Source organism: Klebsiella sp. C349492 (assembly GCF_042055345.1).
GTDB classification, from domain to species: domain Bacteria; phylum Pseudomonadota; class Gammaproteobacteria; order Enterobacterales; family Enterobacteriaceae; genus Klebsiella; species Klebsiella scottii.
The window spans coordinates 1-57,671 of sequence record NZ_JANQCE010000008.1 but is presented as its reverse complement, the minus strand read 5'-3'; the positions used below and the strand labels follow the sequence as shown (position 1 = coordinate 57,671).

Below are 57,671 nucleotides of genomic sequence, written 5' to 3'. Positions count from 1 at the left end.
ATTAAAAAACATAATATTTTCCCTTTTGTTACGCCTCGAGGGAGTAAAATGCTGGTTAAGCATATCCTGGTTTAGTGCTATCCTGTGTTCCCTGGACTATTAGTGCTATGTCCCAAAATTCTCTGCAGGTGAAGTATGTAAGATACTGATTTGTTTTATGATTTTTTTAACTAAACTCATGAGCAAATCGATCATAACTGCGCCCTGAGACGCTGAGCGCGCGAAGTACAGACAATAGATGGTCGCCTGCAGGATAAGACCCCACGGGCGTGAATTTGAGAGATATCTTCTTCCTCTGGCAGGGGGAAGCATTGAGAATCAGGCTTTTACGCCTGAAAGTTGCGGAGAAAGAGCATGGCGGGAGATGACCGCGAGCCTATCGGACGTAAGGGTAAACCCTCGCGTCCGGCTAAACAAAAAGTGACTCGTCGTCGGGTTCGGGACGAGGACTACGACGATGATTACGACGACGATTATGAGGACGAAGAGCCGATGCCGAAGAAAGCGAATGGCAAAGGTAACAAGCCCCGGCGTAAACGTACCTGGCTGTGGCTGTTAGTCAAGCTGGGGATTGTTGTCGCGGTGCTGGTTGCCGCTTACGGCGTCTACCTCGATCAGAAGATCCGCAGCCGCATTGACGGCAAGGTTTGGGAACTTCCGGCGGCGGTATATGGCCGGATGGTCAACCTCGAACCCGATATGCAGGTCAGCAAAAACGAAATGGTGCGCCTGCTGAACGCCACGCAGTATCGTCAGGTGAGCGCGATGACGCGCCCGGGCGAATATACCGTGCAGGCCAACAGCATTGAGATGATCCGCCGTCCGTTTGATTTCCCGGATAGTAAAGAAGGGCAGGTGCGCGCGCGCCTGACCTTTGATGGCGATCGCCTGGAAACGATCGAGAACATGGAGAATAACCGCCAGTTTGGCTTCTTCCGCCTCGATCCGCGGCTGATCACCATGCTGCAGTCGGCAAACGGCGAGCAGCGCCTGTTTGTTAAGCGCAGCGGCTTCCCGGATCTGCTGGTTGATACCCTGCTGGCGACCGAAGACCGCCACTTCTACGAGCATGACGGTATCAGCCTGTACTCGATTGGTCGTGCGGTGCTGGCAAACCTGACGGCGGGGCGCACGGTGCAGGGCGCCAGTACCCTGACCCAGCAACTGGTGAAAAACCTGTTCCTCTCCAGCGAGCGCTCCTACTGGCGTAAAGCCAACGAAGCCTATATGGCGCTGATCGTTGATGCCCGTTACAGCAAGGATCGCATCCTTGAGCTGTATATGAACGAGGTGTACCTCGGTCAAAGCGGCGATAACGAAATTCGCGGCTTCCCGCTGGCAAGCCTTTACTACTTTGGCCGCCCGGTGGAAGAGCTGAGCCTTGACCAGCAGGCTCTGCTGGTGGGGATGGTAAAAGGCGCATCGATTTATAACCCGTGGCGTAATCCGAAGCTGTCGCTGGAGCGTCGTAACCTGGTTCTGCGTCTGCTGCAGCAGCAGAACGTCATCGACCAGGAGCTGTACGACATGCTGAGCGCCCGTCCTCTGGGCGTGCAGCCGCGCGGCGGCGTAATTTCTCCGCAGCCGGCGTTTATGCAGATGGTGCGCCAGGAGCTGCAGGCGAAACTGGGCGATAAGGTGAAAGATCTCTCCGGCGTGAAGATCTTTACGACCTTCGATTCCGTTGCCCAGGATGCGGCGGAAAAGGCGGCCACCGAGGGGATCCCGGCGCTGAAGAAGCAGCGTAAGCTGCCGGATCTGGAAACCGCGATGGTGGTCGTTGACCGCTATACCGGCGAGGTGCGGGCAATGGTCGGCGGCGCGGAGCCGCAGTTTGCCGGCTATAACCGTGCGATGCAGGCCCGTCGTTCGATTGGTTCTCTGGCTAAGCCGGCGACCTATCTGACCGCGTTAAGCCAGCCGAACCAGTACCGCCTGAATACTTCGATTGCCGATGCTCCGGTGACGATCCGTCTCTCCAACGGCCAGACCTGGTCCCCGCAGAACGACGATCGTCGCTTTAGCGGCCAGGTGATGCTGGTTGACGCGCTGACGCGTTCGATGAACGTGCCGACCGTCAACCTCGGGATGGCGCTGGGCCTGCCGGCGGTCATCGATACCTGGGTCAAACTGGGGGCGCCGAAAGACCAGCTCAGTCCGGTACCGGCGATGATCCTCGGGGCGTTGAACCTGACGCCGATTGAAGTGGCGCAGGCGTTCCAGACCATCGCCAGCGGCGGTAACCGCGCCACGCTGTCGGCGCTGCGTTCGGTGATCGCCGAAGATGGCACCGTTCTGTATCAGAGCTATCCGCAGGCGGAGCGGGCGGTTCCTGCGCAGGCCGCATACATGACGCTGTGGACCATGCAGCAGGTTGTGCAGCGCGGGACCGGTCGTCAGCTTGGGGCGAAATATCCTGGCCTGCATCTGGCGGGTAAAACCGGGACCACCAACAACAACGTTGATACATGGTTCGCCGGTATTGACGGAAGCCAGGTGACGATTACCTGGGTTGGTCGCGATAACAACCAGCCGACGAAGCTGTACGGTGCCAGCGGCGCGATGTCTATTTATCAGCGCTATCTGGCCAACCAGACGCCAACGCCGCTGGTGCTGACGGCGCCGGAAGATGTGGTGGACATGGGCGTAGACAGCAGCGGCAACTTCGTCTGTAGCGGAGGGATGCGTACGCTGCCGGTATGGACCACCGCGCCGGATGCGCTCTGTCGCCAGGGTGAACAGATGCAGCAGCAGCAGCTGGAGCAACAGCAGCAGAACAATCCGTTTAATCAGTCCGGCCAGCAGCCTCAGCAGCAGCAGCCAGCGACTCAGCAGCAGCCGCCGAAGCAGGAAAAAAGTGACGGCGTAGCGGGCTGGATTAAGGATATGTTCGGCAGCAATTAACTATCCGCTTGATTCTTCAAGCCGCCTCGCTGCAGCTTGCATGATGGTGCGAACAGGTTGTTGCAACACTGGCCCTCTGATACTTCAGTATCAGGGGGCTTTTTCATTTATGTAGATTACTTAACAGCCACTTAACCCCACAATTACCGTCTGGTTATTTATTCAGCCTTTGATATCTTCGCGATGGCATATCGCTTGCCTTGCATTTCGCGTTTCGCCTATTATGTCAGCCGTCATAATAATAATTCTCGTTTACGTTATCATTCACCTTTATCAGAGATCTACCAATGGCGCGTCTAAAAACTGCTCAGCCAAATCACTCACTGCGTAAAATTGCAGTCGTAGTAGCCACGGCGGTTAGCGGCATGTCTGTCTATGCACAGGCGGCAGTTGAACCGAAAAAAGAAGAAACCATTACCGTGACTGCGGCTCCCGTCAGCCAGGAAAATGCCTGGGGACCGGCCCCGACTATCGCGGCAAAGCGCTCCGCAACTGCCACCAAAACCGATACCCCTATTGAAAAAACGCCGCAGTCGATTTCCGTGGTTACCCGCCAGGAAATGGAGATGAAGCAGCCGACAACGGTGAAAGAAGCGCTGGCCTATACGCCGGGCGTCTTCTCCACTCGCGGCAGCTCGACGACCTATGACGTGGTGACGATTCGCGGCTTTACGACGTCGACAACGGTCAATACCAACCAGTATCTGGATGGCATGAAGCTGCAGGGGAATAACTACTCTGAAGTGTCGATGGACCCTTACTTCCTGGAGCGTGTGGAAGTGATGCGCGGGCCAACCTCCGTGCTGTATGGCAACAGCAACCCCGGCGGCATCGTCAGCATGGTCAGCAAGCGCCCGACGACCGAGCCGCTGAGAGAAATTCAGTTCAAAATGGGTACCGATAACCTGTGGCAGACTGGTTTTGATTTTAGCGATGCAATTGATGATAGCGGCGTATGGTCCTATCGCCTGACCGGCCTGGGCCGCAGCCAGGACGCGCAGCAGCAGATGGCGAAATCGACCCGCTACGCGGTGGCGCCGTCCTTTAGCTGGCGCCCGGATGATAAAACCGATTTCACCTTCCTGAGCAACTTCCAGAGCGATCCTTATGCGGGTTACTACGGCTGGCTCCCGCGTGAAGGGACCGTGGTGCCGTACTATGACGCCAACGGCAAGGCACATAAGCTGCCGACCGATTTCAACGAAGGTGAGCCGGACAATAAGATGTCGCGCCGTCAGCAGATGGTGGGCTACAGCTTCTCACACCAGTTTGACGATACCTTCACCGTTCGCCAGAACCTGCGCTACGCCGACGTCAATACGCTGTATCGCTCCGTTTACGGCAACGGTTACACGGCGCCGGGACAAATCAACCGCGCCTACGTGCGCTCTGATGAACATCTCAACACGTTCACCGTTGATACCCAGCTGCAGTCCGACTTTGCCACCGGCGCGGTCGACCATAAGCTGCTGACCGGCGTGGACTATTCGCGTATGCGTAACGACGTCAATGCCGACTATGGTTCTGCAGACCCGATCGGGATGTCCAATCCGCAGTACGGTAATCCAAACGTCTCGGTGTACTTCCCGTACGCGGTGCTTAACCGGATGGAGCAGACCGGCCTCTATGCCCAGGATCAGATGGAATGGGATAAGTGGGTGATGACGCTGGGCGGACGCTATGACTACGCCACGACCTCTACGCTGACGCGCTCCACTAACACCCTGGCCGAAAATCACGACCAGCAGTTTACCTGGCGCGGTGGTATTAACTACCTGTTCGACAACGGTATTTCTCCATACTTCAGCTACAGCCAATCGTTTGAGCCGGTTTCAGGATCGGGCCTGGACGGCAAACCGTTCGATCCGTCGCGCGGCGAGCAGTATGAAGCGGGCGTGAAATACGTACCGAAAGATATGCCGGTGGTGGTCACGGCGGCGGTGTACCAGCTGACCAAGGATAAAAACCTGACGGCAGATCCGCGTAATACGACGTTTAGCATTCAAACCGGCGAGATCCGCGCTCGCGGCGTGGAGCTGGAAGCGAAAGCGGCGGTGAACGCCAATATCAACCTTACCGCAGCCTATACCTACACCGATGCTGAGTACCAGCACGACACCATATTTAACGGCAAACGTCCGGCGGAAGTTCCGCGTAATATGGCGTCGCTGTGGGCAGATTACACCTTCCACGAAACCGCGCTGAGCGGCCTGACGGTAGGCGCCGGTGCGCGCTACGTTGGCTCTACGGTTAGCTACTACAAAAACGATACCGCCGATGCGAAGCAAAATGATTCCTTCGGCGTAGCGGGCTACGCGTTGATGGATGCGACGGTGAAATACGATCTGGCGCGCTTTGGTTTACCGGGCTCGTCGGTGGGTATCAACGTCAATAATCTGTTCGATCGCGAGTACGTTTCCAGCTGCTATAGCGAATATGCGTGCTACTGGGGCGCAGGGCGTCAGGTCATTGCGACCGGAACCTTCCGTTTCTAATCACTCAATGGGCGCGGTTCGCCGCGCCGTTAAACAAGTTGGCCGCTATGCAGGAAAACACTCCGCAATCCGATACCACGTTTTCGTTGAATCGCGTTACCTTTCGCGTGCCTGGCCGTACGCTGCTGCATCCGCTTTCGTTAACCTTCCCGGCTGGAAAAGTGACCGGCCTGATTGGTCATAACGGTTCCGGTAAATCGACGCTGCTGAAAATGCTCGGTCGCCATCAGCTGCCGTCAGACGGCGAGGTGCTGCTCGACGGTCAGCCTCTCGATAGCTGGAGCAGCAAGGCGTTTGCCCGCAAAGTGGCCTATCTGCCGCAGCAGCTGCCCGCGGCAGAGGGGATGACGGTGCGTGAGCTGGTGGCGATTGGACGCTATCCGTGGCACGGGGCGCTGGGGCGCTTTGGCGCAACGGATCGGCAGAAGGTCGAGGAGGCCATTGCGCTGGTCGGACTTAAACCCTTGGCGCATCGGCTGGTCGATAGCCTCTCCGGCGGCGAGCGCCAGCGCGCGTGGATTGCCATGCTGGTGGCCCAGGACAGCCGCTGTCTGCTGCTGGATGAGCCAACCTCGGCGCTGGATATCGCCCACCAGGTTGACGTGCTGGCGCTGGTGCATCGCCTGAGCCAGCAGCGCGGCCTGACGGTGATTGCCGTGCTGCACGATATCAATATGGCGGCCCGCTACTGCGACTATCTGGTGGCCCTTCGCGGCGGCGAGATGATTGCTCAGGGCACGTCGACTGAGCTGATGCGTAGCGAAACGCTGGAACAAATTTACGGTATCCCGATGGGAATTCTGCCGCATCCGGCGGGCAGTGCGCCGGTAAGCTTCGTCTATTAATGGATAAAAACAACGTGATCACCCGTCGGCGTTTACTGACGGCGATGGCGCTATCGCCGCTACTGTGGCAGATGCGCGGCGCGCGGGCGGCGGCCGTCGATCCGCAGCACATCGTGGCGCTGGAGTGGCTGCCGGTAGAGCTTCTGCTGGCGCTGGGCGTCGTGCCGTATGGCGTCGCTGATATCCCGAACTATCGCCTGTGGGTTAATGAACCGGCGCTGCCGGCTTCGGTCATTGACGTCGGGCTGCGCACGGAACCGAATCTTGAACTGCTGACGCAGATGAAACCTTCATATATCGTCTGGTCGGCAGGCTACGGCCCGTCGTCTGAGAAGCTGGCGCGTATTGCTCCGGGACGCGGATTTACCTTCAGCGACGGCAAGCGGCCGCTGATGATGGCGCAACAATCGCTGAATGAGATGGCCGAGCTTATCGGCAAGCAGCAGGCCGCGAAGCGCCATCTGGCGGAGTTCGATGCGCTGATGGACGAACTGCGCCCGCGTTTCGCCCGCCGAGGCGATCGGCCGCTGCTGATGATTAGCCTGCTTGACCCGCGTCATGTCCTGGTTTTTGGTAATAACTGCCTGTTTCAGGAAATCCTCGAACGCTTTGATATCAAAAATGCCTGGCGCGGTGAGAGCACCTTCTGGGGTAGCGTGACCGTCGGTATCGACCGGCTGGCGGCCTACAGGGATGTGGACGTGATCTGCTTTGACCACGGCAACGATAGCGAAATGGCGCAGCTGATGAACACCCCGCTGTGGCGGGCAATGCCGTTTGTCCGCGAAGGGCGCTTCCAGCGCGTTCCGGCGGTGTGGTTTTACGGTGCTACGCTATCGGCGATGCACTTTGCCCGCGTGCTGGCCGACGCTCAGGGAGGTCCGGCGTGAGATCGCGAATTTCTCCTCTGGCGGCTCTGCTGCTGGCCATACTGCTGATTGCCGCCTTCGCGCTCAGCCTTTTCAATCTCCGGATCGCGCTGCCGCAGAACGAGTGGCGTCAGGCGCTGTGGCAGCCGGATATCGATAATATCGCCCAGATGCTGTTTCACTACAGCCTGCTGCCGAGGCTGGCGGTGTCGCTGCTGGTGGGCGCTGGCCTGGGGCTGGTCGGCGTCCTGTTTCAGCAGGTGCTGCGCAACCCGCTGGCGGAACCGACGACCCTTGGCGTCGCGACCGGCGCCCAGCTGGGGATGACGGTCACCGTGCTGTGGGCGATCCCCGGCGTGCTGGCATCGCAGTTTGCCGCCCTGGCGGGCGCGTGCCTGGTGGGCGCGCTGGTGTTTGGCGTCTCCTGGGGTAAACGACTCTCGCCGGTGACCTTGATTCTCGCCGGCCTGGTGGTCAGCCTTTACTGCGGGGCGCTTAATCAGCTGATGGTCATTTTCCATCACGACCAGCTGCAGAGCATGTTCCTGTGGAGTACCGGCACCCTGACGCAAACCGACTGGAGCGTGGTGCAGCGGCTGTGGCCGCAGCTGCTAGGCGGGGCGATGCTGACGCTGCTGCTGCTGCGACCTCTCACCCTGATGGGGCTGGATGACGGCGTTGCGCGCAACCTCGGTCTGGCGCTCTCCCTGGCGCGTCTTGGGGCGCTGACGCTGGCTATTGTTCTCAGCGCGATGCTGGTGAATGCGGTGGGGATTATCGGCTTTATCGGCCTGTTTGCCCCGCTGCTGGCAAAAATGCTCGGCGCCCGCCGCCTGCTCTCGCGCCTGCTGCTGGCGGCGCTGATTGGCGGGCTGATCCTCTGGCTCTCCGATCAAATCATTCTGTGGCTTGCCCGCGTCTGGATGGAGATGTCAACCGGATCGGTGACGGCGCTGGTCGGCGCGCCGCTGCTGCTGTGGCTGCTGCCGCGCCTGCGCAGTATTAGCGCTCCGGTGATGAACGCGGGCGATAAGGTGCCGGCTGAGCGACACAACGTGCAGTGGTTTGCGCTCGGCGGTTTACTGATTCTGCTGCTGGCGCTGACGGCGGCGCTGGCCTTTGGCCGCGACGCCCAGAGCTGGCACTGGGCCAGCGGTACGCTGCTGGATCAGCTGATGCCGTGGCGCTGGCCGCGGATTCTGGCGGCGCTGTTCGCCGGGGTGATGCTGGCGGTGGCGGGCTGTATTATTCAGCGCCTGACCGGCAACCCGATGGCCAGCCCGGAAGTGCTGGGGATCAGCTCCGGCGCGGCGTTTGGCGTGGTTGTGATGCTGTTCTTCGTCCCCGGCAACGCCTTTGGCTGGCTGCTGCCAGCCGGCAGCCTGGGCGCGGCGGCGACGCTGCTGGTGATTCTGGTTGCTGCCGGACGCGGCGGCTTTTCGCCGCATCGAATGCTGCTGGCGGGCATGGCCCTGAGCACCGCTTTCACCATGCTGCTGATGATGCTGCAGGCCAGCGGCGATCCGCGGATGGCGCAGATTCTGACATGGATCTCCGGATCGACCTACGGCGCGACGCCGGAGATGGTGGCGTATAGCGGCAGCGTGATGCTGGTGCTGTTGGCCCTGGCGCCGCTGTGCCGCCGCTGGCTGACGATCCTGCCGCTCGGCGGCGAGGCTGCTCGTGCGGTAGGCGTTGCGCTGACGCCGTCGCGCATCGGCCTGCTGCTGCTGGCCGCCTGCCTGACGGCCACGGCAACGTTGACCATCGGCCCGTTAAGCTTTGTCGGCCTGATGGCGCCGCATATTGCGCGCATGATGGGCTTCCGCCGTACGATACCGCATATGGTGATGTCCGGGCTGATTGGCGGCCTGCTGCTGGTCTTTGCCGACTGGTGCGGGCGGATGATCATGTTCCCGTATCAGATCCCGGCGGGCCTGCTGTCGACCTTTATCGGCGCGCCGTACTTTATCTATTTGCTGAGGAAGCAGAGCCGCTAGCCTGTCGCGGCGATGGGCCGTTATTCCGGGCGAGGCGTGATGCTCGCCCGGGAGCGCGTGGACTACAGTTTGGCGAACGCGCTGCGCGCGGCGGCGATGGTATGGTTGATATCTTCTTCGCTGTGGGCAACGGACATAAATCCGGCTTCAAACGCTGAAGGCGCCAGATAAACGCCCTCTTCCAGCATCAGGTGGAAGAAGCGCTTAAAGCGCTCAACGTCGCACTTCACCACGTCCTGATAGCAGGTGACGGTTTCGGCGTCGGTAAAGAAGATGCCGAACATGCCGCCAACGTTATTCACTACCAGCGGAACGCCCGCGTCACGCGCGGCGTCCAGCAGCCCCTGGGACAGCTGGTTGGTTAAATCCGTCAGCGTCTCGTGAACTCCCGGCTGCGCGACTTCGCTTAAGCAGGCGAAGCCCGCCGCCATGGCGATCGGGTTGCCGGACAGGGTGCCCGCCTGATAGACCGGGCCGGTCGGCGCCAGCGCATCCATCACTTCGCGACGGCCGCCGAAGGCGCCCACCGGCATGCCGCCGCCGATGATTTTGCCCAGACAGGTCAGGTCAGGGACCACATCGTAGTAGGACTGGGCGCCGGCCAGGGCAACGCGGAAGCCGGTCATCACTTCATCAATAATCAGCAGGGCGCCAAATTCGTCGCACAGCGCGCGCAGGCCCGGCAGGAACTCCGGCTGCGGCGGGATGCAGTTCATATTTCCGGCTACCGGTTCAACGATAATGCAGGCAACGTCGTGCGGATACAGCTCGAACGCGGCGCGGACCGAAGCCAGGTCGTTATAGGTGCAGGTCAGCGTGTGTTTGGCGAAATCGGCCGGCACGCCCGGAGAATTCGGCTGGCCGAGGGTCAGAGCGCCGGAGCCCGCTTTGACCAGCAGACAGTCGGCGTGGCCGTGGTAGCAGCCTTCAAATTTGATGATTTTGTCACGGCCGGTAAAACCGCGCGCCAGGCGAATGGCGCTCATGGTGGCCTCGGTACCGGAGTTAACCATCCGCACCATATCCATCGTCGGTACCAGCTCCGTCACCAGCGCCGCCATTTTCACTTCCATTTCCGTCGGCGCGCCAAAGCTCAGGCCGCGCTGCGCCGCTTCAATCACCGCATTGCGAATGGCCGGGTGGTTATGACCGAGTACCATTGGGCCCCAGGAACCGACATAATCGATATAGGCTTTACCGTCGACGTCGTACAGATAGGCGCCGTCCGCACGTTCGATAAACAGCGGCGTGCCGCCAACGCCGCTGAAGGCTCGTACCGGCGAGTTAACGCCGCCGGGGATAAGTTCACGCGCGGCGCTAAAGAGAGTTTCAGATTTGCTCATTGCCTGGTTCCTGGTTCGTGAAAAATGTTTTGCTGGTTATTCTAAGTTATTCCAGGATAGTTATGAAAGTTTTGCCCAATTGAAACAAAGCGCGAACGGTGAATATTTTCCGCGACGGGGGGCCGGCTGGCAGTTAAAATGCCCTTGGTGCTATTTGTATGACTATTAACCGACGAGAGTATGAAAGCAGAAGCCTCCTCTTTTGAAGCAAAACAAATCGTGCGCTTGCGTCGCGGCGACGTGGTTCGCCGCTTAGTTCAGCGAGACAAAACGCCGCTGGCAGTGCTGCTAATGGCCGCCGTCGTCGGAACCCTGGCCGGGCTGGTGGGGGTCGCTTTTGAAAAGAGCGTCAATTGGGTGCAGAACCTGCGCATCGAAACCCTGGCGCAGGTGGCGGACCACGAGCTGCTGGTCTGGCCGCTGGCCTTTATCACCTCCGCGCTGCTGGCGATGGTCGGCTACTTTCTGGTGCGTCGGTTTGCGCCGGAAGCGGGCGGCTCAGGGATCCCCGAAATAGAAGGGGCGCTGGAAGAGCTGCGCCCGGTTCGCTGGTGGCGGGTGCTGCCGGTGAAGTTTATCGGCGGGATGGGGACGCTGGGGGCCGGCATGGTGCTGGGCCGGGAAGGGCCGATGGTGCAGCTCGGCGGGAATCTTGGGCGCATGGTGGTGGATATTTTCCGCATGCGCAGCCCCGAAGCGCGCCATACGCTGCTGGCAACCGGTGCCGCCGCGGGCCTCTCCGCCGCGTTCAACGCGCCGCTGGCGGGGATCCTGTTTATTATTGAAGAGATGCGCCCGCAGTTTCGCTACAACCTGATCTCCATTAAAGCCGTTTTTACCGGCGTGATTATGTCGAGCATCGTATTTCGCATTTTTAACGGTGAAGGGGCGATTATCGAGGTCGGTAAGCTGAGCAATGCGCCGGTCAATACCCTGTGGCTGTATCTGATTCTGGGGATGATTTTCGGCGCGATTGGCCCGCTGTTTAACACCCTGGTGCTGCGTACGCAGGATATGTTCCAGCGTTTCCACGGCGGCGATCTCAAAAAATGGGTGCTGATTGGCGGCCTAATCGGCGGCGGCTGCGGTATTCTCGGGCTGCTTCAGCCCGCGGCGGCGGGAGGCGGGTTTAACCTCATTCCGATTGCCGCGGCGGGTAACTTCTCCGTTGGCCTGCTGCTGTTTATTTTTATCGCCAGGGTGATAACCACGCTGCTGTGCTTCTCTTCCGGCGCGCCCGGCGGGATTTTTGCGCCCATGCTGGCGCTGGGAACCTTGTTGGGAACGGCATTCGGTATGGCGGCGACGCCGCTGTTTCCGGCCTATCATCTGGATCCCGGCACCTTTGCCATCGCCGGAATGGGGGCGCTCCTCGCCGCGTCGGTGCGCGCGCCGCTGACCGGAATTGTGCTGGTGCTGGAGATGACCGATAACTATCAGCTCATTTTGCCAATGATTATTACCTGCCTCGGCGCAACACTACTGGCTCAATTTCTGGGGGGTAAGCCCTTGTATTCAACTATCCTTGAACGAACGCTGGCGAAACAGGCCGCTGAACAGGCGGCAAAAGCGCGTGCGGTTGCCGGGGAGAATACTTGAACGATTTACCAGGGTATTAGATAATGGCTCAAAAGGTCCGGTTATTCTTTAACCGGATCGGCAGTATCAATGGGAGCATAAAATGAGTGATGATGTCGTGTTGCCGCTGGAGTTTACCGAAGCCGCAGCCAAAAAAGTAAAATTCCTGATTGCTGATGAAGACAATCCGAACCTGAAGCTGCGCGTTTATATCACCGGCGGCGGCTGCAGCGGTTTCCAGTACGGCTTCACCTTCGACGATCAGGTTAACGAAGGGGATATGACCATCGAAAAACAGGGCGTAGGCCTGGTGGTTGATCCAATGAGCCTGCAGTATCTGGTCGGCGGCGCCGTCGATTACACTGAAGGCCTCGAAGGCTCACGTTTTATCGTGACCAACCCGAATGCGAAAAGCACCTGCGGCTGCGGATCCTCATTCAGCGTCTGATTTATCCCGCCGAAGTAAGGCCCAGGGACGGGCCGCGCAGCCGGCGCAACTTGCCCGACTGCGGCCTGCAGGACGCCGGTTTACGCCATGAAGCCGCTTTCTAACGCCCGTTATCATCCAGCGCAAACGTCGGCAGCTTCAGGTGCCAGCGGATTGCCGCCAGCCGAATGAGCAGCGTCACGGCCATGCCCATCATCGCCGAATTTTGCAGCGACACGTGAAAAGTATCGTAGGCCGTTGCGTGCACGATACCGCCGACAATGCAGGCCGTCGCATAGATTTCGGTACGTAAAATCATCGGGATTTCACGCGCCAGCACGTCGCGAATAATGCCGCCGCCGACGCCGGTAACTACTCCCATGCAGACCGCAACCAGCGGACCGCTGTGGGCGATAAAGGCCTTATTGACGCCGATGCCGACAAATACCGCCAGGCCGACGGCGTCGAGCACCGGCAGTATCCATTTAGGCAGCCGGCGCGGTTGGCGTACCAGCAGGATCGTCAGCATGCTGGTCACCATTGCCACCACCAGGTCCGTTGGGTCTTTAACCCAGAACACCGGGCCGTTGGCGAGCGCCATATCGCGGATCGTCCCGCCGCCCACGGCGGTAACGACCCCCAGCACCAGCACGCCGAAAGGGTCCATACGCAGTTTGCCGGCCAGCAACACGCCGGAGATCGCAAATACGGCTGTGCCAATAATATCCAGCCAATAGACTAGCATCGTCAGTTCCCGCTTAGCGCCTGCTTAACAGGCGATTATTTTACCTGCTCGAGCGCAGTACAGAGTTGTTTTGCGGCGAGGATAATACGTGGGCTCGCGCGTTCAAACCAGTCGCTATGCAACGCAATCAGCGAAATTTTTAACTGATTATGCCAGTAGCGTTCGACTTCGGGAATTTTGCGGGCATCGCCGGTAATGACAATGGCCTGCGGCTGCCTGGCGAGAACCTGCTCGCGGCTGACCTGGGGCCAGGGCGCTTTACTGGCAGCGAAAATATTCTCACCGCCGCACAGCGTCAGCACCTGATCCTGAATCGATCCCTGACTGCTGGTAAAAAGAGGGTTGCTGCCAAACTGGAGAAAGACGCGCTTCTTCGGGAGGTGAGCGTAGCGGGCTTTCAGCGCGCTATAGTCGTCCAGCATCTGCTGCGCCGCCTGACGGGCCTTTTCCGGCTGAGGGCTCCACTGCGCCAGCTGCCGCAGGGTGGTGATAATCTCTTCGATGGTGGCGGTATCGACCCAGATGACCTTGATACCGAGGGCGCTCAGCTGATTAACCTGGCGCTCGGCGTTGCCTCCGCGCCACGCCAGGACCAGGTCGGGCTTGAGGGCGACAATGCGTTCCAGATTCATCCCCTGCCAGCTGGAAACCTGCTCGATGCCGGCGGCTTCCGGCGGGTAGTCGGAATAGCTGCTGACGCCCACCGGCGTGATGCCGGCCGCAAACGCCAGCTCGGTATTGGCCGGGGATAGCGTAATCACCCGCGGCGCGGCAAACAGCCACGCCGGGGCCAGCAGCAGCAGGGCGGCAAGCGCCTGTTTTAGCGATTTAGCCACGCGTCAGGTTCTGCACCAGATTTTCTACCATCAGAGTGGACTGCCTGGCGGCGACGGCGAGGAACTCGTCGAAGCTCAGATGGGACTGTTGATCGGCAACGTCGGAGATGGCGCGAACCACCACGAACGGAACGCCAAAGTTATGGCAAACGTGCGCAATGGCGGTGGCTTCCATTTCGACCGCCACGGCCTGCGGGAAGTTATGGCGGATTTTCGCCAGCCCGACGGAGCCGTTGATGAAAGCGTCGCCGCTGACGATCAGACCGCGTACCGCGTTAAGATTCAGCGCTTCGATGCTGGTTTGCGCGGCGGCAATCAGCTTGTCGTCGGCTTTGAAGCCTGCCGGGCAGCCCGGCAGCTGGCCGTATTCGTAGCCGAATGCGGTCACATCGGCGTCGTGGTAGCGCGTTTCGTCGGAGATCACGATATCGCCGACTTTTAGCGTTGGCTCGAGACCGCCCGCGGAACCGGTGTTGATAATCACGTCCGGCTTGCAGATTTCCAGCAGCAGCGCCGCGCCCATTGCCGCGGCAACTTTGCCGATCCCCGATTTCAACAGGGCGATGTCGGTACCGTGAAGCTGGCCGGTGTAGATTTCGCTGCCGCCGAGGGTGATAGTCTGGCGGTTTTCGATTTTGTCGCGCAGAAGGGTAACTTCTTCTTCCATAGCGCCAATAATGCCGATTTTCATAGATTTACTCGCGATGTGTCAGGTTTAGTTGCATAGTCTATCATGCACTCAAAGGGAAACGTTATTGCTCGCGAGCGGGAGAGGCTATGGCAAAGATTGATTTTCGCAACAAGATTAACTGGCACCGACGCTATCGCTCGCCGCAGGGCGTCGAAACGGAACGTGAAATCCTGCGTATTTTCGAAAGCGACCGCGGGCGCATTATTAACTCCCCGGCCATTCGCCGTTTACAGCAGAAAACCCAGGTCTTTCCGCTGGAACGCAACGCGGCGGTGCGTACCCGGCTAACCCATTCCCTCGAAGTGCAGCAGGTCGGGCGCTACATAGCAAAAGAGGTCCTCAGCCGGCTGAAAGAGCAGAAACTGCTGACGGCCTACGGCCTGGATGAGCTCGGCGGACCGTTTGAGAGCATCGTCGAGATGGCGTGCCTGATGCACGACATCGGCAACCCGCCGTTCGGCCATTTTGGCGAGGCGGCAATTAATGACTGGTTCAGCCAGCGCCTGGCGCCCGACGATGCGGCTAACGAACCGCTGCCTAACGATCCCTGCACGGTGGAGGTGCTGCGCCTGCGGCCGGGCGAGGAGTCGCTGAACGTGCTGCGCGGCAAGATCCGCCAGGATCTATGCTGGTTTGAGGGAAACGCCCAGGGTATTCGTTTAGTACATACGTTAATGCGAATGAATCTTACCTGGGCGCAGGTTGGCTGTATTCTTAAATATACCCGCCCGGCCTGGTGGCGCGGTGAAACGCCCGCCAGCCACAGCTATTTAATGAAGAAACCTGGTTATTATTTAGCCGAAGAAGGCTATATTGCGAGGTTACGTAAAGAACTTGATCTGGCTCCTTACAATCGCTTCCCTTTAACATGGATTATGGAAGCGGCGGACGATATCTCATATTGTGTTGCCGATCTGGAAGATGCGGTAGAAAAGAGAATTTTCAGCGTGGAGCAACTATATCAGCACCTTTACGATGCGTGGGGGCAGCATGAAAAAGGTTCGCTATTTTCTCAGGTCGTAGAAAATGCGTGGGAAAAATCGCGTTCTAATTCTCTAAGCCGGAGCACGGAAGATCAGTTCTTTATGTATTTGCGGGTGAATACGCTGAATAAACTGGTGCCATATGCGGCCCGGCGTTTTATAGATAACATCGCGAAGATTTTTAGCGGTGATTTTAATCACGCGCTGCTTGAGGATGATAGCGACTGCAGTCAGCTGCTGGAGCTATATAAAAACGTGGCGATAAAACATGTGTTTAGCCATCCGGATGTTGAGCAGCTGGAATTGCAGGGCTATCGCGTTATTAGCGGCCTGTTAGATATCTATCAGCCGCTGCTGAAATTGTCGCTGGAGGAATTCAGCTTATTAGTAGAAAAAGAGAGAGTGAGAAGTTTGCCTATCGCTTCGCGACTATTTCAGAAACTTTCAACACGACATCGGCTGGCCTACGTTGAGGCGGTAAACAAAATTCCGGGAGATTCCGCAGAGTTTCCGCTGATGGAATACTATTATCGCTGCCGCCTGATCCAGGACTATATTAGCGGGATGACGGACCTGTATGCATGGGATGAATATCGGCGGCTGATGGCGGTAGAATAGGTACAGGTTTTGTAAAGACGGACAATAATTTTTTACTTTTTGGCAGTGCTTAATTCCGGAACTTAGCGCGATAAAATGACTCTGATAGTCACTTACATAGCAATTCTGCGTTATCTAAAATCGAGATTGAGACATATGAAAAAAACCACGTTAGCAATGAGTGCACTGGCTCTGAGTTTAGGTCTGGCGTTATCCCCGCTCTCTGCGAGCGCGGCAGAAACAGCTTCTTCGGCGACCAATGCGCAGCAGATGCCAAGTCTGGCCCCGATGCTGGAAAAAGTCATGCCGTCGGTCGTCAGCATTAACGTTGAAGGCAGCACGACCGTGAATACTCCGCGGATGCCGCGCAACTTCCAGCAGTTCTTCGGCGACAATTCGCCGTTCTGCCAGGACGGTTCTCCGTTCCAGAGCTCTCCGTTCTGTCAAGGCGGCGGGCAGGGCGGCGGCGCGCCGGCTGACGGCGGCCAGCAGCAGAAATTCATGGCGCTGGGCTCCGGGGTGATTATTGATGCGGCGAAAGGCTATGTCGTCACCAACAACCACGTAGTGGACAATGCGACGACCATCAAAGTTCAGCTCAGCGACGGCCGCAAGTTTGACGCCAAAGTGGTGGGTAAAGACCCGCGTTCCGATATTGCGCTGATTCAGATTCAGGATCCGAAAAACCTGTCGGCAATCAAGCTGGCTGATTCTGATGCCCTGCGCGTAGGCGACTACACCGTGGCGATTGGCAACCCGTTTGGCCTGGGTGAAACCGTGACTTCCGGTATTGTTTCCGCTCTCGGCCGCAGCGGCCTGAACGTGGAAAACTACGAAAACTTTATCCAGACGGATGCGGCGATTAACCGCGGTAACTCCGGCGGCGCGCTGGTGAACCTGAACGGCGAGCTGATTGGTATCAATACCGCGATCCTGGCGCCGGACGGCGGCAACATCGGCATCGGCTTTGCCATCCCGAGCAATATGGTGAAAAACCTGACCGAGCAGATGGTCAAATATGGCCAGGTGAAACGCGGTGAGCTGGGGATCATGGGGACCGAGCTGAACTCCGAGCTGGCAAAAGCGATGAAGGTCGATGCCCAGCGCGGCGCCTTCGTTAGCCAGGTGATGCCGGGTTCTGCTGCGGCGAAGGCCGGAATCAAAGCCGGGGACGTGATCACCTCGCTGAACGGTAAACCGATCAGCAGCTTTGCCGCACTGCGCGCGCAGGTCGGAACGATGCCTATCGGCAGCAAGGTCGAGCTTGGCCTGGTGCGCGATGGCAAACCGGTAACCGCGACCGTCGAACTGCAGCAGAGCAACCAGACTCAGGTTGATTCCAGCACCATCTTCAACGGTATCGAAGGGGCTGAAATGAGCAACAAGGGCCAGGATAAAGGCGTGACGGTCAATAACGTCAAGGCCGGGACTCCTGCGGCGCAGATTGGCCTGAAGAAAGGCGATATTATCGTCGGCGCTAACCAGCAGCCGGTGAAAAATATTGCCGACCTGCGCAAAATCTTTGACGCTAAACCGTCGGTGCTGGCGCTGAATATTCAGCGCGGTGATAGCACTATCTACCTGTTGATGCAGTAATCTCTGTCGGCTAAACCGGCCCCTTCTCCTCGCCTGAGGGAAGGGGCTTTTTTTTACCCTGCACCGGGCCCGATCTTTCATTCTGTGATTCCTTCCACAACTCCATACTTCTCTCCCGTGCTTTGTGCATACGCACAATGCGCGGCTAACCTAACTCTTTTATGCTGATGCCCTGCTCAGGGGAGGGTTACATGGCTGGCTGGCATCTTGATACCAAAATGGCGCAGGATATTGTGGCGCGTACCATGCGCATCATTGATACCAATATCAACGTAATGGATGCCCGTGGGCGCATTATCGGCAGCGGCGATCGCGAGCGTATTGGTGAATTGCACGAAGGCGCGCTGCTGGTTCTCTCGCAGGGACGTATTGTCGATATCGATGATGCGGTAGCCCGTCACCTGCACGGCGTACGTCAGGGGATCAACCTGCCCCTGCGCCTGGAAGGGGAAATCGTCGGCGTCATCGGCCTGACCGGAGAGCCAGAAACGCTGCGCAAGTATGGCGAGCTGGTGTGCATGACCGCAGAAATGATGCTGGAACAGTCCCGGCTGATGCACCTGCTGGCTCAGGATAGCCGCCTGCGTGAAGAGCTGGTGATGAATTTGATTCAGGCGGAAGAGAACACCCCGGCGCTAACCGAATGGGCGCAGCGCCTGGGAATCGACCTGAATCAGCCGCGGGTGGTGGCCATGATTGAAGTCGACAGCGGCCAGCTGGGCGTGGATAGCGCTATGGCGGAGCTGCAGCAGCTGCAGGCGGCTCTGACCACCCCCGACCGTAATAACCTGGTGGCGATTGTCTCATTAACTGAGATGGTGGTTCTTAAGCCCGCGCTGAACGCCTTTGGCCGCTGGGATGCGGAAGACCACTGCAAACGGGTCGACCAGCTTATCGCCAGAATGAAGGAAAACGGCCAGCTGCGGTTCCGCGTGGCGTTAGGCAACTTCTTTACCGGGCCCGGCAGCATTGCGCGCTCGTATCGTACCGCTCGCACCACCATGATGGTCGGCAAGGAGCGCATGCCGGAGAGCCGGAGCTATTTTTATCAGGATTTGATGCTGCCGGTGCTGCTCGATAGCCTGCGCGGCGGCTGGCAGGCCAACGAGCTGGCCCGTCCGCTGGTTCGCCTGAAGGCGATGGACAATAACGGCCTGCTGAGACGCACGCTGCAGGCCTGGTTTCGCCATAACGTTCAGCCGCTGGCGACCTCGAAGGCGCTGTTTATTCATCGTAATACGCTGGAGTATCGGCTGAATCGTATTTCAGAGCTGACGGGGCTGGATCTGGGCAGTTTTGACGATCGGCTGCTGCTGTATATTGCGCTGCAGCTGGATGAACAGAGATAGGGAATAATCCCGGATCGTGGCGCGAGCGCCTTATCCGGGCGGCTGTACACATAGCCCCGACGGGCATCGCCGGCCAGGGAAGGGGGCAGACTTACTTGTTGCGGGTCAGTTTTTCCAGATCGGCTTCAATTTCGCTGATCTTATGGGTGACGACGCTTTCCAGATGACGCAGATCGTCAAGGATCTTACGCTTCAGATCGACTTCAGTGCGATCGCGCTGGCAGATCTGATCGAGTTCATCGATAACGTAGCGCAGGTTTGGACTGATCTCCTGCACTTCCTTATAGCCCTGGCCTACGCCATCGGCGACAACGGTCTTACGCTGACGCGGATACTTAAACTTAACGCTTTTGGCGAAGAACTCGCCTTTGTCCTTCTGAAAATAGATTTTCAGAATGTCGTTGTTAGCTTCCTGGCGCAGGCTATAGCGATCGATCTCATCAGGATTGGTAATGCCAAGACTTTTCAGATTATCGTACATAACGGTACCTTTGATATCATCATAACCTTTGAATAATTAACGAAAAAACCAATCTTCGCCAGCGTCAAATATAAAAAAAGCGGGATATCTCCCGCTTTTTATACTGCTTAGTCGATGGTACGCAGCAGTTCGTTAATGCCGACCTTGCCGCGAGTTTTCGCATCAACCTTCTTCACGATCACCGCGCAGTACAGGCTGTACTTGCCATCTTTCGACGGCAGGTTGCCTGAAACCACCACCGAGCCAGCCGGTACGCGGCCATAGAACACTTCGCCGGTTTCGCGGTCGTAGATTTTGGTGCTCTGGCCCAGGTACACGCCCATGGAGATAACGGAGCCCTCTTCGACGATAACGCCTTCGACAACTTCAGAACGCGCGCCGATAAAGCAGTTATCTTCGATGATGGTTGGGTTAGCCTGCAGCGGTTCCAGCACGCCGCCGATACCCACGCCGCCGGAGAGGTGAACGTTTTTACCGATCTGCGCGCAGGAGCCGACGGTAGCCCAGGTATCAACCATGCTGCCTTCGTCAACGTAGGCGCCGATGTTGACGTAGGACGGCATCAGCACGGTGTTGCGGGCAATGAACGCGCCCTGGCGAACGGCTGCCGGCGGAACCACGCGGAAGCCCTCTTTCTGGAAACGCGCTTCATCGTAGTCGGCGAATTTCATCGGTACTTTATCGAAGTAGCGGCTTTCCGCACCGTCGATAACCTGGTTATCGTTAATACGGAAAGAGAGCAGAACCGCTTTCTTCAGCCACTGGTGGGTGACCCACTGGCCATCGATCTTTTCAGCGACACGCAGAGCGCCGGAATCAAGCAGGGAAATGACCTGGTTAACCGCTTCGCGGGTTACGGTATCCACATTTGCCGGCGTGATGTCGGCGCGGCGCTCAAAGGCGGACTCAATAACATTCTGTAATTGCTGCATTGTTTACTCTTTCTCTATTACACATAAAAGTTCGTTACCCTTTATCGTTTGGATTGAGGGCCTCTGTCAACCGTTGTTGTACTTCTTGTTGCAGCGCATTATTAAGCGCACGCCGGTCTGCCGTGGCGATTATAAATAAATCTTCTACTCGCTCACCAATTGTCGTAATTCTGGCCCCGTGAAGGGAAATATTGAGGTCGGCGAAGACCTGGCCGACCCGGGCCAGCAGGCCAGGCTGATCGAGCGCAATCAGCTCAAGAAACGATTTTCGGTCGGTATGCGTGGGCAGGAAATTGACCTCGGTGGCGACGGAAAAATGGCGTAATTTTGCCGCCTGCCGACGCGGGGCCGGCGGCTGCCAGCTGCGCTGAGTAATGGTCTGCTCCAGCCCAAGACGGATCATCTCATGGCGATCGGCGGACAGCGGGCTGCCGTCCGGTTCGAGCACAATAAAGGTGTCCATCGCCATCCCGTCGCGGGTGGTAAAGACCTGGGCGTCGTGAACGCTCAGATTTCGGCGGTCAAGTTCACCGCAGACGGCGGCGAACAGATACGGTCGATCCGGGCTCCAGATAAAGATTTCGGTGCCGCCGCGCGTGGCCTGCGAGCTGAGCAGGATCATCGGTTTATTGAGATCGTGCCGGAGCAAATTACGCGCATGCCAGGCGAGCTGATTTGGCGTGTGGCGCACGAAGTAGTTGGCCCGGCAGCGGTTCCAGATTTGATGCAGGGCCTCTTCATTAATGTTTTCCATCCGCAGCAGCGCCAGCGCCTGCAGCTGATGATGGCGAACCCGTTCGCGCATATCCGGCGTGCTTTGCATTCCACGACGCAGCTGTTTTTCGGTCGCAAAATAGAGCTCACGCAGCAGGCTCTGCTTCCAGCTGTTCCACAAGGTTTCGTTGGTGGCGCAGATGTCGGCTACGGTCAGGCAGACCAGATAGCGCAGGCGGTTTTCCGTCTGCACTTCTTCCGCGAACTGCTTGATGACCTCGGGATCCTGAATATCACGGCGCTGGGCGGTGACGGACATTAACAGATGATGGCGAACCAGCCAGGCGACCATCTGAGTTTCTCGCGAGTTCAGGCCGTGCAGTTCGGCAAACTTCAGGACGTCCTGGGCACCCAGCACCGAGTGATCGCCGCCGCGGCCTTTAGCAATGTCGTGGAACAGGGCGGCAATCAGAATCAGCTCAGGATGGGTCAGGCGCGGCCACAGCTCAACGCACAGCGGGTGGCGGCTGCGGGTTTCCTCTTTGGCAAAACTCTCCAGCTTCAGCAGCACGCGGATTGTGTGCTCGTCCACCGTGTAGGCGTGGAACAGATCGAACTGCATCTGGCCGACGATATGCGACCACTGCGGCATGTATGCCCACAGCACGCTGTGGCGATGCATCGGCAGCAGCCCGCGGCTTACCGCACCCTGGTGGCGCAGCATGCTGAGAAAAATGGTTCGCGCTTCCGGGATATAGCACAGCGGCTGCGTCAGATGGCGGCGCGCGTGGCGCAGGTGGCGCAGCGTCGTGGAGTAGATGCCGGTGATGCTGCTGTTGCGCACCATAATATAGAACATGCGCAGAATAGCCTGCGGCTCGCGGATGAACAGCGTATCGTCGCGCAGATCGATCAGCGTGCCGCGCAGCTGAAAATCATCGTCAATCGGCCGCGGCTTTTCATCTTCGGTCAGCGCAAGGATGGCTTCATCAAACAGCTGCAGCAGCATGTGGTTCAGCTCGCTTACCCGGCGGGTGACGCGGAAGAAATCCTTCATCATGTGCTCGATGGGCTGGTTTCTTTCGCCTTCATAGCCTAAGCGACGGGCGACGCTGAGCTGGCGGTCGAAGAGTAATCGGTTATCGTAGCGGGTTAGCTCCAGGTGCAGCGCGAACCGAATTCGCCACAGCTGATGCAGGCATTCGTTGAGCTCGTTGCGTTCCGCCTCCGTCAGGAAACCGAAACCAACCATCTCATCCATCGAGGTGGCGCCGAAGTGGCGACGCGCGACCCACTGCAGGGTATGAATATCCCGCAGGCCGCCGGGGCTGCTTTTGACATCCGGCTCAAGGTTATAGCTGGTGCCGTGATAGCGCTGATGGCGTTCGTTCTGTTCCTCTACCTTGGCGGCAAAGAATTTCTCCGACGGCCAGAAGCCGTCGCTAAAAATGTGTTTTTGCAGCTCAAGAAACAGCGCAACGTCGCCAATCAGCAGGCGCGATTCGATCAGGTTGGTGGCGACGGTAAGATCGGACAATCCTTCCAGCAGGCACTCTTCGAGGGTGCGAACGCTGTGCCCGACCTCCAGCTTGACGTCCCACAGCAGCGTCAGCAGCTCGCCTACCTTCTGCGCCTGTTCATCGGAGAGTTTTTTTCGGCTTAGGATCAGCAGGTCGACGTCGGAGAGCGGGTGCAGTTCACCGCGACCGTATCCGCCTACCGCCACCAGAGCCATGTCGCAAACCGACCCGAAGCCGTAGTCCACCCACAGGCGCTGCAGCAGCTGGTCGATAAACTCGGTACGGGCTTCAATCAGCCGCTCAGCGGCGGTGCCTGCATCGAAAGCCTCACCCAGCCAGCGCTGGAAAAGCTCGAGATGGGTCTTAATCGCCGCGCAGTTCAAATCATCCTGCGGCCAGGCGCCCGGATTCTCAGGTTGGCCCGAGAGGGCAGGGGGGACAGTGTCAGGTAAAGAGTTGCTCATCGCGTCACCATAAGAAAAGACTATCGCCCATAAAAAATCGCCGGGAGCGATTTTTAACGTCGCCCACGGCGGCCCGAAGGGTGACGGGCAGGACGCCCGTCATAAAAAATCGCCGGGAGCGATTTTTAACGTCGCCCGCGGCGGCCCACAGGATGCCCGTCATAAAAAAGCCGGCGGGCGCCGGCTTTTCGTTATTCGCTGTGCGAGATTATCGCCGGGATGGTGTCATCCTTGCGTAACGTCAGAATTTCGCAGCCGTTATCCGTCACTACAATAGTATGCTCGTACTGGGCAGACAAGCTCCGGTCTTTAGTTTTCACCGTCCAGCCGTCTTTCATGCTGCGGATCTCTTTCTTACCGGCGTTGACCATCGGCTCGATGGTAAAGGTCATGCCCGGCTTGAGCACCACGTTGGTCTCCGCCGAGTCGTAGTGCAGCACCTGCGGCTCTTCATGGAAGCCGCGGCCAATGCCGTGGCCGCAGTATTCACGCACCACGGAAAAACCTTCCGCTTCGACAAATTTCTGGATGGCCGCACCGATTGCCCGCAGGTTGATGCCGGGTTTGACCATCTTCAGCGCCAGATAGAGGCTTTCCTGAGTAACGCGGCACAGACGCTCGCCGAGGATCGTCGGTTTGCCGACGATAAACATTTTGGAGGTGTCGCCGTGGAACTCATCCTTAATGACCGTGACGTCAACGTTGACGATATCGCCGTCTTTCAGCAGTTTTTCATCGTCCGGGATACCGTGGCACACCACTTCGTTAATCGAGATACACACCGATTTAGGGAAGCCGTGGTAGCCGAGGCAGGCGGAGATCGCTTTCTGCTCATTGACGATGTAATCGTTACAGATGCGGTCCAGCTCGCCGGTGCTGACGCCCGGTTTTACATAGGGTTCAATCATTTCGAGCACTTCGGCGGCCAGGCGGCCCGCGACGCGCATTTTTTCGATGTCTTCAGATGTCTTGATAGAAATAGCCATGGATTGTGTCCAGCTGTGTCGGTTTTTTCGACAATAATAGAGTAAGTCCCGCCAATGTTAACAGTCCGGGCGACCTGGTGCCAAATTGAGAATCATTAACAGCACTCAGCGTCAACAAGAGTTGGTGTCCAGTCCTGTTTTGTGGTATAAAGCGCGCCGGACTTCCGTTCCATTTCGTACTACACAGGATGGACTGAAGCGACAAATCTCACTTTGTGTATATAACACACACGTATCGACACATATTCCGGGGTGCCCTTTGGGGTCGGTAATATGGGATACGTGGAGGCATAACCCCAACTTTATCTATAGAGGTTTTTAAACATGGCAACTGTTTCCATGCGCGACATGCTCAAGGCTGGTGTTCACTTTGGTCACCAGACCCGTTACTGGAACCCGAAAATGAAGCCTTTCATCTTCGGCGCGCGTAACAAAGTTCACATCATCAACCTTGAGAAAACTGTACCGATGTTCAACGAAGCTCTGGCTGAACTGAACAAGATCTCTGCTCGTAAAGGCAAGATCCTGATCGTTGGTACTAAACGCGCTGCAAGCGAAGCGGTAAAAGACGCTGCTAACAGCTGCGATCAGTTCTTCGTGAACCATCGCTGGTTGGGCGGCATGCTGACTAACTGGAAAACCGTTCGTCAGTCCATCAAACGTCTGAAAGACCTGGAAACTCAGTCCCAGGACGGTACTTTCGAGAAGCTGACCAAGAAAGAAGCGCTGATGCGTACTCGTGAACTGGCCAAGCTGGAAAACAGCCTGGGCGGTATCAAAGACATGGGCGGCCTGCCGGACGCACTGTTTGTTATCGATGCAGACCACGAACACATCGCTATCAAAGAAGCAAACAACCTGGGTATCCCGGTATTTGCTATCGTTGATACTAACTCCGATCCGGACGGCGTAGATTTCGTTATCCCGGGTAACGACGATGCAATCCGCGCTGTTAGCCTGTACCTGGGTGCAGTAGCTGCAACCGTGCGTGAAGGTCGTTCTCAGGATCTGGCTTCTCAAGCGGAAGAAAGCTTCGTAGAAGCTGAATAATAAGGTCTAGCCCTTATTTAGTACCGTGTATAAATAGGGGCCTATATTTGGCCCCTTTTTCACTTTTAAACCTGTTTGGTTCCTGGAACCAGGCAGGTCATATCTCTCCCGAGGATTAAAGAATGGCTGAAATTACCGCATCCCTGGTAAAAGAGCTGCGCGAACGTACTGGCGCAGGCATGATGGATTGCAAAAAAGCACTGACTGAAGCTAACGGCGACATCGAGCTGGCAATCGAAAACATGCGTAAATCCGGCGCGATCAAAGCGGCGAAAAAAGCAGGTAACGTTGCTGCTGACGGCGTGATCATCACCAAGATCGACGGTACCTACGGCATCATTCTGGAAGTTAACTGCCAGACTGACTTCGTAGCGAAAGATGGCGGTTTCCAGGCTTTTGCTAACAAAGTACTGGACGCAGCGGTTGCTGGCAAAATCACTGATGTTGAAGTGCTGAAAGCACAGTTCGAAGAAGAGCGCGTTGCGCTGGTTGCTAAAATCGGTGAAAACATCAACATCCGTCGCGTTGCTGCCCTGGAAGGCGAAGTTCTGGGTTCATACCAGCACGGCGCACGTATCGGCGTTCTGGTTGCCGCTAAAGGCGCAGACCAGGAGCTGGTTAAACAGCTGGCTATGCACATCGCTGCAAGCAAACCAGAATTCGTTAAGCCGGAAGACGTTTCTGCTGAAGTGGTAGAGAAAGAGTACCAGGTTCAGCTGGACATCGCGATGCAGTCCGGTAAGCCGAAAGAAATCGCAGAGAAAATGGTTGAAGGCCGCATGAAGAAATTCACCGGCGAAGTTTCTCTGACTGGCCAGCCTTTCGTTATGGACCCAAGCAAATCTGTTGCCCAGCTGCTGAAAGAGCACAACGCAGATGTGACTGGCTTCATCCGCTTTGAAGTGGGCGAAGGCATCGAAAAAGTTGAGACTGACTTTGCAGCAGAAGTTGCTGCGATGTCCAAGCAGTCTTAATTTTTTAAAAGGAGCCGCCTGAGGGCGGCTTCTTTTTGTGCCCATTTTGTAAATTCAGCCAACCACTTATAGTGGCTGCGCTGAAAAGCGACATACAATGTCGCCAGAATTAACTCATCTCACTCGTTGACAGTCTCAGGAAAGAAACATGGCTACCAATGCAAAACCCGTCTACAAACGTATTCTGCTTAAGTTAAGTGGCGAAGCTCTGCAGGGTTCGGAAGGCTTCGGTATTGATGCAAGCATACTTGACCGTATGGCTCAGGAAATCAAAGAACTGGTTGAACTGGGTATTCAGGTTGGCGTAGTGATTGGTGGCGGTAACCTGTTCCGTGGTGCTGGTCTGGCGAAAGCGGGTATGAACCGCGTCGTGGGCGACCACATGGGCATGCTGGCAACGGTTATGAACGGCCTTGCAATGCGTGACTCCCTCCATCGCGCCTATGTGAACGCTCGCTTGATGTCAGCGATTCCGCTGAACGGCGTTTGTGATAACTACAGCTGGGCAGAGGCGATCAGCCTGCTGCGTAATAATCGCGTCGTTATTCTGGCTGCCGGCACCGGCAACCCGTTCTTCACTACCGACTCCGCAGCCTGCCTGCGCGGTATTGAAATTGAAGCTGACGTGGTGCTGAAAGCGACCAAAGTCGACGGCGTATTTACCGCCGACCCGGCTAAAGATCCGTCTGCAACCATGTACGATCAGCTGAGCTACAGCGAAGTGCTCGATAAAGAGCTGAAAGTTATGGATCTGGCAGCCTTTACCCTGGCGCGTGACCATAAATTGCCGATTCGCGTATTCAACATGAACAAACCCGGCGCGCTGCGCCGCGTGGTGATGGGCGAAAAAGAAGGGACGTTAATTACGGAGTAATTTCCGTAATACGCTTCATTCTTCAGGCTGTCTCTGCGTTGGCTGCCTTTGCTCACCCCAGCCGCTGACTTCAGTAAGCCGCCGGGGAATTTGCCCAGCTGTCGCCTTGATACAACTTGAATGATTTTGTGTAGAAATGCAGGTAAGATTCCGCTCTACCTTAGTAGCGGTTTTTTACTCAGACGCGCCCAGGGCGTCGTCATGAATTAAACGGGACTATACTTAGCTCACCTGATAGCAGCTGTGCGGCGTTTAGTCTGCCTGAGACAAGTTTCCAAGGATTAGTAACGTGATTAACGACATCAGAAAAGATGCTGAAGTACGCATGGAAAAATGCGTTGAAGCGTTCAAAAACCAAATCAGCAAAATACGCACGGGTCGTGCTTCCCCCAGCCTGCTGGATGGCATCGTCGTGCAATATTACGGCACGCCTACGCCGCTGCGTCAGCTGGCAAGCGTAACGGTAGAAGACTCCCGTACTCTGAAAATCAACGTGTTCGACCGCTCCCTGAGCCCGGCCGTTGAAAAAGCGATCATGGCTTCCGACCTCGGTCTGAACCCAAGCTCTGCGGGTAGCGATATCCGCGTTCCGCTGCCTCCGCTGACCGAAGAACGTCGTAAAGATCTGACCAAGATCGTGCGCGCAGAAGCCGAACAGGCTCGCGTGTCGGTACGTAACGTTCGTCGCGACGCTAACGACAAAGTAAAAGCGCTGCTGAAAGATAAAGAGATCAGCGAAGATGACGATCGCCGCTCTCAGGACGACGTGCAGAAAATGACTGACGCCGCCATCAAGAAAGTGGATGCGGCGCTGGCAGATAAAGAAGCGGAACTGATGCAGTTCTGATTTCCTGCCGTTATGTCCGTCCTCAATTGCCGTTTGATGAACGGGACGGGCGTACAGTCTGAAACGCCGTACAGAAGACCGAACGCTCAGCTCCAGGGATTGCGTTGAAAAGGTCGGCTCTGTAGCCTTTGGCACTCTTGTTGAAGGCTATATACCGCCTACCCGCCTCCTGATTGTTGATGTGCGAGGGCTTGCTGGCGGCGTTTTTCTTTTTATCCTGTCTTATTTCTTCTGGACGCCTCATGAAGCACTTAACCGTTCTCGGTTCGACCGGTTCAATTGGCTGCAGCACGTTGGATGTCGTGCGCCATAACCCCGATCGCTTTTCCGTCGCCGCGCTGGTCGCGGGGAAAAATGTCGACCGTATGGTTGAACAATGTCTGGAATTCACCCCCCGCTACGCGGTCATGGATGATGCGAAAAGCGCCGAATCTCTGCGTATCGCGCTGCGCGAAAGCGCGAGCCGTACCGAAGTCCTGAGCGGCCAGCAAGCCGCGGCGGAAGTTGCCGCGCTGGATGACGTTGACCAGGTTATGGCGGCGATTGTCGGTGCCGCAGGTCTGGTTCCTACGCTCGCGGCCATTCGCGCCGGTAAAACGGTGCTGCTGGCCAACAAAGAGGCGCTGGTGACCTGCGGTCGTCTGTTTATGGACGCCGTGCAGCAGTCTGGCGCGCGCCTGTTGCCCGTCGATAGCGAACATAACGCTATTTTTCAGAGTATGCCGGAAACAATTCAACACAATCTGGGATACGCTGACTTAACGCAGAACGGCGTCTCGTCGATTCTGCTGACCGGTTCCGGTGGTCCTTTCCGGGAAACAGCAATCTCTGAGCTGGCGGCGATGACGCCGGATCAGGCCTGCCGCCATCCTAACTGGTCAATGGGACGCAAAATTTCTGTCGATTCCGCCACTATGATGAATAAGGGACTGGAGTATATCGAAGCCCGCTGGCTGTTCAACGCCTCGGCCCAACAGATGGAAGTGCTGATCCACCCGCAATCCGTTATCCATTCAATGGTGCGCTATCGCGATGGCAGCGTTCTCGCACAGCTCGGTGAGCCGGATATGCGTACGCCGATCGCCCACACCATGGGATGGCCGCAGCGTCTGAACTCCGGGGCTGAAGCGCTGGATTTCTGCCGCCTGAGCAATCTGAGCTTTGCCGCGCCGGATTACGGACGCTATCCGTGCCTGAAGCTGGCGATGGAGGCATTTGATGTCGGTCAGGCGGCGACGACGGCGCTGAATGCCGCCAATGAAATTTCGGTAGCCGCGTTCCTCGCCGAGGAGATCCGCTTCACCGATATTGCGGCGGTTAATCTGGGTGTGCTGGAGCAGCTGGCGCTGGATGAGCCGCAAAGCATTGAAGAAGTTCTGATTATCGATGCTCAGGCGAGAGTTGCTGCTCATCAGCAGCTGAAACATCTGGCGGCGCGGGGCTGACCGACGCAATACGTTGTGATATTTGTGGGCGCTGGGCTTCAGTGATATAGTCTGCGCCACCCGATCGTTGTCTAAGATTGCGGTGGCCGTGGCATGACACGGCTTTTTTGCGTAAAGCTTTTGGTTGTTCTCTGCGATTAGCCGCAGCTTCGGCACTGGATAAAAATGCGTATATAGCGCTGACCGGTTGCTTGCGTTTAGTGGCGTGGCTAATCCTTATTATGGACTTAAAACGCGTTATGTTGTCTGCTAATCAAACTGTCAGCGAAATATCACCTGTACATGGCTGCCGTCATGTCGCCATCATTATGGATGGCAACGGACGCTGGGCGAAACAGCAAGGGAAAATTCGCGCATTCGGCCATAAAGCCGGAGCGAAGTCAGTCCGTCGCGCAGTTTCCTTCGCGGCGAACAATGGTATTGAAGCGTTGACGTTATACGCATTCAGCAGCGAGAACTGGAACCGTCCGGCGCAGGAAGTCAGCGCGCTGATGGAGCTGTTCGTCTGGGCGCTGGATAGCGAAGTCAAAAGCCTGCACCGGCATAACGTTCGCCTGCGTATCATCGGCGAAACCACGCGTTTTAATGCTCGCCTGCAGGAGCGGATCCGCAAAGCGGAAGCGCTCACTGAGAACAACACGGGCTTAACGCTGAATATTGCGGCTAACTACGGTGGACGCTGGGATATCGTTCAGGGCGTCCGCAATCTGGCCGAACAGGTAAAAAACGGGTTACTTCAGCCCGAACAGATCACGGAAGACATGCTAAGTCAGCAGGTCTGTATGCATGAACTGGCACCTGTAGATTTAGTTATTAGGACCGGGGGAGAGCATCGAATCAGTAATTTTTTGATTTGGCAAATTGCCTATGCCGAACTTTACTTTACCGATGTTCTTTGGCCCGATTTTGCTGAACAGGACTTTGAAGGTGCACTCCATGCCTTTGTTAATCGAGAGCGTCGTTTCGGCGGCACTGAGCCGGGTGGCAGCAATGCCTGATGGGGGTCGCTTTTGCTGAAGTATCGCCTGATATCGGCTTTTGTTTTAATCCCCGTGGTGATTGCGGCGCTGTTCCTGTTGCCGCCTGCGGGTTTTGCCATCGTCACGCTGGTCGTTTGTATGCTCGCCGCGTGGGAGTGGGGGCAGCTAAGCGGCTTCACTTCAACGACCCAACGCGTCTGGCTGGCGCTGCTCTGCGGCCTGCTGCTGGCGTTGATGCTTTTCCTGATGCCTGAGTATCACTACGACGTCCATCAGCCGGTGGTTGAGGGGTCGCTATGGGCATCGCTGGGCTGGTGGATTGCGGCCCTGCTGCTGGTGCTTTCCTACCCGGCTTCTGCTGCCTTCTGGCGGAACTCTAAAACGCTGCGCCTGGTTTTTGGCATTCTGACCATTATTCCGTTCTTCTGGGGCATGCTGACGCTGCGCGCCTGGCACTACGCGGATAACCATTACAGCGGCGCGCTGTGGTTACTGTACGTGATGATTCTGGTTTGGGGCGCGGACTCCGGTGCCTATATGTTTGGCAAAATGTTCGGTAAGCATAAGCTGGCGCCGAAGGTTTCACCGGGCAAAACCTGGCAGGGCTTTTTTGGCGGACTGGTCACCGCAGCGGTTATTTCCTGGGCATACGGCCTGTGGGCGAATCTCGATGTTACGCCGGCGGTACTGCTCATTTGCTCTATCGTTGCGGCGCTGGCTTCGGTGCTCGGCGACCTGACGGAAAGTATGTTTAAGCGAGAGGCCGGCATCAAGGATAGCGGGCATCTGATTCCCGGACACGGTGGAATTCTGGATCGTATCGATAGCCTGACGGCGGCGGTACCGGTATTCGCGTGTCTGCTATTGTTGGTCTTCAGGACGATTTGACGGAAGGTTTTATGCTAAGCGTTCTCTGGAATTTGGCCGCCTTTATCATTGCGCTGGGCGTATTGATCACCGTGCATGAATTTGGCCATTTCTGGGTGGCTCGTCGCTGCGGCGTTCGCGTTGAACGCTTCTCCATCGGCTTTGGCAAAGCGCTATGGCGGCGCTTTGACAAGCAGGGGACGGAATTCGTTATCGCCCTTATCCCACTCGGCGGTTACGTCAAGATGCTCGACGAACGCGTCGAGCCGGTGGCGCCTGAGATTCGCCACTGCGCTTTCAATAACAAAACCGTCGGTCAGCGCGCCGCGATAATCGCCGCGGGACCGATCGCGAACTTTATTTTTGCCATTTTTGCCTACTGGCTGGTGTTTATCATCGGCGTCCCTGGCGTTCGTCCGGTTGTTGGCGAAATAGTACCCGATTCGATTGCCGCACACGCACAAATTGCAAAAGGAACGGAACTTAAAGCGATAGATGGCATCGAAACGCCTGATTGGGATGCTGTGCGTATGGCGCTGGTAACGAAGATTGGAGACCAGCAAACAATAGTTTCGGTCGCCCCTTTCGGGACAAGCCAACGCCAGGATAAAATCCTCGATTTACGCCACTGGGCGTTCGAGCCGGACAAGCAGGATCCGGTGACATCGCTGGGCATTCAGCCCCGGAGCGCGCAGGTTGATACCGCTCTGGCAGAAGTACAATCGAATTCGGCAGCGCAGAAGGCGGGTTTGCAAGCGGGCGACAGGATCGTTAAAGTCGATGGTCAACCGTTAACGCAGTGGATGACGTTTGTTAATCTGGTGCGTGATAATCCCGGTAAGGCGCTGGTTCTGGACATCGAACGACAGGGGAGTCCTCTGTCCGTGACGCTGACACCAGATTCGAAGTCCGGTAGTAAAGGTCAGGCTGAGGGATTTGCAGGGGTTGTGCCTAAGGTCATCCCGCTGCCCGATGAATATAAGACAGTTCGTCAGTACGGGCCGTTTGCCGCCATCGCTGAAGCCACGGATAAAACCTGGCAACTGATGTCGTTAACGGTCAGGATGCTGGGTAAATTGATAACCGGTGATGTCAAACTGAACAACCTCAGCGGGCCGATCTCTATCGCCCAGGGGGCTGGAATGTCAGCGGAGTTTGGGTTGATTTACTATCTGATGTTCCTTGCGCTGATAAGCGTGAACCTCGGGATAATCAACCTGTTCCCGCTTCCCGTCCTGGACGGGGGGCACCTGCTGTTTTTAGCGATTGAAAAGCTAAAAGGCGGGCCGGTATCCGAGCGAGTTCAAGACTTTAGTTATCGCATTGGCTCAATACTGCTGGTGTTGTTAATGGGGCTTGCACTTTTCAATGATTTCTCTCGGTTGTAAGAGAGTTTGTTAGGAAGAACGCATAATAACGATGGCGATGAAAAAGTTGCTCATAGCGTCGCTGCTGTTTAGCAGCGCAACCGTATACGGTGCTGAAGGGTTCGTGGTGAAGGACATTCATTTCGAAGGCTTGCAGCGTGTCGCTGTTGGTGCGGCCCTCCTCAGTATGCCAGTGCGTCCTGGCGATACGGTGACCGATGATGATATCAGTAACACCATTCGTGCTCTGTTTGCCACCGGCAACTTTGAGGACGTTCGCGTCCTGCGCGATGGTGATACCCTGCTGGTGCAGGTGAAAGAGCGCCCAACGATTGCCAGCATCACTTTCTCCGGTAACAAGTCGGTGAAGGATGACATGCTCAAGCAAAACCTTGAGGCATCCGGCGTACGCGTTGGGGAGTCCCTTGACCGCACGACGCTCGCTGATATCGAGAAAGGGCTGGAAGATTTCTACTATAGCGTCGGTAAGTACAGCGCCAGCGTAAAAGCTGTCGTCACGCCGCTGCCGCGTAACCGCGTCGACCTGAAGCTGGTGTTCCAGGAAGGCGTCTCGGCGAAAATCCAGCAGATCAACATTGTCGGTAACCATGCATTCAGCACCGATGAACTGATTTCAACCTTCCAGCTGCGCGACGAAGTGCCGTGGTGGAACGTGGTCGGCGATCGCAAATACCAGAAGCAGAAACTGGCAGGGGATCTCGAAACTCTGCGCAGCTACTACCTGGATCGCGGCTACGCGCGTTTCAACATCGACTCCACCCAGGTGAGCCTGACGCCGGATAAAAAAGGCATCTACATCACCGTGAACATTACCGAAGGCGATCAGTACAAGCTGTCGGGTGTGCAGGTGACGGGCGATCTGGCGGGGCACTCGGCGGAAATCGAAGCGCTGACCAAAGTCGAGCCGGGCGAGCTGTATAACGGCGCCAAAGTGACCAAAATGGAGAATGACATTAAGAAACTCCTCGGTCGCTACGGTTACGCCTATCCGCGCGTTCAGTCGCAGCCGGAAATCAACGATTCCGACAAGACCGTGAAGCTGCACGTCAACGTCGATGCGGGGAACCGTTACTACGTCCGTAAAATTCGCTTTGAAGGCAACGACACCTCTAAAGATTCCGTTCTGCGTCGCGAAATGCGCCAGATGGAAGGAGCGTGGCTGGGCAGCGACCTGGTTGACCAGGGTAAAGATCGTCTGAACCGTTTAGGCTATTTCGAAACCGTTGATACCGATACGCAGCGCGTTCCGGGCAGCCCGGACCAGGTAGACGTGGTCTATAAGGTCAAAGAGCGTAACACCGGCAGCTTCAACTTTGGTATCGGCTACGGTACTGAAAGCGGCGTGAGCTTCCAGGCGGGCGTTCAGCAGGACAACTGGTTGGGTACCGGCTATTCCGTCGGAATTAGCGGCACCAAAAACGATTACCAGACCTATACTGAACTGTCGGTCACTAACCCGTATTTCACCGTTGATGGCGTCAGCCTCGGTGGTCGTCTCTTCTATAACGACTTCGATGCAAGCGATGCGGATCTGTCCGACTATACCAATAAAAGCTATGGTTCGGACGTGACGCTGGGCTTCCCGGTTAATGAATACAACACGTTGCGAGCGGGGCTGGGGTATGTACATAACTCCTTGTCCAGCATGAAGCCGCAGGTAGCAATGTGGCGTTATCTGAACTCTCTGGGGCAGTACCCAAGTACGACGAACGATAGCAACGGCTTTAGCGCTAACGACTTCACTTTCAACTACGGTTGGACGTACAACAAGCTGGACCGTGGTTTCTTCCCGACGGAAGGTTCGCGCGTTAACCTGAATGGTAAAGTGACCATTCCGGGCTCAGATAACGAATATTACAAAGCCACGCTGGATACGGCGACCTACGTGCCGATCGATGACGATCACAAGTGGGTGGTTCTGGGACGTACCCGCTTTGGCTACGGCGATGGCCTGGGCGGCAAAGAGATGCCGTTCTACGAGAACTTCTACGCCGGTGGTTCAAGCACCGTGCGCGGGTTCCAGTCGAACACCATTGGTCCGAAAGCGGTCTATTTCCCGGCCAGCAGCCGTCATGATGATGACAGCGGCTACACTAACGACTGTAAGAGCACCGCATCCGCGCCATGCGAATCTGATGATGCAGTGGGCGGTAACGCCATGGCGGTCGCCAGCCTGGAGATGATTACGCCGACGCCGTTTATCAGCGATAAGTATGCTAACTCGGTCCGTACCTCCTTCTTCTGGGATATGGGTACCGTGTGGGATACGCACTGGGATTCGAGCGCGTACGGTGGCTATCCGGATTATGGCGATCCGAGCAACATCCGTATGTCCGCAGGTATTGCGGTACAGTGGATGTCGCCGTTGGGGCCGTTGGTATTCTCCTACGCCCAACCGTTTAAAAAGTACGAGGGAGACAAGGCCGAGCAGTTCCAGTTTAACATTGGTAAAACCTGGTAACTGTAGGGCGACAAAGGAATGTAAGTGCAGTATCGCGCTGACTTTAGGCGATAACCTCGGTTGTCGCCTGGCCACGCAAATAACGGTACCCCTGGGTACTCATGGGATGGTAAGGAGTTAATTGTGAAAAAGTGGTTATTAGCTGCAGGTCTGGGTTTAGCAATGGTAACTTCCGCGCAGGCGGCAGATAAAATTGCAATGGTAAACATGAACAGCCTGTTCCAACAGGTTGCCCAGAAAACAGGCGTTTCTAATACGCTGGAAAACGAGTTCAAAGGCCGCGCGAGCGAGCTGCAGCGTATGGAAGGTGACCTGCAGTCTAAAATGCAGCGTCTGCAGTCCATGAAGCCGGGCGCCGACCGTACCAAGCTGGAAAAAGACGTAATGGCTCAGCGCCAGACTTTCTCTCAGAAGGCGCAGTCTTTTGAGCAGGATCGTGCACGTCGTTCTAACGAAGAACGTGGCAAGCTGGTTACCCGTATCCAGACCGCTGTGAAAAGCGTAGCGAACAGCCAGAGCATCGATCTGGTCGTAGATTCTAATGCCGTTGCATACAACAGCAGCGATGTAAAAGACATCACCGCTGATGTGCTGAAACAGGTTAACTAAGTAATGCCTTCAATTCGACTGGCTGATCTTGCGCAGCAGTTGGATGCAGAATTACACGGTGATGGCGATATCGTCATCACCGGCGTTGCATCCATGCAGACTGCAAAAGCGGGCCATATTACGTTCATGGTAAATCCTAAATACCGTGATCACCTGGCCGCTTGCCAGGCTTCTGCCGTTGTCATGACGCAGGATGATTTACCTTTTGCCCACGGCGCCGCGCTGGTAGTGCGTAATCCCTACCTGACCTACGCGCGCATGGCTCAAATACTTGATACCACGCCGCAGCCGGCGCAGAATGTCGCGCCCAGCGCGGTCATCGATGCCACGGCGAAGCTGGGTAATAACGTAGCGATCGGCCCTAACGCCGTTATCGAATCCGACGTAGAGCTCGGCGATAACGTGGTTATCGGCGCCGGATGCTTCGTTGGTAAAAAGACCAAAATTGGCGCAGGCTCGCGTTTATGGGCCAACGTCACCGTTTATCACGAGATTGAGATCGGCGAAAATTGCCTGATCCAGTCCGGCACCGTGATTGGTGCAGACGGTTTCGGTTACGCCAACGATCGCGGTAACTGGGTGAAGATCCCGCAGCTAGGTCGCGTCATTATCGGCGATCGCGTGGAGATCGGCGCCTGTACCACTATCGACCGCGGTGCGCTGGATGACACCTCGATCGGCAATGGCGTCATTATCGACAACCAGTGCCAGATTGCGCACAACGTCGTGATTGGCGACAATACCGCCGTTGCTGGCGGCGTGATCATGGCGGGTAGCCTGAAAATCGGCCGCTACTGTATGATTGGCGGCGCCAGCGTTATCAACGGTCATATGGAAATCTGCGACAAAGTTACCGTCACGGGGATGGGGATGGTTATGCGTCCTATTACAGAACCTGGCGTGTACTCTTCAGGTATCCCGCTGCAACCGAATAAGGTTTGGCGTAAAACAGCCGCGCTGGTGATGAATATTGATGATATAAGCAAGCGCCTCAAAGCAGTTGAGCGCAAGGTTAATCAGCAAGATTAGCGCACCCAGCCAGACGCGAAATCATGCCACGTAGCTGATAAAGCGGCCGCCTGGCGGATAGCGCGTTAAAATTTTCGGCCTGTTGCATTCATAAGATTGCCGCAGGCCGTGTTATTATTGCCTTTTAGTATATTTAGACAGGAAGAGTATTTTGACTACTGACACTCATACTCTGCACATTGAAGAGATTCTGGAACTTCTGCCTCACCGTTACCCGTTCCTGCTGGTAGACCGCGTGCTGGATTTTGAAGAAGGTCGTTTTCTGCGCGCAGTAAAAAATGTTTCTGTTAACGAGCCGTTTTTCCAGGGGCATTTCCCTGGTAAACCGATTTTACCCGGCGTATTGATTCTGGAAGCCATGGCGCAGGCCACCGGCATTCTGGCATTCAAAAGCGTGGGCAAGCTCGAGCCGGGCGAACTGTACTATTTTGCCGGGATTGATGAAGCGCGTTTCAAACGTCCGGTAGTGCCAGGCGATCAGATGATTATGGAAGTCACTTTTGAGAAAACCCGCCGCGGCCTGACCCGTTTTAAAGGCGTCGCGCTGGTGGACGGAAAAGTGGTTTGCGAAGCAACGATGATGTGTGCGCGTAGCCGGGAGGCCTGATACGTGATTGATAAAACCGCCTTTATTCATCCTTCAGCCATTGTGGAAGATGGCGCCGTGATCGGTGCTAACGCCCACATTGGTCCGTTTTGTATTGTTGGTGCTAACGTCGAGATTGGCGAAGGTACCGTACTGAAATCTCATGTTGTGGTTAACGGTCATACTACGATTGGCCGCGATAATGAGATCTATCAGTTCGCTTCCATCGGCGAAGTTAACCAGGATCTGAAATATGCTGGTGAACCGACTCGCGTGGAAATTGGCGATCGCAACCGCATCCGCGAAAGCGTCACCATTCATCGCGGTACAGTACAGGGCGGTGGATTAACGAAGGTGGGCAGCGATAACCTGCTGATGATCAACGCCCACGTGGCGCATGATTGTACGGTCGGTGACCGCTGTATTCTGGCCAATAACGCGACCCTTGCCGGGCACGTCTCGCTGGATGATTACGTTATCATCGGCGGTATGACCGCAGTGCATCAGTTCTGCATCATCGGTGCCCACGTGATGGTTGGCGGCTGCTCCGGCGTTGCGCAGGACGTACCGCCGTTCGTTATTGCCCAGGGCAACCACGCGACGCCGTACGGCGTCAATATCGAAGGGCTGAAACGCCGCGGCTTCAGCCGCGAAGCGATCACCGCAATTCGTAACGCCTATAAGCTGCTGTACCGCAGCGGCAAAACGCTGGACGAAGCCAAGCCGGAAATCGCCGAGCTGGCGGTTCAGTATCCTGAAGTTCAGCCGTTTTCCGACTTCTTTGCCCGCTCAACCCGCGGCCTGATTCGTTAATGGCTGCACAGCGTCCCCTGACGATTGCCCTGGTCGCCGGAGAAACCTCCGGCGATATTCTTGGTGCAGGTCTGATCCGCGCGCTTAAGGCCCGTATTCCCGATGCGCGCTTTGTTGGCGTGGCGGGGCCGCTAATGCAGGCAGAGGGCTGCGAAGCCTGGTATGAAATGGAAGAGCTGGCGGTGATGGGCATTGTTGAGGTGCTCGGCCGTTTGCGCCGCCTGCTGCATATTCGCGCCGATCTCACCCGCCGCTTCGGCGAGCTGCGTCCCGATGTTTTTGTCGGCATCGACGCGCCGGACTTCAATATCACCCTTGAAGGCAATCTCAAGAAGCAGGGCATCAGGACGATTCATTACGTCAGCCCATCCGTTTGGGCGTGGCGACAAAAACGTGTTTTCAAAATTGGCAGATCGACCGATCTGGTGCTGGCATTTCTGCCTTTCGAAAAAGCGTTTTACGATAAATTTAACGTTCCCTGCCGTTTTATCGGCCACACTATGGCGGATGCGATGCCGCTGGATCCGGATAAAGGCGCCGCGCGCGATCGTCTGGGCATCGCCCGGGACGCGCACTGCCTGGCGCTGCTGCCGGGGAGCCGCGGGGCAGAGGTTGAAATGCTCAGCGCAGACTTCCTCAAAACCGCGCAGATTTTGCGTGGCCACTATCCCGGCCTGGAAGTATTAGTCCCGCTGGTGAACGCCAAAAGGCGCGAACAGTTTGAACGCATTAAAGCCGAAACGGCGCCGGATCTCCCGGTTCATCTGCTGGATGGTCAGGCGCGTGATGCGATGATTGCCAGCGATGCCGCGCTGCTCGCCTCCGGGACGGCGGCGCTGGAGTGCATGCTGGCCAAGTGCCCGATGGTCGTTGGCTACCGCATGAAGCCGTTTACCTTCTGGCTGGCGAAGCGGCTGGTGAAAACCGATTACGTCTCGCTACCTAACCTGCTGGCCGGGTGCGAGCTGGTTAAAGAGCTGTTGCAGGATGAGTGTCAGCCGCAGCTGCTTGCCGATGCGCTGCGACCGCTGCTGGCTGACGGGAAAACCAGCCATGAAATGCACGACACCTTCCGCGCGCTGCATCAACAAATTCGCTGTAATGCTGATGAGCAGGCGGCGGACGCGGTACTGGAGTTAGTAAAATGATTGAGTTTGTCTATCCGCATACCCACCTCGTTGCCGGCGTTGATGAAGTTGGACGCGGGCCGCTGGTTGGCGCGGTCGTCACCGCGGCGGTGATCCTCGATCCGGCAAAGCCGATTACTGGCCTGAATGATTCCAAAAAATTAAGCGAAAAGCGTCGCCTGGCGCTGTTCGCTGAAATCAAAGAGAAGGCCCTGTCCTGGAGCCTTGGCCGCGCGGAACCGCACGAGATTGACGAGCTGAATATCCTGCACGCAACGATGCTGGCAATGCAGCGTGCGGTCGCCGGTTTACACATTGCGCCGGAGTTCGTGCTGATTGACGGTAACCGCTGTCCGTCGCTGCCGGTTCCCTCGCTGGCGGTTGTTAAAGGCGATAGCCGGGTGGCGGAAATCAGCGCAGCGTCTATTCTGGCTAAAGTCACGCGCGATGCCGAGATGGTTACGCTGGATCTGGAATTTCCTCAATACGGCTTTGCGCAGCATAAAGGCTATCCCACCGCTTTCCATCTGGAAAAGCTGATAGAGCATGGCGCAACAGAGCATCATCGGCGCAGTTTCGGCCCGGTAAAACGCGCGCTGGGCCTTGCGTCCTGAATCAATACGCAATCAAGTAACGCGGAATCTGAAGATGGCTGAACCACGTTTCGTACACCTCAGGGTGCACAGCGACTATTCCATGATCGATGGGCTGGCGAAAACCGGGCCGCTGGTGAAAAAGGCGGCCGCGTTAGGCATGCCGGCGCTGGCGATCACCGATTTTACCAACCTGTGCGGGCTGGTGAAGTTCTACGGAGCGGGACACGGGGCCGGGATCAAACCGATCGTCGGCGCCGATTTTCATGTCCAGAGCGATCTGCTAGGCGATGAGCTGACAGAACTAACCGTACTGGCGGCCGATAACGCCGGCTATCAGAACCTCACCCTGCTGATTTCCCGCGCCTATCAGCGCGGCTACGGCGCTCTCGGGCCGTGGATCGATAGAGACTGGCTGGTTGAGCATCAGGAAGGGCTGATTCTGCTCTCCGGCGCGCGCAAAGGCGACGTCGGCGTCTGCATGACGCGCGGGAATGCGGCGCTGGTTGAACAGTGCGTCGCCTTCTACGAAGAGCATTTCGCCAATCGCTACTATCTTGAACTGATCCGCACCGGTCGGGCGGATGAAGAGACCTATCTGCACGCCGCCGTACAGCTGGCGGAAGAGCGTGGGCTGCCGGTGGTGGCGACGAACGACGTGCGCTTCCTGGAAACCGGCGACTTCGACGCGCATGAAATCCGCGTGGCGATCCATGACGGTTTTACCCTCGACGATCCGAAGCGCCCGCGTAACTATTCGCCGCAGCAGTATATGCGCAGCGAAGATGAGATGTGCGAGCTGTTCTCCGATCTCCCCGAGGCGCTGGAAAATAGCGTAGAAATAGCCAAACGCTGTAACGTCACCGTGCGTCTTGGTGAATACTTCCTGCCGCAGTTCCCGACCGGTGAAATGACGACTGAAGATTTCCTGGTATTGAAATCGAAAGAAGGTCTGGAAGAGCGCCTGGCGTTCCTGTTCCCGGACGAAGCCGAGCGCAAAGAGAAGCGCCCGGAATATGATGAACGTCTGGATATCGAGCTGCAGGTTATCAACCAGATGGGCTTCCCTGGCTACTTCCTGATCGTAATGGAATTTATCCAGTGGTCGAAGGATAACGGCGTGCCGGTCGGCCCAGGCCGCGGCTCCGGCGCCGGCTCGCTGGTTGCGTATGCGCTGAAAATTACCGATCTCGATCCGCTGGAGTTCGATCTGCTGTTCGAACGCTTCCTGAACCCGGAGCGCGTGTCGATGCCCGACTTTGACGTCGACTTCTGTATGGAGAAGCGCGATCAGGTTATCGAACACGTCGCGGACATGTACGGTCGCGATGCGGTATCGCAGATTATTACCTTCGGTACGATGGCGGCGAAAGCGGTTATCCGCGACGTCGGCCGCGTGCTGGGCCATCCGTATGGCTTTGTCGATCGCATCTCAAAGCTGGTCCCGCCGGATCCGGGTATGACCCTGGCGAAAGCGTTTGAAGCCGAACCGCAGCTGCCGGAGATCTACGAAGCTGACGAAGAGGTCAAGGCGCTGATCGATATGGCGCGCAAGCTGGAAGGCGTCACGCGTAACGCCGGCAAGCACGCGGGCGGGGTGGTTATCGCCCCGACCAAAATCACCGATTTTGCCCCGCTATACTGCGATGAGGCCGGGCAGCATCCGGTGACCCAGTTTGATAAGAACGACGTGGAATACGCGGGCCTGGTGAAGTTTGACTTCCTCGGCCTGCGTACGCTGACGATCATCAACTGGGCGCTGGAGATGATCAACAAGCGGCGCGAGAAGAACGGCGAAGAGCCGCTGGATATCGCCGCCATTCCGCTGGAAGATAAGAAAAGCTTTGATATGCTGCAGCGCTCGGAAACCACCGCGGTTTTCCAGCTTGAATCGCGCGGCATGAAAGACCTGATCAAACGTCTGCAGCCGGACTGCTTCGAAGATATGATCGCTCTCGTGGCGCTGTTCCGTCCGGGCCCGCTGCAATCGGGGATGGTTGATAACTTTATCGACCGTAAGCACGGCCGGGAGGAGATTTCCTATCCGGACGTGCAGTGGCAGCATGAGTGTCTGAAACCGGTACTTGAGCCGACCTACGGCATCATCCTGTACCAGGAACAGGTCATGCAGATCGCGCAGGAGCTTTCTGGATATACGCTCGGCGGCGCGGACATGCTGCGTCGTGCGATGGGTAAGAAAAAGCCGGAGGAGATGGCCAAGCAGCGCGGCACCTTCGAGGAAGGGGCAAAGAAAAACGGCGTTGATGGCGAGCTGGCGATGAAAATCTTCGACCTGGTGGAGAAATTCGCCGGTTACGGATTTAACAAATCGCACTCCGCGGCCTATGCGCTGGTTTCCTACCAGACGCTGTGGCTGAAGGCGCACTACCCGGCAGAGTTTATGGCCGCGGTGATGACGGCGGATATGGACAACACCGAGAAGGTTGTCGGGCTGGTGGATGAGTGCTGGCGGATGGGGCTGAAAATCCTGCCGCCGGACATTAACTCCGGCCTGTACCATTTCCACGTTAATGACGATGGCGAAATCGTCTACGGCATCGGGGCAATAAAAGGCGTCGGCGAAGGCCCGATCGAAGCGATTATCGAAGCGCGTAACGAAGGCGGCTATTTCCGCGAGCTCTTCGACCTTTGTGCCCGTACCGATACCAAAAAGCTTAATCGCCGGGTGCTGGAAAAACTGATTATGTCCGGGGCGTTTGACCGCCTCGGGCCGCATCGCGCGGCGCTGATGAATTCGCTGGGCGATGCGCTGAAGGCCGCCGATCAGCACGCTAAAGCCGAGGCCATTGGCCAGGCTGACATGTTCGGCGTGCTGGCGGAAGAGCCGGAGCAAATTGAGCAATCCTATGCTAACTGCCAGCCGTGGCCGGAGCAGGTGGTGCTTGATGGCGAAAGGGAGACCCTGGGGCTGTATCTGACCGGTCACCCGATCAACCAGTATTTGAAAGAGATCGAGCGCTACGTAGGCGGCGTAAGGCTCAAAGACATGCATCCGACCGATCGTGGTAAAGTGACCACGGCGGCGGGGCTCGTTATTGCTGCGCGGGTAATGGTCACCAAGCGCGGCAATCGTATCGGCATCTGTACTCTGGATGACCGTTCCGGGCGTCTGGAGGTGATGTTATTCACCGACGCCCTGGATAAATATCAGCAATTGCTGGAAAAAGACCGCATACTTATCGTCAGCGGACAGGTCAGCTTTGATGACTTCAGCGGGGGGCTTAAAATGACCGCCCGCGAAGTGATGGACATTGACGAAGCCCGGGAAAAATATGCTCGCGGGCTTGCTATCTCGCTGACGGACAGGCAAATTGATGACCAGCTTTTAAACCGACTCCGTCAGTCTCTGGAACCCCACCGTTCGGGAACTATTCCAGTGCACCTCTATTATCAGAGGGCGGATGCGCGCGCGCGGCTGCGCTTCGGCGCAACATGGCGCGTCTCTCCGAGCGATCGTTTACTCAACGATCTGCGTGGCCTTATCGGCTCGGAGCAGGTGGAACTGGAGTTTGACTAATACAGGAATACTATGAGTCTGAATTTCCTTGATTTTGAACAGCCGATTGCAGAGCTGGAAGCGAAAATCGATTCCCTGACTGCAGTAAGCCGTCAGGATGAGAAACTCGATATTAACATCGATGAAGAAGTGCATCGTCTGCGCGAAAAAAGCGTAGAGCTGACGCGTAAAATCTTCGCCGATCTCGGCGCATGGCAGGTTGCTCAGCTGGCACGCCATCCACGTCGCCCATACACCCTGGATTATGTCCGCCTGGCGTTCGACGAGTTTGACGAACTGGCCGGCGACCGCGCTTACGCTGATGATAAAGCTATCGTCGGCGGTATTGCGCGTCTGGACGGGCGTCCGGTGATGATTATCGGCCACCAGAAAGGGCGCGAGACGAAAGAAAAAATTCGTCGCAACTTTGGCATGCCGGCACCGGAAGGCTATCGTAAGGCGCTGCGTCTGATGGAGATGGCTGAGCGCTTTAAAATGCCGATCATCACCTTTATCGACACCCCAGGGGCCTACCCGGGCGTGGGCGCGGAAGAGCGCGGCCAGTCGGAAGCGATTGCCCGTAACCTGCGTGAAATGTCGCGTCTGAGCGTTCCGGTCATCTGTACCGTTATCGGCGAAGGCGGTTCCGGCGGCGCGCTGGCGATTGGCGTCGGCGACAAAGTGAATATGCTGCAGTACAGCACCTATTCCGTTATTTCGCCGGAAGGCTGCGCGTCCATTCTGTGGAAAAGCGCGGACAAAGCCCCGCTGGCGGCTGAAGCTATGGGGATCGTTGCCCCGCGCCTGAAAGAGCTGAAGCTTATCGACTCCATTATTCCGGAGCCGCTGGGCGGCGCGCACCGCAATCCGGAAGCCATCGCCGCAAGCCTGAAAGCGCAGCTGCTGGCCGATCTGGCGGACCTCGATATCCTGAGCAAAGAAGAGCTGTTGAACCGTCGCTATCAGCGTCTGATGAACTACGGCTACGCCTGATTATTCCTTACGTTATGCCGTAAAAAGGGCCGGATTTTCCGGCCCTTTTTTATGTGCGATACGCTGGCGCGATTGCTATGATGCCTGCCTTAGGTTAATTCCAGGAGGAAAGCGTGAATATCATTGCCATCATGGGTCCCCACGGCGTCTATCACAAAGACGAACCGATCAAAGAACTGGAAGTCGCCCTGCAACAGCAAGGCTTTCAGACCATCTGGCCGCAAAATAGCGCCGACCTGCTGCAGTTTATCGAACACAACCCGCGCATTTGCGGCGTCATTTTTGACTGGGATGAGTATAACGTCGATCTGTGTAGCGATATTAATCAGCTCAACGAATATCTGCCGCTGTACGCATTTATCAACGCGCATTCGACGATGGACGTCAGCAGCCAGGATCTGCGCATGACGCTGTGGTTCTTCGAGTATGCTCTCGGCCTGGCGCAGGAGATTGCCACCCGCATCGGCCAGTACACCCGCGAGTATCTGGACAACATCACGCCGCCGTTTACCAAAGCGCTGTTCAACTATGTGCAGGAGGGAAAATATACCTTCTGCACGCCGGGGCATATGGGCGGGAGCGCATACCAGAAAAGCCCGGTCGGCTGCCTGTTTTATGATTTCTTTGGCGGTAATACGCTCAAGGCCGACGTCTCCATTTCCGTGACGGAGCTGGGCTCGCTGCTCGATCACTCCGGCCCGCACCTGGAGGCCGAAGAGTATATCGCCCGCGCCTTTGGGGCGGAACAGAGCTACATGGTGACTAACGGCACCTCAACGTCGAACAAAATTGTCGGCATGTACTCCGCCCCGGCGGGGAGCACGCTGCTTATCGATCGCAACTGCCATAAGTCGCTGGCGCATCTGCTGATGATGAGCGACGTCGTCCCGCTGTGGCTGAAGCCGACGCGTAATGCGCTGGGGATCCTCGGCGGCATCCCGAAGCGTGAATTTACCCGCGACAGCATTCAGCAGAAGGTGAGCACGACGGGCGGGGCGCAGTGGCCGGTACATGCGGTGATCACCAACTCCACCTACGACGGGCTGCTGTACAACACCACCTGGATAAAAGAGACGCTCGACGTGCCCTCTATCCACTTTGACTCCGCGTGGGTGCCCTATACCCATTTCCACCCGATCTATCAGGGGAAGAGCGGAATGAGCGGCGATCGCGTCCCGGGCAAGGTTATCTTTGAGACCCAGTCAACGCACAAGATGCTGGCGGCGCTGTCGCAGGCTTCGCTGATTCATATTAAAGGCAGCTATGACGAAGAGACCTTTAATGAAGCCTTTATGATGCATACCTCTACCTCGCCGAGCTATCCCATCGTCGCCTCGATTGAAACCGCCGCGGCAATGCTGCGCGGGAACTCAGGCAAGCGTCTGATCCAGCGATCGGTAGAGCGGGCGCTGGATTTCCGCAAAGAGGTACAGCGCTTACGCGAAGAGGCGGACGGCTGGTTCTTTGATATCTGGCAGCCGGAAGATATCGCCGAGACCCGATGCTGGCCGGTCGCCGCCGGTGAGGATTGGCACGGTTTTCAGGATGCCGATGACGACCATATGTTCCTCGATCCGGTTAAGGTGACGATCCTGACGCCGGGTATGGATGAGCAGGGCAATATGGATGACGAAGGCATCCCGGCCGCGCTGGTGGCGAAATTCCTCGATGAGCGCGGCGTGGTGGTGGAAAAAACCGGGCCCTACAACCTGCTGTTTCTTTTCAGCATCGGCATCGACAAGACCCGGGCGATGGGCCTGCTGCGCGGCCTGACGGAGTTCAAGCGCGCCTACGATCTTAATCTGCGGGTGAAAAACATGCTCCCGGATCTCTATGCCGAAGACCCGGATTTCTACCGCAATATGCGGATTCAGGATCTGGCCCAGGGGATCCATCGCCTGATCCGTCAGCACCAGCTTTCGCAGCTGATGCTGAGCGCCTTCGATGTCCTGCCGGAAATGAAGATGACGCCGCACCAGGCCTGGCAGCGGCAAATCAAAGGTGAGGTGGAAACCATTGAGCTGGAAAATCTGGTCGGGCGTATATCCGCTAACATGATCCTGCCGTATCCGCCGGGCGTGCCGCTGCTGATGCCCGGGGAGATGATTACCGAGGAGAGCCGGGCGGTGCTCGATTTCCTGCTGATGCTGTGCTCCATCGGGCGCCATTATCCGGGCTTTGAAACCGACATTCACGGAGCGAAGCGCGACGAGGATGGCGTCTATCGGGTACGGGTCTTAAAAAACGATTAGGTGCTTGCGCCGCGGCGGGCGGTGCGGGTAACCTGGCTGATATCAATACGAGGATGTTTACTATGCTGGGTCTAAAACGGGTTCACCATATTGCGATTATTGCGAGCAGCTACGCGCAGAGCAAAGCCTTCTACTGCGATATTCTCGGGTTTACGCTACAGAGCGAGTTCTACCGCGAAGAGCGCGACTCGTGGAAGGGGGATCTGGCGCTGAACGGGGAGTACGTCATTGAACTGTTCTCCTTCCCTTTTCCTCCGTCCCGCCCGTCGCGGCCCGAGGCCTGCGGCCTTCGTCACCTGGCCTTCAGCGTGGATGATATTGACGCGTCGGTGGCCCACCTTGAGGCCCACGGCGTGAAGTGTGAAGCGATACGTATCGATCCCTTCACCGATAAGCGTTTTACCTTCTTTAACGACCCGGACGGCCTGCCGCTGGAAATTTATCAGCAGTAACCCTTGCCAGAGATGGCCCTGGCCGGTAACGTGCCGGGCTATCTCTCCTCAGCCAGCATTATCATGAAGATGACCCCAGATATTGCGCAAAACCTTCAGCCGCACCGCCAGTTTTTAGTGGCCTTCAGCGGTGGCCTCGATTCAACGGTTCTGCTACACCAGCTGGTCTGCTGGCGCGAGCGGGAGCCGACGTTAAGGCTGCGCGCTATCCATATTCATCATGGCCTGAGCGCGAATGCCGACGATTGGGTGGCGCACTGCCAGCAGTTGTGCCAGCAGTGGCAGGTTCCGCTGGTGGTTGAGCGCGTGGTGCTGGCGGATGCCGGCCTGGGGGTCGAGGCGCACGCCAGGCAGGCGCGCTACCAGGCCTTCCGAACGGCGCTTGAGCCGGGGGAGGTTCTGGTGACGGCCCAGCATCTCGACGATCAGTGTGAAACCTTCCTGCTGGCGCTCAAGCGCGGCAGCGGCCCGACCGGGCTGTCGGCGATGGCCGCCTGTTCCGCCTTTGCTGATACCCTGCTGCTGCGCCCGCTACTCAATACCAGTCGGGAAGCGTTACGCCAGTGGGCGCTTCGTCATCAGCTCAGCTGGATTGAAGATGAGAGCAACCAGGACGATGCCTACGATCGCAACTTTCTGCGCTTGCAGATTATTCCTCGACTTAGCGCCCGCTGGCCCCACTTCGCCGAGGCGGTAGCCCGCAGCGCGGACCTCTGCGCTGAACAGGAGAGCCTGCTGGACGAGATGCTGGCAGAAGAGCTGGCGTCGCTGATGGCGGATGACGGAACTTTAGCGATTGAACCTCTGGCTGAAGTGAGCGTCGGGCGCCGCGCCGCTCTGCTGCGCCGCTGGCTGGCGTGGCACAACGCGCCGATGCCATCGCGCGAGATGCCGGAACGGATCTGGCGTGAGGTTGCTCAGGCGCGGGAGGATGCGTTTCCCTGCCTGCGTCTCGGCGATTTTACCGTGCGGCGCTACCGGCAGCGGCTGTGGTGGGTGAAATATCTTCCCGGCCAGGCGGAGGCGGTGCTGTCATGGCCCGATAGCCGGCAGCCGCTGCGGCTGCCGGAGGGGATGGGGGAGCTGGCGCTGCTTGCCGGAGGGCCGCTGCGCGCTCCCCTCGCCGGCGAAGCGGTGACGGTGCGCTTTCGCGCCAGCGGGAATCTGCATATCGTCGGGCGCCACGGCGGGCGCAAGCTGAAGAAAATCTGGCAAGAGCTGGGGGTTGCGCCCTGGCGCCGGGATACCACGCCGCTGCTGTTTTACGGCGAAACGCTAATTGCCGCCGCGGATTTGCTGTTTATAACCCGTGATGGAGAAGCGCAGGATAGCGAGGGCGTACGGCTGGCATGGAGGAAAACGGGCGGCTAAGCCACCCGTTTTTATTCAGGACTCGCTCACCACCACGGTACCAATTTCCGGATGGCTGAAGCTGGCGATGGTATCCAGGCGTAGCTCGCGACTATTTTCGCCAAGTTCCACCACCAGATACTCGATATTTTTGCGCGAGATAAGATCGTTTGCCTTCGCCTGCAGCTGCTCACCATCTTTGAGCGCCAGCGCCAGCACCAGATGATGCTGGCAGGCAAGTTCGAGATTGTCATAATCATCGCAGTTGATGGGTTGATAAGTATCATTCATTGACATAATCGCTCACCAGTAAGTTTGCTGCCGCATAGGCGGCCTTTTCCCTGACTGACTCCGAAAGGGCCTCATCCGCCGCAATTTCATTCAATACTTTCAACACGCAACCCAGCGCATTCGGGATATACCCCAGGTCTCCGCTGGCTATTTCCGCATACCGCTTGCGTATTAACTCACAATATTGGTCCACATGCCCTCCTGTCAGTATTCTGACTCAACCGTGGGATGCAAGTTTAAGCCTACGAAGATAAACTCTGTTTAGCAAGGTGACTATACCATAGTCATTTAAGCAATATCAGCAGGATGAAAAGGGACCCCTCGATTGTCGACAGCCTTTTGTCGCCAGTTTCGCTACAATGTACGCCATTTTTTTCAGGAGTTTTTTCATGGCGCTGAAAGCGACGATTTATAAAGCGACGGTAAATGTAGCCGATTTGGATCGCAACCGGTTTATTGATGCCAGCCTGACGCTGGCGCAGCATCCGTCTGAAACCCAGGAGCGCATGATGCTGCGCCTGCTGGCATGGATTAAATATGCCGATGAGCGGCTGCAGTTTACCCGCGGTCTCTCCTCGGATGACGAGGCCGAGCTGTGGCTGCTCAACGATCATCTGGGCGTCGATCTGTGGATTGAGCTCGGATTACCGGACGACAAGCGGATTAAAAAAGCCTGCTCGCGTTCGCAGGAAGTGGCGTTATTTGCCTACAATAGCCGGGCGGCCGAGGTTTGGTGGCAGCAGAATAAGAGTAAAATGGCGCAGTTCAGCAAACTGACGGTCTGGTATCTGGACGATGCGCAGCTCGCGCAGCTTAGCGCATTTGCCGATCGCACGATGATATTGCAGGCGACAATTCAGGACGGCAGCATCTGGTTATCCGACGCTAAGAATAATCTGGAAATTCATTTAACGGCCTGGCAGCCGTCGGCATGATTACCCTTAGCCGCAGCGTCTCTATTGCGGATGATGAAATCTCCCTCACGGGGATCCGCGCGCAGGGCGCGGGCGGTCAGCACGTGAATAAAGCGTCAACCGCGATCCACCTGCGTTTTGATATTAAGGCTTCAAGCCTGCCTGAGTACTACAAGGAGCGTTTGCTCAGCGCCAGCCACCACTTAATTTCTGCCGACGGTGTGGTTATCATTAAGGCTCAGGAATACCGTAGCCAGGAGATGAATCGCGAAGCCGCGATTGCTCGCCTGATTGCGCTTATAAAAGAATTAACCGTAGCGCAAAAAAGTCGCCGGGAAACGCGGCCGACCCGAGCATCAAAAGAGCGTCGGCTTGCTTCTAAGTCGCAAAAGTCATCGGTCAAAGCGCTGCGTGGGAAAGTTCGTCAGTAGGCGACTCGACGAACGGGTGGCATGGATTATAAGGAATTTACAGTGAAGAAAATCATATTCTCAGTGGCGGCGGCCTGTTCGCTCTTTGCGCTGTTTGGCTGCAATCATCGTGCAGAAGTTGAGACGCTGCAGCCGGCGGCGATGACGGAGCTGAAGCCGATGCAGCAGAGCTGGCGCGGGATATTGCCGTGCGCCGATTGCGAAGGTATCGAAATCTCGCTGTTTCTCGAAAAAGACGGCAGCTGGGTGATGAATGAACGCTATCAGGGCGTGACCCGCGAGCCGTCATCGTTCGCGTCGTACGGTACCTGGGCCCGAACCGCAGATAAGCTGGTATTGACCGATAGCAAAGGGGAGAAATCCTACTATCGGGCGAAAGGGGACAAGCTGGAGATGCTCGATCGCGAAGGCAATCCGATTGAGTCAACGCTGAACTATACCCTCGAGTCGGTGAAAGCCAGCCTGCCGACCACGCCGATGGCGATGCGCGGGATGTATTTCTATATGGCGGATGCGGCGACCTTTACCGATTGCGCCACCGGCAAACGCATTGCGGTTGCCAATAACGCCCAGCTTGAGCGTGATTATGCCGCCGCGCGCGGAACGGAGACGCGTCCGGTGCTGCTGGTGGTGGAAGGGCACTTTACCCTCGAGCCTAATCCTGACAGCGGTGAAATGGTGAAAACGCTGATGGCGGATAAGGACGTGAAATTTATTCCCGGCAAAGATTGCAGCCAGTAAAAGAATCGCTCCGATAAAAAAAGGCCTCGCAGATGCGAGGCCTTTTTGCATTCAGGCGCGGAATTAACCTTTAATGGCGTTAACCAGGTAATTGACGATATCGCCAGTTTTAATCAGCTGTTTTTCACCGACGCGACGATGCTTATATTCGATATCGTCGTTATCGAGGTTGCGGTCGCCCAGCACGATGGTGTGCGGAATACCGATCAGCTCCATATCGGCAAACATCACGCCCGGACGCTCTTTACGGTCGTCCATCAGGACTTCAATACCCTGGGCGCGCAGTTCGCTATACAGCTTCTCAGCCAGCTCCTGCACGCGGTAGGATTTGTGCATGTTCATCGGCAGAATCGCCACCTGGAAAGGCGCGATAGCTTCCGGCCAGATGATGCCGCGATCGTCAAAGTTCTGCTCGATAGCCGCGGCAACCACGCGGGTTACCCCGATGCCGTAACAGCCCATCGTCAGCACCTGGTTGCGGCCATCTTCACCCTGCACCGACGCGTTCAGCGCCTGCGAGTACTTGGTGCCCAGCTGGAAGATGTGGCCGACTTCAATGCCGCGTTTGATCAGCAGCGTACCCTGACCATCCGGGCTCGGGTCACCGGCGACAACGTTACGGATGTCGGCAACTTCCGGGGTGGCGACATCGCGATCCCAGTTGATGCCGAAGTAGTGTTTGCCGTCAACGTTAGCGCCAGCGGCGAAATCGCTCATGACCGCAACGGTACGGTCGATAACGACCGGAACCGGCATGTTGACCGGACCCAGGGAGCCGGGGCCCGCTTTGACGATCGCGCGGATCTCTTCTTCGCTGGCGAAAGTCAGCGGGCTGGCAACCTGCGGCAGTTTCTCAGCTTTGACTTCGTTCAGCTCGTGGTCGCCGCGAACCAGCAGGGCAACCAGAGGATAAGCGCTGCCTTCCACCGCTTTAACCAGCAGCGTTTTCACGGTCTTCTCAACCGGCAGATTGAACTGTTCAACCAGCTCGGCGATGGTTTTTGCGTTCGGCGTATCGACCAGCGTCATTTCCTGAGCGGCGGCAGCGCGCGGCTCTTTCGGCGCAATGGCTTCGGCAAATTCGATATTGGCGGCAAAGTCAGAGCTGTCGGAGAAGATCACGTCATCTTCGCCGCTCTGCGCCAGAACCTGGAACTCGTGCGATGCGCTACCGCCGATTGAGCCGGTGTCAGCCTGCACCGCGCGGAAATCGAGACCCATGCGGGAGAAGATTTTGCTGTAGGCGGCATACATCGCATCGTAGGTTTCCTGCAGCGATTCCTGAGTCGTATGGAAAGAGTAGGCGTCTTTCATCAGGAACTCGCGCGAACGCATCACGCCAAAGCGCGGGCGAACTTCATCGCGGAATTTGGTCTGAATCTGGAAGAAGTTAAGCGGCAGCTGTTTATAAGAGTTCAGCTCGTTGCGGATCAGGTCGGTGATCACCTCTTCATGCGTTGGGCCGAGGACGAACGGACGATCGCCGCGATCGACGAAGCGCAGCAGCTCCGGACCGTATTGCTCCCAGCGTCCGCTCTCCTGCCACAGGTCTGCCGGCTGAACGACCGGCATAGACACCTCGATAGCACCGGCGTTGTTCATCTCTTCACGCACGATGTTTTCGACTTTTTTCAGAACGCGCAGGCCGGTTGGCAGCCAGATGTATAATCCGGAGGCCAGCTTGCGGATCATCCCGGCGCGCAGCATCAGCTGATGGCTGATGACTTCGGCGTCGGCAGGTGTCTCCTTTTGTGTGGAGAGCAGATATTGGCTAGTACGCATGTTGTTACGGTTCCATTTGGACGATCGGAACAGGCTGGAGGGCCAGCCTGAAACAAAAAAAGTGGTTTAGTTTACCAGTGTGGCAAAGATGCCAAAAGAGAGGAAAATAAAATTAGCGTGGTTCCAGAGAAAAGACTTCAAAACCAGACGCAATCACGCGCCAGCGCACGTTAAAATCGAGCAGCCAGACGGCATAAGTTTTTCCTGCTTCTTCCTCTTTACGATAGGCCGGGCGCGGGTCCTGCGCCAGAACTTCGCGAATAAACGCTTTAAGCTGCGGATAGCGTTTTTCCAGCAGCGCAAGCTGCGCGTCTATCTCAGGCGTAAAGCTAACCGTCATTTCAGCCAGCGGTGCCTGCTGGGCGTAGCTGGCGCTGGCATCCGGGAGCGCTTCGGCAAACGGGAGATAGGGTTTGATATCAACGACCGGCGTACCGTCCACCAGGTCGAGGCTGCCGAGCTGGAGTATCACCCGATCTTTCTGGCAGCTAACGCCCTTGAGCTCGACCAGCGACATGCCGATTGGGTTTGGCCGGAAGGTTGAGCGCGTGGCGAAAACGCCCATTCGCGCATTGCCGCCAAGGCGGGGAGGGCGCACGGTAGGCCGCCAGCCGCCGGCCATGGTTTGATGAAAAACAAACAATACCCACAGATGGCTGAAGTTTTCCAGGCCGCGCACGGCGTCGGCCTGGTTATAGGGGGGCAGCAGATGCAGTTCGCCGCCGCCGTTTTTGACCAGACCCGGCTGGCGAGGTACGGCAAATTTTTCTTTATACGGCGAGCGAATAACACCTATCTGCGCAAACTGAAAAGAACTCATTGCGCCGAAACGTTAAGCGCAGAGCCAAGGCAAACGGCCTGGCGATAGCATCCTGGCGTGCCGCTGGTGACTTCGCAGCTGTGCAGCAGGACCGCGTTAGCTTTCATTTTCGCGGCATTAATTTGCAGACGCTTACGCGCGGTAGGGATGTTCGGCGGCGAATCCTGATTTGAGGCCTGGCATGACTCACCGGTGACTTCACCCAGATCGCGGAAAGGCTTGCCGACCAGCGCTGACGCATCGGTATAGATTCTTACCGGTGCCGGGCGCACGGCTTTGGGTTTTGCCGGTTCCGATTTGACAGGTGCCGTTGCCGTGCTTTGTACAGGTTCGACGGGAGATCTGCTTAGCATAGAGCAACCGCTTAACATGAGTGCTAACAAACAGACCGGTAAAGCACGCATAGTATTTCCTCAATGAATAATAAAACAGGGCGCTATTGAATCAGGTGCCTGCATAAATGACAAGACGGGCATAAAGCCCGTCCTGAATGATATTACGGTGAAAAAAGATTACCAGCCTTTCACTGCACCGCCGTTAAAGATTTTATTCGCGGCTTCGTAAACTTCATCGCTCTGGTAAGCCTGAACAAATTTCTTAACATTTTCCGCGTCTTTGTTGTCTTCGCGAGCAACAATCAGGTTTACGTACGGAGAATCTTTATCTTCGACAAAAATACCGTCTTTTGCCGGGGTCAGGCCAATCTGGCTCGCATAGGTGGTATTGATAACCGCCAGGGCAATCTGCGCATCGTCGAGGGAGCGCGGCAGCTGCGGTGCTTCCAGCTCAACAATCTTCAGGTTTTTCGGGTTATCAATAATATCCAGAGCGGTCGGCAGCAGGCCAACGCCTTCTTTCAGCTTGATCAGGCCCGCTTGCTGCAGCAGCAGCAGGGAGCGACCGAGGTTAGTCGGGTCGTTAGGAATGGCAATCTGGGAACCCGGCTGCAGTTCGTCGAGGGTTTTAATTTTCTTGGAGTAGCCGGCAATCGGATAAACAAAGGAGTTACCGACGGCAACCAGCTTGTAGCCACGGTCCTTAATTTGCTGATCGAGGTAAGGTTTGTGCTGGAAGGCGTTAACGTCGATATCGCCTTTGCTCAGCGCTTCGTTCGGCAGAACGTAATCGTTGAAAGTCACCAGCTCAACGTCGAGACCATATTTCTCTTTAGCGACTTTCTGCGCGACTTCAGCAACCTGCTGTTCAGCACCCACAATGACGCCGACTTTAATATGGTTCGGATCTTTTTCATCCTGGCCGCAGCCCACCAGAGCCAGAGAGCCGATCAACGCACCTACTGCCGCAAAGGTTTTAAAATTAAAGGCCATGCTATTTCCTTCCTGTAAGAGTCTGTGTGTACACGCGTCGTTCAGGCTGCGCTGAAGCGCCCTGAACGATGTTGTGTCGATAATGTTATTTGTGAGTCACAGCCCGGACGATACGGTCGCCAGAGAATTGAATTAAATAAACCAGAATAACCAGTAATACCAGCACGGTATTCATTACCGTGGCGTTGTAGCCGATGTAGCCGTACTGATAGCCAATCTGCCCCAGACCACCGGCGCCGACCGCGCCGCCCATGGCGGAATAGCCGACCAGGGTAATGAGCGTAATCGTCGCGGCGTTTACCAGACCCGGCAGCGCTTCAGGCAGCAGGACCTTACGCACGATCTGCATCGGCGTGGCCCCCATCGCGCGGGACGCTTCAATCAGACCCGTTGGGATCTCAAGCAGCGCGTTCTCCACCATGCGGGCGATAAACGGCGCGGCGCCAACCGTTAGCGGCACAATGGCTGCCTGCAGGCCGATGGACGTACCGACAATCACGCGGGTAAATGGAATCATCCACACCAGCAGGATAATAAAAGGTATCGAGCGGAAGATATTAACCAGCGCCGACAGGGTCCGGTAGAGCTTCGCGTTCGCGGCAATCTGTCCTGGGCGGGTGACGTACAGCAGCACGCCCACCGGCAGACCGAGGACAAAACCGAAAAAGCCGGAGACAAAGGTCATTGCCAGCGTTTCCCACACGCCGCGCAACAGCAGCCAGATCATTGCCTCAGACATATCCCAGTACCTCTATTTTTACATGGTTTTCCTGCAGCCAGGCGATTGCCGCCTGGGTATCTTCCTGCGTGCCGTGCATCTCGGTCAGCATAATGCCGAACTTCACGCCGCCGGCGTAATCCATCTGCGCGCTGATAATGTTGTTATTCACATTAAAGCGACGGGCGGTTTCAGAGAGCAGCGGAGCATCGACGGAGTGGCCGGTAAACTCCATGCGTAGCATTGGTACGCTATCCGGGAGTGCGGTTGGCTTGAGGCGCGCCTGATAGTCATCCGGAATATCCAGATGCAGCGTTGATTGAATAAACTGCTGTGCCAGCGGGGTTTTCGGATGAGAGAAGACTTCGCTCACCGTATCCTGCTCGATTAGCTGCCCGTTGCTGATGACCGCGACGCAATCACAGATGCGTTTGACGACGTCCATTTCGTGAGTGATCAGCAGAATCGTCAGGCCGAGGCGGCGGTTGATATCCTTCAGCAGCTCCAGAATGGAGCGGGTGGTCGCCGGATCAAGGGCGCTGGTGGCTTCGTCACACAGCAGAACCTTCGGGTTACTGGCCAGAGCGCGGGCAATCGCCACGCGCTGCTTCTGTCCGCCCGAGAGGTTAGCCGGGTAGCTATCATGCTTATCGGCCAGGCCGACAAGATCCAGCAGCTCGGTCACGCGGCGTTTAATTTCCGCCTGCGGGGTATTGTCGAGCTCGAGAGGGAGCGCCACGTTGCCGAAAACGGTACGCGAAGACAGCAGGTTAAAGTGCTGGAAAATCATGCCAATCTGGCGGCGCGCGCGGGTCAGTTCCTTTTCAGAAAGCGCGGTAAGCTCCTGCCCTCCAACCTGTACGCTGCCCTGAGAGGGGCGCTCAAGCAGGTTTACGCAACGAATCAGCGTACTCTTACCGGCGCCGGATGCGCCGATAACGCCATAAATCTGCCCGGCAGGAACATGCAGGCTAACGTCGTTCAGCGCCTGTATGGTGTGGTTCCCCTGCTGGAACACTTTGGTGATATTCGAAAGTTTAATCATCAGTTATTTATTATCGTTTAGCCGTTTGCCGTGGCATTTTCTTCTGCCGTGTCCAGGCGATGCCTGTCAATGAAATGGATGTTAAGGCATCCAGACGTCTAAATCAATCTGACTCTGTATAATGAGCACTTTCTTGCATCAGGAAACATGCGATACTAATCAGACTAGCCTTTATCAGGAGTAAACCGGTGGCAAAGTCAGTACCCGCAATTTTTCTCGACCGTGATGGCACTATTAATGTCGATCACGGCTATGTCCACGAAATCGATAATTTTGAGTTTATCGATGGCGTAATTGACGCGATGCGTCAATTAAAGGAGATGGGCTTCGCGCTGGTGGTGGTCACCAACCAGTCCGGTATCGCTCGCGGTAAGTTTAGCGAAGCGCAGTTTGAAACGCTGACCGAATGGATGGACTGGTCGCTGGCCGACCGCGGCGTCGATCTGGACGGTATCTACTATTGTCCGCATCACCCGCAGGGCACCGTTGAAGAATACCGTCAGACCTGTGATTGCCGTAAGCCGCATCCGGGGATGCTCATCTCCGCGCGTGACTACCTTAATATAGATATGGCCGCTTCTTATATGGTAGGCGATAAAGTTGAAGATATGCAGGCAGCTCTGGCGGCGGATATTGGCACGAAAGTGCTGGTGCGTACCGGCAAGCCGGTCACGGCGGATGCGGAAAATGCCGCTGACTGGGTGCTTAATAGCCTGGCAGACCTGCCGGCAGCCATCAAAAAGCAGCAAAAATAAGCGTTGCGTATAAAAGATGAGCGGTTGAAATAAAATTGTATTTTTCCGCTTGTCATTCCCGGCGGGCTCCCTATAATGCGCCTCCATCGACACGGCGGATGTGAATCACTTCACACCAGATGGCCGGTTCGGTTGAAGAGAAAAGAATCCTGAAATTAAGGGTTGACTCTGAAAGAGGAAAGCGTAATATACGCCACCTCGCAACGCTGAGCGAAAGCCGCGTTGCACTGCTCTTTAACAATTTATCAGACAATCTGTGTGGGCACTCAAAGTGACATGGATTC

At 56.6% G+C, this 57,671-nt stretch carries 50 protein-coding genes; 34 read left to right on the top strand and 16 right to left on the bottom strand.

The window, feature by feature from the left end:
• Positions 1 to 354 precede the first annotated feature (354 nt).
• The 5 genes from mrcB (at position 355) to fhuB (ending at position 9,113) form a co-directional block, all read left to right on the top strand.
• Positions 355 to 2,904: a bifunctional glycosyl transferase/transpeptidase gene (mrcB, locus tag NWP14_RS23885; RefSeq protein ID WP_375216103.1), complete on the top strand. Its 2,550-nt coding sequence runs from the start codon at positions 355 to 357 to the stop codon at positions 2,902 to 2,904.
• Positions 2,905 to 3,191: 287 nt separating this feature from the next.
• The gene (gene fhuA, locus NWP14_RS23880; RefSeq protein ID WP_346430377.1) at positions 3,192 to 5,399 is read left to right on the top strand and encodes a ferrichrome porin FhuA; all 2,208 of its coding nucleotides are present in this window, start codon (positions 3,192 to 3,194) and stop codon (positions 5,397 to 5,399) included.
• Positions 5,400 to 5,446: 47 nt separating this feature from the next.
• Entirely contained in the window at positions 5,447 to 6,244 is a 798-nt protein-coding gene (gene fhuC, locus NWP14_RS23875) for a Fe3+-hydroxamate ABC transporter ATP-binding protein FhuC (protein WP_375216102.1), read from the top strand.
• The gene (gene fhuD / locus NWP14_RS23870; RefSeq protein WP_375216101.1) at positions 6,244 to 7,134 is read left to right on the top strand and encodes a Fe(3+)-hydroxamate ABC transporter substrate-binding protein FhuD; all 891 of its coding nucleotides are present in this window, start codon (positions 6,244 to 6,246) and stop codon (positions 7,132 to 7,134) included. Before fhuC ends, fhuD begins: the two co-directional genes overlap by 1 nt.
• Entirely contained in the window at positions 7,131 to 9,113 is a 1,983-nt protein-coding gene (fhuB, locus tag NWP14_RS23865; protein WP_375216100.1) for a Fe(3+)-hydroxamate ABC transporter permease FhuB, read from the top strand. Before fhuD ends, fhuB begins: the two co-directional genes overlap by 4 nt.
• Before the next feature lie 62 nt (positions 9,114 to 9,175).
• Here the strand turns inward: fhuB and hemL are convergent, their stop codons facing one another.
• Positions 9,176 to 10,456, bottom strand: a complete 1,281-nt coding sequence (gene hemL, locus NWP14_RS23860; RefSeq protein WP_375216099.1) for a glutamate-1-semialdehyde 2,1-aminomutase — start codon at positions 10,454 to 10,456, stop codon at positions 9,176 to 9,178.
• Between the two features lie 180 nt (positions 10,457 to 10,636).
• On the opposite strand from hemL, the gene clcA reads away from it, so the two are divergent.
• Complete coding sequence (gene clcA / locus NWP14_RS23855; RefSeq protein WP_331834597.1) at positions 10,637 to 12,055, top strand: H(+)/Cl(-) exchange transporter ClcA; 1,419 nt, start codon at positions 10,637 to 10,639, stop codon at positions 12,053 to 12,055.
• Positions 12,056 to 12,137: 82 nt separating this feature from the next.
• Positions 12,138 to 12,482 (top strand): iron-sulfur cluster insertion protein ErpA, encoded by a 345-nt coding sequence (erpA, locus tag NWP14_RS23850; protein WP_095103670.1) that lies wholly within the window; start codon positions 12,138 to 12,140, stop codon positions 12,480 to 12,482.
• Positions 12,483 to 12,582: 100 nt separating this feature from the next.
• On the opposite strand, the gene NWP14_RS23845 is transcribed toward erpA, so the two are convergent.
• The 3 genes from NWP14_RS23845 to mtnN are packed head-to-tail and all read right to left on the bottom strand — an operon-like array spanning position 12,583 to position 14,733.
• The gene (locus NWP14_RS23845) at positions 12,583 to 13,206 is read right to left on the bottom strand and encodes a TRIC cation channel family protein (RefSeq protein WP_095103669.1); all 624 of its coding nucleotides are present in this window, start codon (positions 13,204 to 13,206) and stop codon (positions 12,583 to 12,585) included.
• A gap of 35 nt (positions 13,207 to 13,241) precedes the next feature.
• Entirely contained in the window at positions 13,242 to 14,042 is an 801-nt protein-coding gene (gene btuF / locus NWP14_RS23840) for a vitamin B12 ABC transporter substrate-binding protein BtuF (protein WP_095103668.1), read from the bottom strand.
• Positions 14,035 to 14,733 carry a 5'-methylthioadenosine/S-adenosylhomocysteine nucleosidase gene (gene mtnN, locus NWP14_RS23835; protein ID WP_095103666.1) on the bottom strand — a complete coding sequence of 233 codons (699 nt, stop codon included), beginning with the start codon at positions 14,731 to 14,733 and terminating at the stop codon, positions 14,035 to 14,037. Before mtnN ends, btuF begins: the two co-directional genes overlap by 8 nt.
• Before the next feature lie 86 nt (positions 14,734 to 14,819).
• On the opposite strand from mtnN, the gene dgt reads away from it, so the two are divergent.
• The 3 genes from dgt to NWP14_RS23820 all read left to right on the top strand — a co-directional run bounded on the left by dgt (position 14,820) and on the right by NWP14_RS23820 (position 19,258).
• Positions 14,820 to 16,334, top strand: coding sequence for a dGTPase (dgt, locus tag NWP14_RS23830; protein WP_375216098.1), 1,515 nt, complete (start codon positions 14,820 to 14,822; stop codon positions 16,332 to 16,334).
• Positions 16,335 to 16,469: 135 nt separating this feature from the next.
• Entirely contained in the window at positions 16,470 to 17,909 is a 1,440-nt protein-coding gene (gene degP, locus NWP14_RS23825; RefSeq protein WP_133600603.1) for a serine endoprotease DegP, read from the top strand.
• 191 nt (positions 17,910 to 18,100) lie between these two features.
• Positions 18,101 to 19,258: a CdaR family transcriptional regulator gene (locus NWP14_RS23820; RefSeq protein ID WP_095103662.1), complete on the top strand. Its 1,158-nt coding sequence runs from the start codon at positions 18,101 to 18,103 to the stop codon at positions 19,256 to 19,258.
• 91 nt (positions 19,259 to 19,349) lie between these two features.
• On the opposite strand, the gene NWP14_RS23815 is transcribed toward NWP14_RS23820, so the two are convergent.
• From NWP14_RS23815 to map, 4 genes are all read right to left on the bottom strand, one after another.
• Positions 19,350 to 19,739 carry a DUF3461 family protein gene (locus tag NWP14_RS23815; RefSeq protein WP_004858100.1) on the bottom strand — a complete coding sequence of 130 codons (390 nt, stop codon included), beginning with the start codon at positions 19,737 to 19,739 and terminating at the stop codon, positions 19,350 to 19,352.
• Positions 19,740 to 19,846: 107 nt separating this feature from the next.
• A complete protein-coding gene (gene dapD, locus NWP14_RS23810) occupies positions 19,847 to 20,671 on the bottom strand; it encodes a 2,3,4,5-tetrahydropyridine-2,6-dicarboxylate N-succinyltransferase (protein WP_004872026.1) in 825 nt (274 codons plus the stop codon).
• Positions 20,672 to 20,705: 34 nt separating this feature from the next.
• A complete protein-coding gene (gene glnD / locus NWP14_RS23805; RefSeq protein ID WP_095103661.1) occupies positions 20,706 to 23,369 on the bottom strand; it encodes a bifunctional uridylyltransferase/uridylyl-removing protein GlnD in 2,664 nt (887 codons plus the stop codon).
• A gap of 191 nt (positions 23,370 to 23,560) precedes the next feature.
• Positions 23,561 to 24,355 (bottom strand): type I methionyl aminopeptidase, encoded by a 795-nt coding sequence (map, locus tag NWP14_RS23800; RefSeq protein WP_095103659.1) that lies wholly within the window; start codon positions 24,353 to 24,355, stop codon positions 23,561 to 23,563.
• 324 nt (positions 24,356 to 24,679) lie between these two features.
• On the opposite strand from map, the gene rpsB reads away from it, so the two are divergent.
• From rpsB to tilS, 20 genes are all read left to right on the top strand, one after another.
• Positions 24,680 to 25,405 (top strand): 30S ribosomal protein S2, encoded by a 726-nt coding sequence (gene rpsB, locus NWP14_RS23795; protein WP_041144128.1) that lies wholly within the window; start codon positions 24,680 to 24,682, stop codon positions 25,403 to 25,405.
• 122 nt (positions 25,406 to 25,527) lie between these two features.
• Positions 25,528 to 26,379 (top strand): translation elongation factor Ts, encoded by an 852-nt coding sequence (gene tsf / locus NWP14_RS23790; protein WP_095103655.1) that lies wholly within the window; start codon positions 25,528 to 25,530, stop codon positions 26,377 to 26,379.
• Positions 26,380 to 26,527: 148 nt separating this feature from the next.
• Complete coding sequence (gene pyrH / locus NWP14_RS23785) at positions 26,528 to 27,253, top strand: UMP kinase (RefSeq protein ID WP_041144130.1); 726 nt, start codon at positions 26,528 to 26,530, stop codon at positions 27,251 to 27,253.
• Positions 27,254 to 27,542: 289 nt separating this feature from the next.
• Positions 27,543 to 28,100 (top strand): ribosome recycling factor, encoded by a 558-nt coding sequence (gene frr, locus NWP14_RS23780; protein ID WP_041144131.1) that lies wholly within the window; start codon positions 27,543 to 27,545, stop codon positions 28,098 to 28,100.
• A gap of 242 nt (positions 28,101 to 28,342) precedes the next feature.
• On the top strand, positions 28,343 to 29,545 hold the full coding sequence (gene ispC / locus NWP14_RS23775) for a 1-deoxy-D-xylulose-5-phosphate reductoisomerase (protein WP_095103649.1): 1,203 nt from the start codon (positions 28,343 to 28,345) through the stop codon (positions 29,543 to 29,545).
• Between the two features lie 239 nt (positions 29,546 to 29,784).
• Positions 29,785 to 30,543, top strand: coding sequence for a (2E,6E)-farnesyl-diphosphate-specific ditrans,polycis-undecaprenyl-diphosphate synthase (gene ispU / locus NWP14_RS23770; RefSeq protein WP_095104095.1), 759 nt, complete (start codon positions 29,785 to 29,787; stop codon positions 30,541 to 30,543).
• Positions 30,544 to 30,555: 12 nt separating this feature from the next.
• Complete coding sequence (gene cdsA / locus NWP14_RS23765; RefSeq protein ID WP_095103645.1) at positions 30,556 to 31,413, top strand: phosphatidate cytidylyltransferase; 858 nt, start codon at positions 30,556 to 30,558, stop codon at positions 31,411 to 31,413.
• 11 nt (positions 31,414 to 31,424) lie between these two features.
• The gene (gene rseP, locus NWP14_RS23760) at positions 31,425 to 32,780 is read left to right on the top strand and encodes a sigma E protease regulator RseP (RefSeq protein ID WP_331834610.1); all 1,356 of its coding nucleotides are present in this window, start codon (positions 31,425 to 31,427) and stop codon (positions 32,778 to 32,780) included.
• A 31-nt stretch (positions 32,781 to 32,811) separates the two neighbouring features.
• The gene (gene bamA / locus NWP14_RS23755; protein WP_095103640.1) at positions 32,812 to 35,241 is read left to right on the top strand and encodes an outer membrane protein assembly factor BamA; all 2,430 of its coding nucleotides are present in this window, start codon (positions 32,812 to 32,814) and stop codon (positions 35,239 to 35,241) included.
• A gap of 123 nt (positions 35,242 to 35,364) precedes the next feature.
• Positions 35,365 to 35,850, top strand: coding sequence for a molecular chaperone Skp (gene skp, locus NWP14_RS23750; RefSeq protein WP_095103634.1), 486 nt, complete (start codon positions 35,365 to 35,367; stop codon positions 35,848 to 35,850).
• A gap of 3 nt (positions 35,851 to 35,853) precedes the next feature.
• Positions 35,854 to 36,879 carry a UDP-3-O-(3-hydroxymyristoyl)glucosamine N-acyltransferase gene (gene lpxD, locus NWP14_RS23745; protein ID WP_095103633.1) on the top strand — a complete coding sequence of 342 codons (1,026 nt, stop codon included), beginning with the start codon at positions 35,854 to 35,856 and terminating at the stop codon, positions 36,877 to 36,879.
• Positions 36,880 to 37,030: 151 nt separating this feature from the next.
• The gene (gene fabZ / locus NWP14_RS23740) at positions 37,031 to 37,486 is read left to right on the top strand and encodes a 3-hydroxyacyl-ACP dehydratase FabZ (protein ID WP_004145858.1); all 456 of its coding nucleotides are present in this window, start codon (positions 37,031 to 37,033) and stop codon (positions 37,484 to 37,486) included.
• Positions 37,487 to 37,489: 3 nt separating this feature from the next.
• Complete coding sequence (gene lpxA / locus NWP14_RS23735; protein ID WP_095103632.1) at positions 37,490 to 38,278, top strand: acyl-ACP--UDP-N-acetylglucosamine O-acyltransferase; 789 nt, start codon at positions 37,490 to 37,492, stop codon at positions 38,276 to 38,278.
• Complete coding sequence (gene lpxB, locus NWP14_RS23730) at positions 38,278 to 39,426, top strand: lipid-A-disaccharide synthase (protein WP_375216097.1); 1,149 nt, start codon at positions 38,278 to 38,280, stop codon at positions 39,424 to 39,426. Before lpxA ends, lpxB begins: the two co-directional genes overlap by 1 nt.
• Complete coding sequence (rnhB, locus tag NWP14_RS23725) at positions 39,423 to 40,019, top strand: ribonuclease HII (protein WP_095103629.1); 597 nt, start codon at positions 39,423 to 39,425, stop codon at positions 40,017 to 40,019. Before lpxB ends, rnhB begins: the two co-directional genes overlap by 4 nt.
• 34 nt (positions 40,020 to 40,053) lie before the next feature.
• A complete protein-coding gene (gene dnaE, locus NWP14_RS23720; RefSeq protein WP_095103627.1) occupies positions 40,054 to 43,536 on the top strand; it encodes a DNA polymerase III subunit alpha in 3,483 nt (1,160 codons plus the stop codon).
• A gap of 12 nt (positions 43,537 to 43,548) precedes the next feature.
• The gene (gene accA, locus NWP14_RS23715; RefSeq protein ID WP_095103626.1) at positions 43,549 to 44,508 is read left to right on the top strand and encodes an acetyl-CoA carboxylase carboxyl transferase subunit alpha; all 960 of its coding nucleotides are present in this window, start codon (positions 43,549 to 43,551) and stop codon (positions 44,506 to 44,508) included.
• A 113-nt stretch (positions 44,509 to 44,621) separates the two neighbouring features.
• Positions 44,622 to 46,760, top strand: a complete 2,139-nt coding sequence (locus NWP14_RS23710; RefSeq protein ID WP_095103625.1) for a lysine decarboxylase LdcC — start codon at positions 44,622 to 44,624, stop codon at positions 46,758 to 46,760.
• 62 nt (positions 46,761 to 46,822) lie between these two features.
• Complete coding sequence (locus NWP14_RS23705; RefSeq protein ID WP_095103624.1) at positions 46,823 to 47,212, top strand: VOC family protein; 390 nt, start codon at positions 46,823 to 46,825, stop codon at positions 47,210 to 47,212.
• A gap of 63 nt (positions 47,213 to 47,275) precedes the next feature.
• The gene (gene tilS / locus NWP14_RS23700) at positions 47,276 to 48,583 is read left to right on the top strand and encodes a tRNA lysidine(34) synthetase TilS (RefSeq protein ID WP_375216164.1); all 1,308 of its coding nucleotides are present in this window, start codon (positions 47,276 to 47,278) and stop codon (positions 48,581 to 48,583) included.
• A 15-nt stretch (positions 48,584 to 48,598) separates the two neighbouring features.
• On the opposite strand, the gene rof is transcribed toward tilS, so the two are convergent.
• Both rof and NWP14_RS23690 read right to left on the bottom strand, forming a co-directional pair.
• On the bottom strand, positions 48,599 to 48,859 hold the full coding sequence (gene rof, locus NWP14_RS23695) for a Rho-binding antiterminator (protein WP_095103622.1): 261 nt from the start codon (positions 48,857 to 48,859) through the stop codon (positions 48,599 to 48,601).
• A complete protein-coding gene (locus NWP14_RS23690; protein WP_041144146.1) occupies positions 48,846 to 49,046 on the bottom strand; it encodes a YaeP family protein in 201 nt (66 codons plus the stop codon). The genes rof and NWP14_RS23690 overlap by 14 nt, the downstream gene beginning before the upstream one ends.
• A gap of 196 nt (positions 49,047 to 49,242) precedes the next feature.
• Between NWP14_RS23690 and NWP14_RS23685 the strand changes: the two genes are divergently transcribed.
• Genes NWP14_RS23685 through nlpE form a run of 3 tightly spaced genes read left to right on the top strand, consistent with a single transcriptional unit; the run spans position 49,243 to position 50,939 of the window.
• Positions 49,243 to 49,788 carry a YaeQ family protein gene (locus tag NWP14_RS23685; protein WP_095103621.1) on the top strand — a complete coding sequence of 182 codons (546 nt, stop codon included), beginning with the start codon at positions 49,243 to 49,245 and terminating at the stop codon, positions 49,786 to 49,788.
• Positions 49,785 to 50,198, top strand: coding sequence for an alternative ribosome rescue aminoacyl-tRNA hydrolase ArfB (gene arfB, locus NWP14_RS23680; protein WP_095103620.1), 414 nt, complete (start codon positions 49,785 to 49,787; stop codon positions 50,196 to 50,198). Before NWP14_RS23685 ends, arfB begins: the two co-directional genes overlap by 4 nt.
• Before the next feature lie 42 nt (positions 50,199 to 50,240).
• Positions 50,241 to 50,939 carry an envelope stress response activation lipoprotein NlpE gene (gene nlpE / locus NWP14_RS23675; RefSeq protein WP_375216096.1) on the top strand — a complete coding sequence of 233 codons (699 nt, stop codon included), beginning with the start codon at positions 50,241 to 50,243 and terminating at the stop codon, positions 50,937 to 50,939.
• Between the two features lie 63 nt (positions 50,940 to 51,002).
• Here the strand turns inward: nlpE and proS are convergent, their stop codons facing one another.
• From proS to metN, 6 genes are all read right to left on the bottom strand, one after another.
• Entirely contained in the window at positions 51,003 to 52,721 is a 1,719-nt protein-coding gene (proS, locus tag NWP14_RS23670) for a proline--tRNA ligase (protein WP_315300030.1), read from the bottom strand.
• 112 nt (positions 52,722 to 52,833) lie between these two features.
• Positions 52,834 to 53,541, bottom strand: coding sequence for a tRNA (N6-threonylcarbamoyladenosine(37)-N6)-methyltransferase TrmO (tsaA, locus tag NWP14_RS23665; protein WP_095103616.1), 708 nt, complete (start codon positions 53,539 to 53,541; stop codon positions 52,834 to 52,836).
• Positions 53,538 to 53,945, bottom strand: coding sequence for an Rcs stress response system protein RcsF (rcsF, locus tag NWP14_RS23660; RefSeq protein ID WP_095103614.1), 408 nt, complete (start codon positions 53,943 to 53,945; stop codon positions 53,538 to 53,540). The genes tsaA and rcsF overlap by 4 nt, the downstream gene beginning before the upstream one ends.
• Positions 53,946 to 54,053: 108 nt before the next feature.
• Positions 54,054 to 54,869 carry a MetQ/NlpA family lipoprotein gene (locus NWP14_RS23655; protein ID WP_095103613.1) on the bottom strand — a complete coding sequence of 272 codons (816 nt, stop codon included), beginning with the start codon at positions 54,867 to 54,869 and terminating at the stop codon, positions 54,054 to 54,056.
• Between the two features lie 85 nt (positions 54,870 to 54,954).
• Positions 54,955 to 55,608, bottom strand: coding sequence for a methionine ABC transporter permease MetI (locus NWP14_RS23650; protein ID WP_041144154.1), 654 nt, complete (start codon positions 55,606 to 55,608; stop codon positions 54,955 to 54,957).
• The gene (gene metN, locus NWP14_RS23645) at positions 55,601 to 56,632 is read right to left on the bottom strand and encodes a methionine ABC transporter ATP-binding protein MetN (protein WP_095103612.1); all 1,032 of its coding nucleotides are present in this window, start codon (positions 56,630 to 56,632) and stop codon (positions 55,601 to 55,603) included. The genes NWP14_RS23650 and metN overlap by 8 nt, the downstream gene beginning before the upstream one ends.
• 188 nt (positions 56,633 to 56,820) lie before the next feature.
• On the opposite strand from metN, the gene gmhB reads away from it, so the two are divergent.
• Positions 56,821 to 57,387: a D-glycero-beta-D-manno-heptose 1,7-bisphosphate 7-phosphatase gene (gene gmhB / locus NWP14_RS23640; protein WP_095103611.1), complete on the top strand. Its 567-nt coding sequence runs from the start codon at positions 56,821 to 56,823 to the stop codon at positions 57,385 to 57,387.
• Positions 57,388 to 57,671: the final 284 nt, after the last annotated feature.

Excerpts from the sequence above, each read along its gene's own strand:
- dnaE (WP_095103627.1), top strand. The coding sequence starts at position 40,054 with ATGGCTGAACCACGTTTCGTACACCTCAGGGTGCACAGCGACTATTCC.
- lpxD (WP_095103633.1), top strand. The coding sequence starts at position 35,854 with ATGCCTTCAATTCGACTGGCTGATCTTGCGCAGCAGTTGGATGCAGAA.
- NWP14_RS23650 (WP_041144154.1), bottom strand. The coding sequence starts at position 55,608 with ATGTCTGAGGCAATGATCTGGCTGCTGTTGCGCGGCGTGTGGGAAACG.
- tsaA (WP_095103616.1), bottom strand. The coding sequence starts at position 53,541 with ATGAGTTCTTTTCAGTTTGCGCAGATAGGTGTTATTCGCTCGCCGTAT.
- rpsB (WP_041144128.1), top strand. The coding sequence starts at position 24,680 with ATGGCAACTGTTTCCATGCGCGACATGCTCAAGGCTGGTGTTCACTTT.
- glnD (WP_095103661.1), bottom strand. The coding sequence starts at position 23,369 with ATGAGCAACTCTTTACCTGACACTGTCCCCCCTGCCCTCTCGGGCCAA.
- tilS (WP_375216164.1), top strand. The coding sequence starts at position 47,276 with ATGAAGATGACCCCAGATATTGCGCAAAACCTTCAGCCGCACCGCCAG.
- fhuA (WP_346430377.1), top strand. The coding sequence starts at position 3,192 with ATGGCGCGTCTAAAAACTGCTCAGCCAAATCACTCACTGCGTAAAATT.
- NWP14_RS23820 (WP_095103662.1), top strand. The coding sequence starts at position 18,101 with ATGGCTGGCTGGCATCTTGATACCAAAATGGCGCAGGATATTGTGGCG.
- lpxB (WP_375216097.1), top strand. The coding sequence starts at position 38,278 with ATGGCTGCACAGCGTCCCCTGACGATTGCCCTGGTCGCCGGAGAAACC.
- accA (WP_095103626.1), top strand. The coding sequence starts at position 43,549 with ATGAGTCTGAATTTCCTTGATTTTGAACAGCCGATTGCAGAGCTGGAA.
- NWP14_RS23705 (WP_095103624.1), top strand. The coding sequence starts at position 46,823 with ATGCTGGGTCTAAAACGGGTTCACCATATTGCGATTATTGCGAGCAGC.
- rof (WP_095103622.1), bottom strand. The coding sequence starts at position 48,859 with ATGTCAATGAATGATACTTATCAACCCATCAACTGCGATGATTATGAC.
- hemL (WP_375216099.1), bottom strand. The coding sequence starts at position 10,456 with ATGAGCAAATCTGAAACTCTCTTTAGCGCCGCGCGTGAACTTATCCCC.
- NWP14_RS23845 (WP_095103669.1), bottom strand. The coding sequence starts at position 13,206 with ATGCTAGTCTATTGGCTGGATATTATTGGCACAGCCGTATTTGCGATC.
- rnhB (WP_095103629.1), top strand. The coding sequence starts at position 39,423 with ATGATTGAGTTTGTCTATCCGCATACCCACCTCGTTGCCGGCGTTGAT.
- erpA (WP_095103670.1), top strand. The coding sequence starts at position 12,138 with ATGAGTGATGATGTCGTGTTGCCGCTGGAGTTTACCGAAGCCGCAGCC.
- degP (WP_133600603.1), top strand. The coding sequence starts at position 16,470 with ATGAAAAAAACCACGTTAGCAATGAGTGCACTGGCTCTGAGTTTAGGT.
- metN (WP_095103612.1), bottom strand. The coding sequence starts at position 56,632 with ATGATTAAACTTTCGAATATCACCAAAGTGTTCCAGCAGGGGAACCAC.
- arfB (WP_095103620.1), top strand. The coding sequence starts at position 49,785 with ATGATTACCCTTAGCCGCAGCGTCTCTATTGCGGATGATGAAATCTCC.
- bamA (WP_095103640.1), top strand. The coding sequence starts at position 32,812 with ATGGCGATGAAAAAGTTGCTCATAGCGTCGCTGCTGTTTAGCAGCGCA.
- ispC (WP_095103649.1), top strand. The coding sequence starts at position 28,343 with ATGAAGCACTTAACCGTTCTCGGTTCGACCGGTTCAATTGGCTGCAGC.
- mtnN (WP_095103666.1), bottom strand. The coding sequence starts at position 14,733 with ATGAAAATCGGCATTATTGGCGCTATGGAAGAAGAAGTTACCCTTCTG.
- mrcB (WP_375216103.1), top strand. The coding sequence starts at position 355 with ATGGCGGGAGATGACCGCGAGCCTATCGGACGTAAGGGTAAACCCTCG.
- dgt (WP_375216098.1), top strand. The coding sequence starts at position 14,820 with ATGGCAAAGATTGATTTTCGCAACAAGATTAACTGGCACCGACGCTAT.
- NWP14_RS23685 (WP_095103621.1), top strand. The coding sequence starts at position 49,243 with ATGGCGCTGAAAGCGACGATTTATAAAGCGACGGTAAATGTAGCCGAT.
- clcA (WP_331834597.1), top strand. The coding sequence starts at position 10,637 with ATGAAAGCAGAAGCCTCCTCTTTTGAAGCAAAACAAATCGTGCGCTTG.
- dapD (WP_004872026.1), bottom strand. The coding sequence starts at position 20,671 with ATGCAGCAATTACAGAATGTTATTGAGTCCGCCTTTGAGCGCCGCGCC.
- NWP14_RS23815 (WP_004858100.1), bottom strand. The coding sequence starts at position 19,739 with ATGTACGATAATCTGAAAAGTCTTGGCATTACCAATCCTGATGAGATC.
- fhuD (WP_375216101.1), top strand. The coding sequence starts at position 6,244 with ATGGATAAAAACAACGTGATCACCCGTCGGCGTTTACTGACGGCGATG.
- rseP (WP_331834610.1), top strand. The coding sequence starts at position 31,425 with ATGCTAAGCGTTCTCTGGAATTTGGCCGCCTTTATCATTGCGCTGGGC.
- ispU (WP_095104095.1), top strand. The coding sequence starts at position 29,785 with ATGTTGTCTGCTAATCAAACTGTCAGCGAAATATCACCTGTACATGGC.
- map (WP_095103659.1), bottom strand. The coding sequence starts at position 24,355 with ATGGCTATTTCTATCAAGACATCTGAAGACATCGAAAAAATGCGCGTC.
- tsf (WP_095103655.1), top strand. The coding sequence starts at position 25,528 with ATGGCTGAAATTACCGCATCCCTGGTAAAAGAGCTGCGCGAACGTACT.
- fhuC (WP_375216102.1), top strand. The coding sequence starts at position 5,447 with ATGCAGGAAAACACTCCGCAATCCGATACCACGTTTTCGTTGAATCGC.
- rcsF (WP_095103614.1), bottom strand. The coding sequence starts at position 53,945 with ATGCGTGCTTTACCGGTCTGTTTGTTAGCACTCATGTTAAGCGGTTGC.
- pyrH (WP_041144130.1), top strand. The coding sequence starts at position 26,528 with ATGGCTACCAATGCAAAACCCGTCTACAAACGTATTCTGCTTAAGTTA.
- NWP14_RS23655 (WP_095103613.1), bottom strand. The coding sequence starts at position 54,869 with ATGGCCTTTAATTTTAAAACCTTTGCGGCAGTAGGTGCGTTGATCGGC.
- proS (WP_315300030.1), bottom strand. The coding sequence starts at position 52,721 with ATGCGTACTAGCCAATATCTGCTCTCCACACAAAAGGAGACACCTGCC.